Source organism: Pseudomonas sp. CH235, assembly GCF_004368175.1.
GTDB classification, from domain to species: domain Bacteria; phylum Pseudomonadota; class Gammaproteobacteria; order Pseudomonadales; family Pseudomonadaceae; genus Aquipseudomonas; species Aquipseudomonas paraglycinae.
In genome coordinates, this window is sequence record NZ_RRZJ01000003.1 from 1 (window position 1) to 57,671 (window position 57,671).

The window sequence follows — 57,671 nt, forward strand, 5'->3', positions numbered from 1 at the left end:
GCCCGAAAGTGATAAAACCGCGCCGCGTCCCCCGCCAGCGCAACAATCAACTCCTCCGGCTCATCCCCGAGAAAGATCGCCGCCCGCGACAGGCTGTTGTGTATCGCCGGCCGCTCGACACTCGGCAACGGAAACCGCGTGCGCCGGTTCTCGTGGTCCACCCAGAACACCGAAGCGCCCTCGACCTCCAGCCGATGCGCCAGCGAGTGACTCCAGCCAAACCCTAGCCCGACATCAATCTCGGCCGCGCTGCTGCGGTACAAGCGGCTGAACTCGAACGGCAACAGCCCATCGAGCACACCATCGGTGAGGGTCAACAACTCTTCGCCGGTGACCATCGACACCGGACAGCCATTGGTGCAGGTCCGCGGCGCACAATCGGCACTGTCACCGTTGGGATTTTTCGCCTGATCCGAAGCATCATCGCGAGGCTCATGCCGCTCCATTCGCGTCATGCCATGGGACTTGTCGCGGGCAATGGCCGCCGGATTGGGCACCTTCAGCACCAGCGCATCCGCCGTGCGAACCTCCAGCGGAATAGCCGGTGTCGGCCGCAACGGTGCCGGACCCGCATTGACCATCAGCGGTTTCAACGCGCTCGCATGCCGGGTCAGATCAGGCGCGGAGGTCAGCTCCGCCAGCCGCAACGCCGAAGCCGCCAGCCATTCCCGCGCACGCGGTGACTTGATCTTGCCCAGTACTTTGGTGCTCAACCGCAGCGGCACACCCATGCCACCCGACACACACATCAGAAGAAAACTGACCAGCAGCTCAGCGCGAACTTCGGCCACCACCTCGGCCAGATACTGCGGCGGCAGCATCTTCAGCCAACTGGTAAAGGCCGCCAGATAAATGAACAGCAACGGCTCATCGCCGAGCATCAGCAGGCCATTGGCGATGGCCTCGGAGGACGCCGCAAGCAAGGCATCCAGTTCAGCGCTGGACAGGTACTGCAGAAGCTTTTCGCTGTTGGCCTGCAAGTCTGCAAGCAGGGCAAACAGCTGCTTCACGTCGTCCCAGACGCCATTCAGGGCGGATTCAAAACCGTGCCAGTCAGCCTGTTGCAACTGCCCGTAACGCTCGGTGAAACCGGCGCTGGAAAACGCCGTCCACTGCGGTTGAAACCCTTTCCATTCCTCACGTAACCAGCCTTCCAGACCATCGATGAGGCCTTGATACGAGGCGTATAACGTCCGGATATGCGCAGTGGAAACATCGGGAAAGAAGGTGATGCGATAACGCTGGCCCCGGTCGCAGTCGTCGACCTTGAGAATGCCACTGGGGCCGATGGTGTAATGCAGTGGATCGCCGAAACCCAGAACACCGTCGACATCGGAAATGACCGGTTCAAGGGTCACCGGCGTATCGCCGATCGGCACAAACCGCGCGGCTTCGAACATGTGCACCAGCGTCAGGGAGCCGCTGGCGGAACACATGGCCACGGAGGAACTGATGGGTTTGCGGCTGGCAACCGGTGCACTGAGCCGGACATCGTTGCCGACCTGGAACACTTGCTCGACACCCAGCGCGGTGCCCGTCCAGAACTGCTCGGCCCAGGCGTCATAGTTGTTGAGGCAAAGGCGAAACTCCTGAAACAGCTTTTCGACGTCAGGCTGATCAGGGTTCAGCGCAGCGACCACCAGCAAACCAATGCTGTTGTTCAGTTTCAGGAGTTGGTCAGATGGAAGCATTCGCAGTCACTCGCGCGCATCAGGGGAATGGCGCGAAACTTTGCGGGGGATCAAACAGGAAAGAAGTCAGCCGAGTAGGCGATGTCTGTAGGGCGATTCTCTAAATGTGCGAGAGGGCGTTCGGCGGACAACCGACATTGCCCGTTGCTCAACCTTGGCCGGGCTCGTTATGCTGCTGAACCCTTTAATCAGATCCGAGCAGCGGCGCTATCCACGCCGCCCGGGATGTCTTTGATAACGGATCCGATGATGAATGCACCGCTGAAGGCGTTCGGCCCGATCAAGGCCGTGATTTTCGATATGGACGGTTTGCTGCTGGACACCGAGGGCATCTACACCGAGGTTACCTCGCTGATTGCCGAGCGGTACGGGCGCACCTTCGACTGGAGCATCAAGCAGAACATCATCGTGCGTGGCGCCGGCGATCTGGCGCGTTATGTGGTCGAGGCGCTGGACCTGCCGATCACCGCCGAAGAGTTTCTGGTGATCCGCGAGCCGCTGATGCGCGAGCGTTTTCCCACCGCGCAAGCGATGCCGGGCGCAGAGGAACTGATCCGCCACCTCAAGGCGCACAACATTCCGATTGCCGTCGGCACCAGTTCGTCGCGCCAGTCGTTCGGTCAGAAAACCACGTTGCACCGCGACTGGTTCGCGTTGTTCGACTTCATCGTCACCGCTGACGACCCGGAAGTCGGCGCGGCCAAACCGGCGCCGGACATCTTCCTCACCGCCGCGCGCCGCCTGGGTGTAGCGCCGGAAGATTGCCTGGTGTTCGAAGATTCGCCATTCGGCGTGACGGCAGCGAAAGCAGCCGGCATGACCGCCATCGCCATTCCCGATGCCGCCATGGCCGATGAAAAATACGCACACGCCGACGGGATTCTTCGTACGTTGAAGGCGTTCACGCCGAGTGCGTGCGGATTGCCAGCGCTCGACTGGGCCTGATCAAACCGCAGACAAAAAAACGCCGCCCCTTTGTCAAAGGAGGGGCGTCGTTTTTCGTTATCGACTATCTGATCAATCAGGCGCCGAAACCACCGTCGATGGTCAGGCTGGCACCGGTGATATAGCCGGCCTCCGGGCTTGCCAGGTAGGCCACGAAGCTGGCGATTTCCTCGGCTTTACCGTAACGACCCACCGCCATCAGCGGGATCAGACTGTCGGCAAACTCGCCGTGAGCCGGGTTCATGTCGGTGTCGACCGGGCCAGGCTGCACGTTGTTGATGGTGATGCCGCGTGGGCCGAGGTCGCGGGCCAGGCCTTTGGTCAGGCCCACCAGTGCGGATTTACTCATCGCATACACGCCGCCACCGGCGAAGGGCATGCGGTCGGCGTTGGTGCTGCCGATGTTGATGATGCGCGAGCCTTCGCCCATGTGTTTGGCGGCTTCCTGGCTGGCGATGAACACGCTGCGCACGTTGATTGCCAGGGTCTGGTCGAAGTCTTCCAGTTTGAAGTCTTCCAGCGGGGCGACGGCCAGTACACCGGCGTTGTTGACCAGGATGTCGAGGCGGCCAAAGGTTTCGACAGTGGCGCTTACCGCGTGGCGAATGGCACCGGCGTCGGCGCTGTCGGCCTTGATCGCCAGGGCTTTGCCGCCGGTAGCGGTGATGCTGTTTTGCAGTTCTTCAGCCTTGGCGGCGGAGCTGACGTAGGTAAAGGCAACCGCGGCGCCTTCAGCGGCCAGGCGTTTGACGATGGCGGCACCGATGCCGCGAGAGCCGCCTTGAATCAGAGCGACTTTACCGCTGAGGTTTTGAGTGGTCATGTTCGATCTCCAGAAGTTTCAAGGCAGGCTGCCTTGGTGTGGTGTCGAGTATCTGCCCCTCGCCAATAGGCGGGTAGACCGTGGTTGCTATAGTCTGTGTAAACCAAAAGTTTATAGTGGCGGTCATGGAAACCTTCAGCAGTATCGAATGCTTCGTGCGCAGCGCCGAAGTCGGCAGCTTTGCCGAGGCCGCGCGACGCCTTAGCCTGACACCGGCCGCCGTGGGTAAGAGTGTGGCGAAACTGGAAGCGCGCCTCGGCGTGAGGCTGTTCCAGCGTAGCACCCGAAGATTGACCCTGACGGAAGCGGGGCAACTGTTTCTGAGTGAGGTCAGCGGCAGTCTCACCACCATCCAGAATGCAGTGAACAATCTGGCCAGCGCTGGTGGTCAACCGGCCGGTACGCTGAAAGTCAGCATGGGCACGGTGTTCGGCCGCTTGTACATCGTGCCGTTGCTGGGGGAGTTTCTGAAAAGATTTCCGGCGATCAACCCGGACTGGCATTTCGATAACCGCCAGGTCGATCTGATCGGCCAGCGTTTCGATGCGGCGATTGGCGGTGGCTTCGAACTGCCCCAAGGCGTGGTGGCGCGCAGGCTCACACCGGCGCATCGGGTGTTGGTGGCTTCCAAGGATTATCTGGATCGATACGCGCCGATCAGCGAGCCGGACGACCTCAAGCTGCACGACGGCATCCTGATCCGCTCACCGCAGACCGGTCGCGTGCGCTCGTGGCAGTTGACGCATCGCACCCGGCAACACAGCCCGCTAACCCTCAAGGCACGAATGACCATGAGCGATTCAGAAGCCGCCTGCGCCACGGCGGCGCAGGGGTTGGGGATTGCGTTGGTGAGCATGCCGTTTGCGGTCGGCTATCTTGAGGCGGGGACGTTGCAGCGAGTCTTGCCCGACTGGTACGTCGACGACGGCAACATCTCCATCTATTACGCCGAACACAGATTGCTGCCGGGCAAGACCCGGGCGTTCGTCGATTTTGTCATCGAGCAGTTTTCAACCCTGGGCCTCGCCGAGCGATTCAACGCGCAAAACGTGCTGGCCAGCCGATGATGGTTTTCGGTCGAGGCGTCGCATAGGTTCGCACCTTGGACGTCGACAGGCCCAGTCGCACCAGCGATTCGGCGATGGTCACGGCCGCAGTGACACCGTCCACCACCGGCACGCCAGTGCGCTGACGGATCTTCTCGTCGAGCCCGGCCATGCCGCCGCAACCGAGGCAGATCACTTCGGCTTTATCCTGAGTCACCGCCAGTTCCGCCTGATGCACGATGGCTTCCAGCGCCCGCTGCGGTTCGTGCTCCAGCTCCAGAACCGCCAGACCACTGGCGCGCACCGAGGCGCAGCGATCCCACAAACCGGACAGTTTCAGCCGATCCTCGATCAACGGCACGGTGCGATCCAGCGTGGTGACCACCGAATAGGCGTGGCCGAGAAACATCGCGGTGCTGGCCGCCGCATCGGTGATGTCCACCACCGGCACGTTGAGTAATTCCTGCAAGCCTTCGCGACCGTGTTCGCCGTAGCCGGCCTGGATCACCGCATCGAACGGCTGGTCGTAGGACATCACCCGGTCCATCACAGCGATGGCGGCCAGGTAACTTTCGAAATTGCCTTCGACTGAATCGGCGCCGAAGTACGGCGTCAGGCCGACAATCTCGGTGCCGGGGGAAGCGACAGCCTGCGCCGAACGGGCGATGGCCTGGGTGATGGATTCGGTGGTGTTGACGTTGACCACGAGAATTCGCATGGGAAGTCCTTATTACGGTTGGTTCTGCGGCCCCGCGAAGGGCCGCCAAAAGATTCAGTGGCTGACGTTGTCGACGGCGATGGCTTCACCGTCGACGTCGGCGTAGTGCGGCTGGCGTTTGGCGATGATCAGGTAAAGCATCCCGGCAATGCCGGCGCCGATTAGCCAGGAGAAGGGCGAAACGAGGTGGAAGCCCGGCACCAGAGCCAGGACGATGGCGATCAGCGCGGCTGGAATGAACGCCGCCACAGCCCGCAGGTTGATCCCGCGGCTGTAGTAATACGCGCCGTTCGGGTTTTCGCTGTACAGCTGCGGTACGTGGATCCGGCCTTTGCGGATCAGCCAGTAGTCGACCATGATCACGCCGTACAACGGGCCGAGCAGGGCGCCGAGGCCGGACAGGAAATACACAATCACCAGCGGGCTGTTGTAGAGATTCCACGGCAGGATCAGCACCGCAATCGTCGCGCTGATCAGCCCGGCGCGGCGGAAGGTCAGGTATTTCGGCGCCAGATTGCTGAGCACGAAGGCCGGGGCGACGAAGTTGGCCATGATGTTCACCGCCACGGTGACGATCAGGAACGCCAGGCATCCGAGTACCAGAAAGAACGTGTTGGGAATCGACGCAATGATCTCGGTCGGGCTTTCGATGATCCGGCCGTTGATCTGAAATTGCGCGCCGCACAGCAGGACGGTGATCCCGGCGAACACCAGAATATTGACCGGCAGGCCCCAGAAATTTCCGATCTTGATCGTCTTGCGGCACGGCGAAGAGCGGGCGAAGTCGCAGAAGTTGAGGATCAGCGTCCCGTAGATCGCCAGCCACAAAGCGCCGCCGGCAAAGATGTTGCGCCACATCTCGCCGCCGGTCAGTGGTTCGCGGATCGACCAGGCGATGGTCGCGTTGGCCTGGGTGTACATCCACGCGGCGAGGCAGGCGACGGTCAGCAGAATCACCGGCCCGGCAAAGGCTTCGTAGCGGCGGACCATTTCCATGCCGTAGGCGAGGATCGCCAACTGCACGAACCAGATCGCCACGAAACACACCCAGCCCAGGCTCGACAGGCCGAGGATCGAGTTGTGGTCGTAGTCGGCGAAACCGGGATGGATTGCCGTGAGCAACACGCGAAACACCACCGACGCCAGGTACGTCTGAATCCCGAACCAGGCGATGGCGATCACCGCCCGGATCAATGCAGGAATCTGTGCCCCGTGAATGCCGAAACTGATCCGGCTGATCACCGGAAACGGCACCCCGGTTTTCTGCCCCATGTAGCCGGACAGGTTCATGAAGAAGTACACCAGCGCCGCGCCGATCCCCAGCGACAGCAGAATCTGCCAGCCACCCAGGCCCAGGGCGTACAGACCGATGGCAAACGAGTAGTTGGCGATGTTGTGCACATCGTTGGTCCACAGGGCAAAGATGCTGTATTTGCCCCAACGCCGTCCTTCGACCTTGGTCGGCGCGAGGTCACTGTTGTGCAGACGCGGGCTCAGTTGCAGCGGTTCGGCGATGCCGTCACCGCGCACGCTGTGGTCGAGGGGTGAAGAGGCGGGCAGATTCAGCGCGATGTTGTTATTGGAGAGACTCGTACGCATTCCGGCAGGCTCCTGATGTTCGGGCCACGATGACTGTGCATGAGCGTTCGGGCTCGGCAGATCTTCGTCGCGGCGGTGAAACATCACTGGTTACGGGGCATCTGCAGCCTGTACGGGATAGGGCGCTTCAGGCTTGCGGATCGAAAGTGTGGGTTCATGTTTTGCGTTTTTGTATACAAAACATGCATGCACCAAAGCCAGATCTGTGCCAGCCGGCGATCTATGAAAATCACCGCTGATTTCGAAAAGTTATTGAAGAGCGCTAAGTCGCTGAAATACGGACGATATAAATTGACCGTTCGAACAGGTATTTATTTTTCGGGAGGGATTTTGGCGGGCGCGGGGAAGGAGTGTTTCTGTAGCGTGATGTAACTTTTCAGGGCGCAGAAACGAAAAGTGCACACATAAATGGCACCGATGGTGACATTCGTGTGTACACATTTTTCAAAGCGGGTAGAGAACACTGTGGGAGCTGATTTGCTCCCACAGTCGCATCATCGGGGCTGGGAATTTACGCCTTGCTGATGATGTTCCCGGCATGCAACCCGCATTCTTTCTGGGTCGCTTCTTCCCACCACCAGCGACCTTCGCGCTCGTGCTGGTTCGGCAGGACAGGGCGGGTGCACGGTTCGCAGCCGATGCTGATGAAACCGCGCTCATGCAGGCTGTTGTACGGCAGCTCCAGCATGCGGATGTAGCCCCAGATTTCCTCGCTGGTCATCTGCGCCAGCGGGTTGAATTTGTACAGGGTGCGTTCCGGGGTGGAGAACGCTGTATCGATTTCCATCACCGCCACGGCGCTGCGGGTGCCGGGGCTCTGGTCGCGGCGCTGGCCGGTGGCCCAGGCTGTGACGCCGGACAGTTTACGGCGCAACGGCTCGATCTTGCGGATGCCGCAGCATTCGCCATGGCCGTCCTTGTAGAAGCTGAACAGGCCTTTTTCCTTCACGAACGGTTCAAGTTTCGTGTAGTCCGGCGAGACCAGTTCGATGTCGATCTTGTAGTGCTCGCGCACCTGATCGATGAAGCGGTAGGTTTCCGGATGCAGGCGGCCGGTGTCGAGACTGAACACCTTGACGTTCTTGTTCAGCTTCCAGGCCATGTCCACCAGCACCACATCCTCGGCGCCGCTGAAAGATATCCACAGGTCATCGCCGAACTCGGCGAACGCGAGTTTGAGAATGTCCTGCGGGGATTTGTTGGCATAGGTCGTGGCGAGTTCCACGACGTCGAACGTTGGGCTCATCAGGGCGGCTTCCTACAGGTCGGTGGCGCTGGGCGCTCTATATGGCGGCGATGGTAACAAAAAGCAACGCGCGCCGGGGCAGCCTCTGCGTTGCGCGGTGCAGGTCGAGCCGCTAGAGTTCGGGCTCGCTCGACTCAATAAACATTACAAACGGGAGTGTCTTGTGGAAATCGCCTGTCTTGATCTTGAAGGGGTGCTGGTACCGGAAATCTGGATCGCCTTCGCCGAAAAAACCGGAATCGAATCGCTCAAGGCCACCACCCGGGACATTCCCGACTACGACGTGCTGATGAAGCAGCGCCTGCGCATCCTCGACGAGCATGGCCTGAAGCTTTCGGACATCCAGGAAGTGATCGCCACCCTCAAGCCGCTGGACGGCGCGGTGGAGTTCGTCAACTGGCTGCGCGAGCGGTTTCAGGTGGTGATTCTTTCGGATACGTTCTACGAGTTTTCCCAGCCGCTGATGCGTCAGCTGGGCTTTCCGACCTTGCTCTGCCACCGACTGATTACGGATGACACCGGGCGGGTGACCAGTTACCAGTTGCGTCAGAAAGATCCGAAACGTCAGTCGGTTCTGGCTTTCAAGGGCTTGTATTACCGGGTGATTGCGGCGGGGGATTCCTACAACGACACCAGCATGCTGGGCGAAGCGGATGCGGGGATTCTGTTCCATGCGCCGGATAACGTGATTCGCGAGTTTCCGCAGTTTCCGGCGGTGCATACGTTTTCCGATTTGAAGCAGGAGTTTCTCAAGGCTTCGAACCGCGACCTGTCCCTGTAATCACATTCCTTGATCGTTCCCATGCTCCGCGTGGGAATGCCGCTATGGGCGCTCCGCGTCCACTGGGACGCGGAGCGTCACGGGATGCATTCCCACGCGGACGGTTCGACGCCTCGACGTGGGAACGATCAACGTGGGGCGCTTCTAGTTAAAGGGTTTGCAGGGTTTCGAGCAAAACTCTGACCTTGGTAATCGATTCCTGATACTCCGCCTGCCAGTCCGAATCGGCGACGATCCCGCCACCGCCCCAGCAGCACACCTGTCCATCCTTCACCAGCAGACTGCGAATGGCGATGGAGCTGTCCATCTCGCCACGCACGTCCAGATACAGCAAAGAACCGCAATACAACCCACGTCGGGTCGGTTCCAGTTCGTCGATGATCTGCATCGCACGAATCTTCGGCGCGCCGGTGATCGAACCGCCAGGGAAGCTGCCGGCGATCAGGTCCAGAGCGTCGCGATCTTCCGCCAGTTCACCGGTCACGCTGCTGACCAGGTGATGCACGTTCGGATAACTTTCCAGACTGAACAACTCCGGCACCCGCACCGAGCCGATGCGGCAGGTGCGGCCCAGGTCGTTGCGCAGCAGGTCGACGATCATCAGGTTTTCCGCGCGATCCTTGGGGCTGGCCAGCAGTTCGGCGGCGTTGGCCGCGTCTTCGGCCTGGGTCGCGCCACGGGGGCGGGTGCCCTTGATCGGGCGGGTTTCCACCTGACGCTGGCTGACTTTGACGAAGCGCTCGGGCGAAAGGCTCAGTACCGCGTTGCCGTCAGGCAGGCTCTGGAATCCGGAAAACGGCGTCGGGCAGGCTTCACGCAATTTGCAGTAGGCCAGCCATGGATCGCCCTGGCACGGCGCTCTGAAGCGCTGGGCGAAATTGACCTGATAGCAGTCGCCGGCCTGGATGTAATGCTGGATACGCTCGAACGCCTGACGGTACTCGTCGGCTGAGAGATCTGCCGCCATCGGGCTGCTCAGCTTGAACGGAGTCAGTTCGGCGCCCACCGGTTGGCTGAATACATCGATCAGCCGTTGTTTCTCGCTGGCGCTGACCGAAGGGTGAAATACCAACTGGCTGGTTGCCGATTGGTGATCACTGATCAAGGCCCAGTCGTACAGCCCAAAACGCGCATCGGGCAATTGCAGGTCATCCCGGGCCTGGCTCGGCAGGTTTTCCAGATGCCGGCCGAAGTCGTAGCTCAGGTAACCGATCAGGCCGCCGGCGAAGGGCAATTCGTACCCATCGGGCAATTGCGCGTCGCCCAAGCGGGTCAGATTGTCCCGCAGACGTTGCAGGAAATCGTCGCCGCGCTCGTCCGGCAACACCGCCAGTTGTTCCAGCGGCCAGGCGCTGAGCAGGTCATAACGGCCACGGTCGGCACTCGGCCGGCCACTGTCGAGCAGCACGGCGCCGGGCGCATGGCGGAGGGCCGCGAAATAGTCGGCGGGGTTGGCGCGATAGGGCAGCGGGTGTACGGAACAGGTCAACATGGGCGGGGCAGATCGGCCATCGAGGCGGGGTGGGGATTGTAGTCCTCTCCGATGCCAGATCAAAGTCAAAAGCCTACCCCCTCACCCCAGCCCTCTCCCCCAAAGGGGGAGAGGGGGAAGGGAGCAGATCTTCATGCTTTTCAAAGCCTGAGTTCGACTCGGTCATTCAGGTCGATGTAACTCGAATGTTCAACACCGTCGGCTCCCTCTCCCTCCGGGAGAGGGCTGGGGTGAGGGTGCTTTTGCTTCTGAGCTTCAGCCCTCGACTGCCGGAATATGCCCAAACAACTCCTGAGCAAACGCCACCCGCTCTTCAACCGACTCCGTCACGCCGCGCGCCTTGAGCTCTTCCAGATGCGCTTCCACCGCATGGGTACGCAACGTCAGTCCGCAATCGTTGGCAATCTGGATATTCAGCCCCGGCCGCGCATTCAGCTCCAGAATCAGCGGGCCTTTCTCCTGGTCCAGCACCATGTCCACGCCTATGTACCCCAGGCCACACAGCTCATAGCAACCGGCGGCGAGCTTCATGAATCCGTCCCAGTAGGGCAATTGCACACCGTCCACCGCGTTGGTGGTGTCCGGGTGTTTGGTGATGATGTTGTTCAGCCAGGTGCCGCGCAGGGTCAGGCCGGTGGCCAGGTCGACACCGACGCCGATGGCGCCCTGGTGCAGGTTGGCCTTGCCCCCGGACTGACGGGTCGGCAGACGCAACATCGCCATCACCGGGTAACCCATCAGCACTATGATGCGGATGTCCGGCACGCCTTCGTAGCTGATGCTCTTGAAGATCTGGTCCGGGGTCACCCGGTATTCGATCAGCGCCCGATCACGGTGGCCGCCCAGCGAATACAGACCGGTGAGGATGCTGGAGATGTGATGCTCCAGCTCTTCGTGGGCAATGATCTTGCCCGACACCGTGCGATAGCGGCCCTCGAAACGGTCGGCGATGACGATGATGCCGTCACCGCCGGCGCCCTGGGCCGGCTTGATCACGAAGTCGTTGCGCCCGCCGATGATCTCGCCGAGCTTGTCGATTTCCTTCTCCGTGGAAATCACGCCATACAGTTCCGGCACGTGAATGCCGGCCTTGATCGCGCGTTCCTTGGTGATGATCTTGTCATCGACGATCGGGTACAGGCTGCGCTTGTTGTACTTGAGCACGTAGTCGGCGTTACGCCGATTGATGCCCATGATGCCCCGGGCTTCCAGGGCCTTCCAGGTCTTCCAGAAACCGAACATCAGGCGTCAGCCTTCTTCAGGAAAGCCTTGAAACGTACGAGTTCAGTCAGGCGATAACCGCGATAACGACCCATGGCCAGCATGAAGCCCACCAGGATCAGCAGGATCGCCGGGAAGGTGAACACGAAGTACACCAGCTCAGGAACGGTCATGATCAAGTGCGCCAGGGACGCTGCGAACAGCGTGCCGATCGCCACTTTCATGGCATGGCTGGCGCCGCGTTCTTCCCAGGTGATCGACAGACGTTCGATGGTCATGGTCAGAATCACCATCGGGAACAGCGCCACCGACAGCCCGCGCTCCAGACCGAGTTTGTGACTGAACAGGCTGATCGCCGCGATCAGCACCACCACGAACGTCAGCACCACCGACAGGCGCGGCAGCATTTGCAGCTTCAGGTGTTCCAGATACGAGCGCAGCGATAACCCGAGCGCGGTGATCACGGTAAACAGAAGGATGCCGAAGCCCAGTTGCGTCTCGCGGAAGGCCAAGGCGATCAGCACCGGTGTGAACGTGCCGAGGGTCTGCAGGCCGATCAGGTTGCGCAGGATCAGGATCACCAGCACGCCGATCGGGATCATCACCATGATCATGAACGTCTGCTGGGTTTGCAGCGGCAGGCCGTACAGCGAGTATTCGAGGAAGTTGGCGTCGGTGTTTTCGTCGGTCAGCTTGGCCAGACGAATCGCGTTCATCTCGCTGTTGTTCAGGCTGAAGGTCACGTTGGCCTTCTTGCCGCCGTCGACAGTGATCAGGTTTTCATCACCGCTCCACCACAGCAGGCGGTCGGTCGGCAGGCCTTGTTCGCCGGTTTCCGGGTTGAAGTACAGCCAGTCGGTGCCGTTGAAGCTGCGCAGCCACAGTTCCGGAGTTTGCGGCTGATCGGCGACGAGGCGGATGGTGTGGACTTTCTCCACCGGCACGTGGGCGATGGACAGCAGCAGTTCGACAATCTTGGCTTTGTGCGGCGTCGACGGATCGCCGGCCAGCAGCAGTTTCACGTTGTCGTCGTTGACGTTGTTGACGCGTTTGATCGCTTCGCCAATGAAGGTCTCGACGTCGGCCGAGTGCTGGCGGATCGGGGCGAGCAGGGCTTCGGCGGCAATCTTTTCCGGGCCTTCGATGGCCATGCTGTCGCGGAAGGTCGGGCCTTTGATCTTGGTTTTCTCGGCGGTGTAACGCTTGGTCAGCACCAGGCGGTAATAAAGGGTCTGGTTGCCCTTGGCCCGGCGTGCCGACCAGGTGACCTTGCGGTTGCCGTCGACACGGTTGACCGCCACACCGTAATTGTTGGAGATGAAGCTTTCATTGAGGCTGACGTAATCGCGGCTCAGGGGCGGCACGAACATCTGGATCTTGACCGGATCCTTGGTGCTGGCAACGAACTCGACCTTGGCGTCGATGTTCCACAAGTCGTCGGTGGCGTCTTCGGTCACTGGAATGCCGAGCACGAAAATCTGATAGGCCGTAACCGAAACGCCCAGCAACACCAGGATGGTGATCAGGACTTTCAGGTGGAAGGTTAGAGAACGCATGGAAATTACTCGGCGGTATGAGCGGCGATGGCGCAGGCGGGTTTGCCGGCAGCGTATTTAAGACTGGGATCGACCAGCGCATCGAAGCGTTTCAGCGCCTCGGAGCCGATCAAAAGCGGGTATTGGAACGCACTACGGTCGGTCAGGTTCACTTCGATGCTGCGCATTGCCGAACCCATGCAGATGTCCAGCTCGATCACCGGGCGCGCGGTGTACTTCTTGCCTTCTTCAGGGTCGTAGTCGCCGGCGCGGCGCTTGATCTTGCTGACCCGGGCCAGCGGCCGTTCGATCGGGTGCGAATGCGCGGCGTCGATGGCCAGGTAGAAACGTACCCAGGACTCGCCGTTGCGTTTGAAACGTTTGATGTCGCGGGCGCTCAGGGAGGCGGTTTTCGCCCCGGTGTCGAGTTTCGCCGCCACTTCCAGGTTGATCCCGTCGAGGGCAGCGTATTCGTTGAGGCCGTACACGGTCTTTTCCCCCGCCGCGGCGAGGCCGGGCAGGCAAAACAGTGCAAAGAATGTGGGGAAGGGCTTGAGTCTCATAAATCCTGGCGAGCAGCGTTCCGTTCTCGGTTCAGGGCCATGGCATCAGGAAATCCTGTCTGCCCATGCGCCTTCGTGTGCCTATCAGCTTTTTATGACAAGCCGTGCAAATGACTCGCAAATGCGGGCGGCATTCTAGCACGGTGGTTTTATGGCGCCAGCGGCGGGACCGGTCTATAACCCTTGGGGCTGATATGAAGGCTTATTAGACGATTGTCGACAATCTGTATTTATCCTTTGACTGATGCGGGCTGGTTCGCTAGTTTTTGCCGCATTGGATTTGAAGGTGTCGACAATATGCTGGATCAACTCGATCCCCCGGTGATCAACGGCGACGATTCCGAGACGCTCTCGGAAAACGTCTTCCGACGCATCCAGGCGGCCATCGTCAAAGGCGAGATCGCCCCGGGCAGCAAGATCTCCGAGCCGGAACTGGCGCGCACCTACGGCATCAGCCGCGGGCCGCTGCGCGAGGCGATCCACCGGCTGGAAGGCCAGCGCCTGCTGGTGCGCGTACCGCACGTCGGTGCGCGGGTGGTGTCGCTGAGCCACGCCGAATTGCTCGAACTCTACGAAATCCGTGAATCCCTCGAAGGCATGGCCTGCCGTCTGGCGGCCGAACGCATGAGCGTCGAAGAAATCGACGAACTGCGCCGGGTGCTGGAAACCCATGAACGCGATGCAGCCTTCCAGGCCGGTGTCGGCTACTACCAGCAGGAAGGCGATTTCGACTTTCACTACCGGATCATCCAGGGCAGCGGCAACCGCACCCTCACGCAAATGCTCTGCGGCGAGCTCTATCAACTGGTGCGCATGTACCGCATCCAGTTTTCCACCACGCCCAACCGCCCGCGCCAGGCCTTTGCCGAACACCACCGGATTCTCGATGCCATCGCCGACCGTGACGGCGAGCTCGCGGAATTGTTGATGCGCCGTCACATCGGCGCCTCGAAACGCAACATCGCCCGTCACTACCAGGACGGCGCCGACAATAAGACAGCCACTGAACGAGGTGAGTCATGAGTTCCAACAAGAGCACTCCAGGCCAGCGTTTCCGCGATGCGGTCGCCAGCGAACATCCGCTGCAAGTGGTCGGGGCGATCAACGCCAACCACGCGCTGCTGGCCAAGCGCGCCGGTTTCAAGGCGATCTACCTGTCGGGTGGCGGGGTGGCTGCCGGCTCCCTCGGCGTGCCGGACCTGGGCATCACCGGCCTGGATGACGTGCTGACCGACGTGCGCCGCATCACCGACGTCTGCGACCTGCCGCTGCTGGTGGACGTGGACACCGGTTTCGGCGCTTCGGCGTTCAACGTGGCCCGCACCGTCAAGTCGATGATCAAGTTCGGCGCGGCGGCGATTCACATCGAAGACCAGGTCGGCGCCAAACGCTGCGGTCACCGCCCTAATAAAGAAATCGTGACCCAGCAGGAAATGGTCGACCGCATCAAGGCTGCCGTCGATGCCCGCACCGACGACAGTTTCGTGATCATGGCCCGCACCGACGCCCTGGCCGTTGAAGGTCTGGAATCGGCACTGGATCGCGCCGCTGCGTGCATCGAGGCCGGCGCCGACATGATCTTCCCGGAAGCCATCACTGAACTCGAGATGTACAAGTTGTTCGCCAGCCGTGTGAAAGCGCCGATCCTGGCCAACATCACCGAATTCGGCTCGACGCCGCTGTACACCACCGAGCAACTGGCCGGCGCCGATGTGTCGCTGGTGCTGTACCCGCTGTCGGCGTTCCGCGCGATGAACAAGGCTGCGGAAAACGTCTACACCGCGATCCGCCGCGACGGCACTCAGCAGAATGTCATCGACACCATGCAGACTCGCATGGAGCTCTACGATCGCATCGATTACCACACCTTCGAGCAGAAGCTCGACGCGTTGTTTGCGGCGAAGAAGTAAGCCGCAACCGTACTCCCTAATAAATTCAAGATTGGAGACAACAATGGCCGAAGCAAAAGTACTCAGTGGCGCCGGGCTCCGGGGCCAGGTTGCCGGGCAAACCGCACTGTCCACCGTGGGCCAGGCCGGTGCCGGGCTGACCTATCGCGGCTACGACGTGCGCGAACTGGCGGCAGACGCACAATTTGAAGAAGTGGCGTACTTGCTGCTCTACGGAGAACTGCCGACCAAGGCACAGCTCGCCGACTACCAGAACAAACTCGGCAAGCTGCGCGACCTGCCGCAAGCGCTGAAAGAAGTGCTGGAACGCATCCCCGCCGACGCCCACCCGATGGACGTGATGCGCACCGGTTGCTCGTTCCTGGGCAACATCGAGCCGGAGAAAGATTTCTCCGAGCAACGCGACAAGACCGACCGCCTGCTGGCCGCGTTTCCGGCGATCATGTGTTACTGGTATCGCTTCAGCCACGACGGCAAACGCATCAACTGCGTGACTGACGAGCAGTCCATCGGTGGCCACTTCCTGCACCTGCTGCATGACAAGAAGCCGAGCGAACTGCACGTCAAAGTGATGAACGTGTCGCTGATCCTCTATGCCGAGCACGAATTCAACGCCTCGACCTTCACCGCTCGCGTGTGCGCTTCGACCCTGTCCGATCTGTATTCCTGCGTCACGGCGGCCATCGGTTCGCTGCGCGGCCCGCTGCACGGTGGCGCCAACGAAGCGGCGATGGAAATGATCGAGCGCTTCTCGTCGCCGGAAGAGGCGATCAAAGGCACCCTCGGCATGCTGGAACGCAAGGACAAGATCATGGGCTTCGGTCACGCGATCTATAAGGACAGCGATCCGCGCAACGAGGTGATCAAGGGCTGGTCGAAAAAACTCGCCGACGAAGTGGGCGACAAGGTGCTGTTCGCGGTTTCGGAAGCCATCGACAAGACCATGTGGGAGCAGAAGAAACTGTTCCCCAACGCCGACTTCTACCATGCCTCGGCGTACCACTTCATGGGCATCCCCACCAAGCTGTTCACCCCGATCTTCGTCTGCTCGCGCCTGACCGGCTGGGCGGCGCACGTGTTCGAACAGCGCGCCAACAACCGCATCATCCGTCCAAGCGCCGAGTACACCGGCGTCGAACAGCGCAAGTTCGTGCCCATCGAACAGCGCTGACCGGGGAGGGCGCCGGCACAGGCGCCCCCTCTTTGAAACTACCGTGACCGAGTCCTGACCGATGAACACAGAATTTCGCAAGAACCTGCCCGGCACGCCGCTGGACTTTTTCGACGTCCGCGCGGCTGTCGATGGGATCCAGCCCGGCAGCTACGACACCCTGCCGTACACCTCTCGCGTGCTGGCGGAAAACCTCGTGCGTCGCTGCGACCCGGCCACGCTCACCGATTCCCTGAAACAACTGATCGAGCGCAAACGCGACCTCGACTTCCCGTGGTTCCCGGCTCGCGTGGTGTGCCACGACATTCTCGGCCAGACCGCGCTGGTGGATCTGGCCGGCCTGCGCGACGCGATTGCCCAGCAGGGCGGCGACCCGGCGCAGGTCAACCCGGTGGTGCCGACCCAACTGATCGTCGACCACTCGCTGGCGGTTGAAGCGGGCGGTTTTGACGCCCAGGCGTTCGAGAAGAACCGCGCCATCGAAGACCGTCGCAACGAAGACCGCTTCCACTTCATCAACTGGACCAAGAAGGCGTTCAAGAACGTCGACGTGATCCCGCCGGGCAACGGCATCATGCACCAGATCAACCTGGAGAAAATGTCTCCGGTGATTCAGGTGCGCGACGGCGTGGCATTTCCGGATACCTGCGTCGGCACCGACAGCCACACCCCGCACGTCGATGCGCTGGGCGTGATCGCCATCGGTGTCGGTGGTCTGGAAGCCGAAAGCGTGATGCTCGGCCGCGCGTCGTGGATGCGCCTGCCGGAAAGCGTCGGCGTCGAACTGACCGGCAAGCTGCAACCGGGCATCACCGCCACCGACATGGTGCTGGCGCTGACCGAATACCTGCGCAAACAGAAAGTGGTCGGCGCATGGCTGGAGTTCTTCGGCGAAGGTGCTTCGGCACTGACCCTCGGCGACCGCGCGACCATCTCCAACATGGCCCCGGAATACGGCGCCACGGCGGCGATGTTCTACATCGACCAGCAGACTATCGATTACCTGAAACTCACCGGTCGCGAAGACCAGCAAGTTCAGCTGGTCGAGCAATACGCCAAGCAGATCGGTCTCTGGGCCGACAGCCTGAAAGGCGCGCAATACGAGCGCGGCCTGACCTTCGATCTGTCTTCGGTGGTGCGCAACATGGCCGGCCCGAGCAACCCGCACGCCCGTGTGGCGGTGTCGGATCTGGCGGCCAAAGGCATCGCCGGCCAGTGGGAAGACGTGCCGGGGCAAATGCCTGACGGCGCGGTGATCATCGCCGCCATCACCAGCTGCACAAACACCAGCAACCCGCGCAACGTGATCGCCGCCGGCCTGCTGGCGCGCAACGCCAACAAGCTCGGGCTGACCCGCAAACCGTGGGTCAAGTCGTCGCTGGCGCCTGGCTCGAAAACCGTGGCGCTGTACCTCGATGAAGCGGGGCTGACCACGGAGCTGGAGCAACTCGGTTTCGGCGTCGTCGCGTTTGCCTGCACCACCTGCAACGGCATGTCCGGCGCGCTGGATCCGGTGATCCAGCAAGAGATCATCGACCGCGATCTGTATGCGACCGCTGTGCTGTCTGGCAACCGCAACTTCGACGGGCGGATTCACCCGTACGCCAAGCAGGCGTTCCTCGCTTCGCCGCCGCTGGTGGTGGCCTACGCGATTGCCGGCACCATTCGTTTCGACATAGAAAAAGATGTGCTCGGCGTGGTCGACGGCAAGGAAATCCGCCTGAAAGACATCTGGCCGAGCGACGAAGAAATCGACGCGGTGGTGAAATCCTCGGTCAAGCCTGAGCAGTTCCGTCAGGTCTACATCCCGATGTTCGCCATCCATGAAGACACCGGCCCGAAAGTCACGCCGCTGTACGACTGGCGCGAAATGAGCACCTACATCCGCCGTCCGCCGTACTGGGAAGGCGCGCTGGCCGGGGCGCGACCGCTCAAGGGCATGCGCCCGCTGGCGGTGCTGCCGGACAACATCACCACTGATCACCTGTCGCCGTCGAACGCGATCATGCTCGACAGCGCCGCCGGCGAATACCTGGCGAAAATGGGCCTGCCGGAAGAGGACTTCAACTCTTACGCGACCCACCGTGGCGACCACTTGACCGCGCAGCGCGCAACGTTTGCCAACCCGAAACTGTTCAACGAAATGGTCGTGGAAAACGGCAAGGTCAAGCAGGGTTCGCTGGCCCGTGTCGAGCCGGAAGGCCAAGTGATGCGCATGTGGGAAGCCATCGAAACCTACATGGAACGCAAGCAGCCGCTGATCATCATCGCCGGCGCCGACTACGGCCAGGGTTCGTCCCGCGACTGGGCGGCCAAAGGCGTGCGTCTGGCGGGTGTGGAAGCGATCGCCGCCGAAGGTTTCGAGCGCATTCACCGCACCAACCTGGTGGGCATGGGCGTGTTGCCGCTGGAGTTCAAACCGGGCAATGACCGCAAGACGCTGGGCATCGACGGCAGCGAAACCTACGACGTGATCGGTGAGCGCACGCCGCGCGCCGACCTGACGCTGGTGATCCATCGCAAGAACGGCGAACGCGTCGACGTGCCGGTGACCTGCCGCCTCGACACCGCCGAAGAAGTGTCGATCTACGAGGCCGGCGGCGTGTTGCAGCGCTTCGCTCAGGACTTCCTCGAAGAGTCGGCGGTTGCCGTTTAAATCAACTGATGTGGGCATGGGACTTCAAGTCCCATGCCTTCGTTAAGGAGCACCATGGCTCACGCAGCTAATTTCGCACCGCAGATCAAAATCCCCGCTACCTACATGCGTGGCGGCACCAGCAAAGGCGTGTTTTTCAGCCTCAAGGATCTGCCCGAAGCGGCGCAGATTCCCGGCCCGGCCCGTGATGCGCTGTTGCTGCGGGTCATCGGCAGCCCCGACCCGTACGACAAGCAGATCGACGGCATGGGCGGCGCCACCTCGAGCACCAGCAAAACCGTGATCCTGTCGAAAAGCATCAAGGCCGATCACGACGTCGATTACCTGTTCGGTCAGGTGTCGATCGACAAGCCGTTCGTGGACTGGAGCGGCAACTGCGGCAACCTGTCGGCGGCAGTCGGTTCGTTCGCCATCAGCAACGGTCTGGTGGACGCCAGCCGCATTCCGCACAACGGTGTGGCGGTGGTTCGCGTGTGGCAGGCCAATATCGGTAAAACGATCATTGCCCACGTGCCGATCACCAATGGCGAAGTCCAGGAAACCGGCGATTTCGAACTCGACGGCGTGACCTTTCCGGCCGCCGAAGTCCAGGTCGAATTCATGGACCCGGCGGCGGAAGAAGAGGGCGGCGGTGGCTCGATGTTCCCTACCGGCAACCTGATCGATGAGCTGGAGGTGCCGGGCATCGGCACGTTCAAGGCGACCATGATCAACGCGGGTATCCCGACGATCTTCGTTAACGCCGAAGACATCGGTTACACCGGCACCGAGCTGCAGAGCGCGATCAACAGCGATCCGAAAGCGTTGCAGATGTTTGAGACCATTCGTGCCTACGGTGCTTTGCGCATGGGGCTGATTTCCAGTCTGGATGAAGCGGCCAAGCGTCAGCACACGCCGAAAGTGGCGTTCGTTGCCAAACCTGCGGATTACGTGGCATCCAGTGGCAAAGCCATTGGCGCCGGGGATGTGGATTTGCTGGTGCGGGCGTTGTCGATGGGCAAGCTGCACCACGCGATGATGGGGACGGCGGCGGTGGCGATCGGCACCGCCGCAGCGATCTCCGGCACCTTGGTAAACCTGGCGGCCGGCGGCGTTGAACGCAATGCCGTGCGGTTCGGGCATCCGTCCGGGACGTTGCGTGTGGGGGCTGAGGCCAGCCTTGAAAATGGCGAATGGGTTGTGAAGAAAGCGATCATGAGCCGCAGTGCACGCGTCCTGATGGAAGGTTACGTGCGCGTTCCTGGCGACTCTTTTTAAGATCAAGAGCTCCCTCACCCCAGCCCCCTCTCCCGGAGGGAGAGGGGGCTGGCCGAGTTGTAATTAGATGTCCTGCGACCTGAAGCATCTTGGCGATTATGGATTCACAGAAAGACGTTCAGGTCGGCGTAACGCTTGAATATCCCCCATTCGGTCCCCTCTCCCTCCGGGAGAGGGCTAGGGTGAGGGCAACAATCCAACTGAAGAAACACCCCAAAGCAGACACCCACGATCTGCTCTAAACAAAAAAACCAACCAGCCCCCTGAGGAAGACCCCACCACTCATCATTCCCCACCCAGGAGAACCGCAATGAGCGCCAACGTCGACCTGAACAACCGCCCCGACTACGACCGTGTCCTGCAGGACATCGCCGATTACGTCCTCACCTGCAAGATCGAATCTGCCGAAGCCCTCGACACCGCCCGCAACTGCCTGATGGACACGCTGGGCTGCGGCCTGCTGGCTCTGCGTTTCCCCGAGTGCACCAAACACCTTGGCCCCATCGTCGAAGGCACCGTCGTCCCATTCGGCGCCCGAGTTCCAGGCACGTCCTATCGCCTCGACCCAATCAAAGCCGCGTGGGACATCGGCTGCATCGTGCGCTGGCTCGATTACAACGACACCTGGCTCGCCGCCGAATGGGGGCATCCGTCGGACAACCTCGGCGGGATTCTCGCGGTGGCCGATCACCTGTCGCAAAAGCGTCTGGCAAATGGTGAAACGCCGCTGACGGTGCGCGATGTACTCGAAGCGATGATCATGGCCCACGAAATCCAGGGCGTGATCGCGCTGGAAAACTCGTTCAATCGCGTAGGACTCGACCACGTCATTCTGGTGAAGGTGGCCTCGACTGCCGTGACCGCCAAACTGATGGGCGCCAACCGTGAGCAGCTGTTATCAGCGTTGTCCCACGCGTTCGCCGACGGCCAGGCATTGCGCACGTACCGCCATGCGCCGAACGCCGGTTCACGCAAATCCTGGGCGGCGGGGGATGCATCGAGCCGGGGCGTGCGGCTGGCGGATATCGCGATGCGCGGCGAAATGGGAATCCCCGGCGTCTTGAGTGCCAAACAATGGGGCTTTTACGACGTTTTGTTCAGCCACACCAACAACGATCTGGCGCTCAAGCCCGAAGACAAGCGCGCCTTCAGTTTTTCCCGACCGTTCGGCAGCTACGTGATGGAGAACGTGCTGTTCAAAATCAGCTTCCCCGCCGAATTCCACGCGCAAACCGCCTGCGAAGCCGCCGTGACCTTGCACCCGCAGGTGCGTAATCGTCTGCATGAGATCGACCGGATCGTCATCACCACCCACGAATCGGCGATTCGCATCATTTCCAAGGTCGGGCCGCTGGCCAATGCCGCCGACCGCGATCACTGCCTCCAGTACATGACCGCCGTGCCGCTGGCGTTCGGCAATCTGGTGGCCGAGCAGTACGAAGACGATTTCCACAAGGCCCATCCGGTCATCGATGTGCTGCGCGAGAAAATGGTCATCGTCGAGGACCCGCGCTTCACCCGTGAATACCTGGAGGCCGACAAACGCTCGATTGCCAACGCGGTGCAGGTGTTTTTCAAGGACGGTTCGAGCACGGAGAACGTGGTGGTGGAATACCCGATTGGCCATCGCCGGCGTCGCGCCGAGGGCATTCCATTGCTGGAGGACAAGTTCAGGGCAAATCTGGCCACCCGTTTCACCGGGCAGCGCAGCGGGGAGATTCTTGCGCTGTGCAAGGATCAGGCGCGGCTTGAAACCACGCCGGTGAACCGGTTTGTCGATTTATTGGTTATTTGAAGCGCCGCTCCACGCCTTTTTCCACGAGGATCTTCGCGGAAATTTCTTCTACCGAGAAATGCGTGGAGTTGATGTGCGGAATGTTCTCGCGGCGGAACAGGTTTTCCACCTCGCGCACTTCGAACTCGCACTGGGCGTAGCTCGAATAGCGGCTGTTGGGCTTGCGTTCGTTGCGGATCGCGGTGAGGCGGTCCGGATCGATAGTCAGGCCGAACAGCTTGTGCTGGTGAGCACGCAGGGCGGCCGGCAGTTGCAGGCGTTCCATGTCGTCTTCGGTCAGCGGGTAGTTGGCCGCGCGGATGCCGAACTGCATCGCCATGTACAGGCACGTCGGCGTCTTACCACAACGCGACACGCCCACTAGTATCAGGTCGGCCTTGTCGTAATAGTGGGTGCGGGCGCCATCGTCGTTGTCGAGGGCGAAGTTCACCGCCTCGATCCGCTCCATGTAATTGGAGTTGTGACCGATGGAGTGGGATTTGCCGACGGTGTAGGAAGAATGCTCGGTCAGTTCCTGCTCGAGCGGGGCGAGGAACGTCGAGAAGATGTCGATCATGAAACCATTGGAGGTTGCGAGAATCTCACGAATGTCCTGATTGACGATGGTGTCGAAGATGATCGGCCGGAAACCGTCGGTTTCAGCGGCTTTGTTGATTTGTTGTACCATGGCCCGCGCTTTTTCAACGCTGTCGATGTACGGCCGCGTGAATTTGCTGAAGGTAATGTTTTCGAACTGCGCCAGAAGGCTTTGACCCAGGGTTTCGGCGGTGATGCCGGTGCCATCGGAGATAAAGAAAGCAGATCGTTTCATTTGCACCTTGGGCCTTAAGCTAATGAGTATTTCTGGATATGATAGGCGCGATTTGCCGGCCGCCATTGGCCCGCATTCTCACTTATTTTCCAGGTCCAGGCCATACAGCCGGCCAACGCTCCCCCGAGCCGCCGGTTTCTGAGCTTTTCCAACACAGTTAGTGGAGAGATCACCTTGGTAGAGTACGTAGTTTCCCTCGATAAGCTCGGCAAACACGATGTTGAGCATGTGGGGGGCAAGAACGCATCCCTGGGCGAGATGATCAGTAACCTGGCCGGTGCCGGTGTTTCGGTCCCCGGCGGCTTCGCCACCACGGCGCAAGCCTATCGCGACTTCTTGGAACTGAGCGGTCTGAACGATCAGATCCACAAGGCCCTCGATGCGCTGGACGTCGATGACGTCAATGCCCTGGCCAAGACCGGCGCTCAGATCCGCCAATGGATCATGGAAGCCGAATTCCCTGAAAAACTGAACACCGAGATCCGCACCGCGTTCGCCGCGCTGTCGGCCGGCAATCCTGACGTGGCCGTGGCCGTGCGTTCCTCCGCCACCGCCGAAGACTTGCCGGACGCTTCGTTCGCCGGTCAGCAGGAAACCTTCCTGAACATCCGTGGCGTGGAAAACGTCATCCGCGCGGCCAAGGAAGTGTTCGCTTCCCTGTTCAACGATCGTGCCATTTCCTACCGCGTGCACCAGGGCTTCGACCACAAGCTGGTCGCCCTGTCGGCCGGCGTGCAGCGCATGGTGCGTTCGGAAACCGGCACCGCCGGTGTGATGTTCACCCTCGATACCGAATCCGGCTTCCGTGACGTGGTGTTCATCACCGGCGCCTACGGCCTGGGCGAAACCGTTGTACAAGGCGCGGTGAACCCGGACGAATTCTACGTCCACAAGGGCACGCTGGCAGCCGGTCGCCCGGCGATCCTGCGTCGCAACCTGGGCAGCAAGGCCATCAAGATGATCTACGGCGACGAGGCCAAGGCCGGTCGTTCCGTGAAAACCGTTGATGTCGACAAGGCCGAACGCGCGCGTTTCTGCCTGACCGACGCTGAAGTCAGCGAGCTGGCCAAGCAGGCGATGATCATCGAGAAGCACTATGGCTGCCCGATGGACATCGAGTGGGCCAAAGACGGTGACGACGGCAAGCTGTACATCGTGCAGGCCCGTCCGGAAACCGTGAAGAGCCGCACCCAGGCCAACGTCATGGAACGTTACCTGTTGAAAGAAACCGGCACCGTGCTGGTGGAAGGCCGTGCCATTGGCCAGCGCATCGGCGCCGGCAAGGTGCGGATCATCAAGGACGTCTCCGAGATGGACAAGGTTCAGCCGGGCGACGTACTGGTCTCCGACATGACCGACCCGGACTGGGAACCGGTCATGAAGCGCGCCAGCGCCATCGTCACCAACCGTGGCGGCCGTACCTGCCACGCGGCGATCATTGCTCGTGAGCTGGGTATTCCTGCTGTTGTCGGTTGCGGCAACGCCACCCAACTGCTGAAGGATGGCCAGGGCGTGACCGTGTCCTGTGCCGAAGGCGACACCGGTTACATCTTCGAAGGCGAACTGGGTTTCGACATCAAGAAGAACTCCGTCGACGCCATGCCGGAGCTGCCGTTCAAGATCATGATGAACGTCGGCAACCCGGACCGCGCCTTCGACTTCGCGCAACTGCCGAACGCCGGTGTGGGCCTGGCCCGTCTGGAATTCATCATTAACCGCATGATCGGCGTGCACCCGAAAGCGCTGTTGAACTACGACGGCCTGCCACAGGACATCAAGGAAAGCGTCGACAAGCGCATCGCCGGTTACGACGATCCGGTCGGCTTCTATGTCGAGAAGCTGGTTGAAGGCATCAGCACCCTGGCCGCTGCGTTCGCACCGAAGAAGGTCATCGTGCGTCTGTCGGACTTCAAGTCCAACGAATACGCCAACCTGATCGGCGGCAAACTCTACGAGCCGGAAGAAGAAAACCCGATGCTGGGCTTCCGTGGCGCGTCGCGTTACATCAGCGAATCGTTCCGCGACTGCTTCGAACTCGAGTGCCGTGCGCTGAAACGCGTGCGCAACGAGATGGGCCTGACCAACGTCGAAATCATGGTGCCGTTCGTCCGTACCCTTGGCGAAGCCAGCCAGGTGGTGGATCTGCTGGCCGAGAATGGCCTCAAGCGTGGCGACAACGGTCTGCGCGTGATCATGATGTGCGAACTGCCATCCAACGCGATCCTGGCTGAAGAGTTCCTCGAATTCTTCGACGGTTTCTCGATCGGCTCCAACGACCTGACTCAGCTGACACTGGGTCTGGACCGTGACTCCGGGATCATTGCGCACCTGTTCGACGAGCGTAATCCGGCGGTTAAGAAGCTGTTGGCCAACGCGATTGCTGCGTGCAACAAGGCCGGCAAGTACATCGGCATCTGCGGTCAGGGTCCTTCGGACCACCCTGACCTGGCCAAGTGGCTGATGGAGCAGGGCATCGAAAGCGTGTCGCTGAACCCGGACACCGTGCTGGAAACCTGGTTCTTCCTTGCCGAAGGCCAGGCGGCGGAATAAGCCGTGAATGAAGCTCCGACCCGTTGAACCGGGTCGGGGCTTTAAGATTGAAGTAGGGCGAGCTCTCCGGATGCCGCCCTTTTTTGTGCAAGAGCATTATGCAAAGCAGCAGCAACCTATTTCCTGTCGCCCTGATCAGCGCCGAACGACGCGGTGATCTGAGCGAAGACGTTTACCGTTTGAAACCGGGCAACAGCCCTGACTGGTCCGTGGAAATCGCGGTGACCCGTCTCGGCATGGCGGATGAGCCGGCGTCGCGCGGCGTGCCGGTGATCTTGCTGCACGGCAGTTTCTCCAACCGGCGCTTCTGGTTTTCGCCGAAGGGCCTGGGCCTGGGCGCGTATCTGACGCGGCTGGGCTTCGATGTGTGGATCCCGGAAATGCGCGGTCACGGTCTGTCCCAGCGCAACGAGGACTACCGCCGCAACCGCGTCGCCGACTATGCCCGTTACGATCTGCCGGCCATCGCCGCGTTCGTCCGGGAGCAGAGCGGGCAGATTCCGCACTGGATCGGCCACTCGCTGGGTGGCATCACGTTGGCGGCCGCGCTGGGCGGCGAATACCTAGGTGAGCCGGCGGTGGCCTCGGCGGCGTTTTTCGGCACCCAGGTCAGCCGCACGTACTGGCCGCTGAAAATTCCGCCGGTGGAGTGGAGCGGGCGCTTCATTCTCAAGCGTTTTGCCCAGTTGTCTGGCTCGCGGCTCAAGCGCGGCCCCGAGGACGAGCCGATCGGCCTGGCGCTGGAAAGCATGCGCTGGTATGGACTGTTCGGCCGTTTCGGCGACAAGGACAAGGATTGGTGGGCAGGCCTTGCCGATGTGCAGGTGCCGGTGCTGGCAGTGAGCGCGGCGGGCGATCATCAGGATCCGGCCTGGGCGTGCCAGAAACTGTTCGAACAGATCGGCTCCGAGCACAAGCAGTTCATCAACCTGGGCCGTGAACAGGGTTTCAACGATCAGTTCGGGCATGTCGAGATGCTGGTCAGCAAGGCAGCGCAGGCTGAGGTCTGGCCGCTGGTGGCGCGTTGGCTGGCGGATCAGCACACGCCATTGCTTGGCGAGAAGCCGGATCTGGCGGCAGCGGTCTGAACGCGGCGCCCTGAAAAGGGCATTTCGTTCGAGTCGGCTTGCGGCTAAGATATGACGCATTGGACGGTTCTGGTCATATTTAGTGACTGTTTCGCTATTACGTTTCAGCTTGTGTTCAGGTTCGTTCAGCGACCATGACATGGGCTAAGGTAAACAGCGACCGCCGGGACTCGTTTCAAAAGAGTGCGACATCCTTGATCGTCTTCCTTGTTACAGGAGTTATTCGATGAACCATTACCTTACGCCTGACCTGTGCGACGCCTATCCGGAGCTGGTTCAGGTGCTGGACCCGATGTTCAGCAATTTCGGCGGCCGTGATTCGTTCGGCGGCGAGATCGTGACCATCAAGTGCTTCGAAGACAACTCGCTGGTCAAGGAACAGGTCGAGCTCAAGGGTAATGGCAAGGTGCTGGTGGTGGACGGTGGCGGTTCCCTGCGCCGTGCGCTGCTGGGCGACATGCTCGCCGAGAAAGCCTCGAAAAACGGTTGGGAAGGGCTGGTCATCTACGGCTGCATTCGTGATGTGGACGTCATCGCCCAGACCGATCTTGGCGTGCAGGCCCTGGCCAGCCACCCGATGAAAACCGACAAGCGCGGTATCGGCGACCTCAACGTGCCGGTGACGTTTGCGGGTGTCACTTTCCATCCCGGCCAGTACATCTATGCGGACAACAATGGCGTGATCATCTCGCCAAGTCCGCTGAAAATGCCTGAATAAATCGCGGTAACCACAGGGGTGAGGATGTTCGAGGAAGAAAACGCGCAATGGGGGCTGGTGCATGCCCTGGTGCTGGACGGTAAAGGCGGTGCGCGTTCGATAGCCCGGACTGATCTCGACGATCTGCAGCTGCAGGCTCATGAAAGCTTGTGGCTGCATTGGGATCGCAGTCACCCGCAGACCCAGACCTGGCTGCGCAAATCCAGTGGGCTCAACGAGTTCACCTGCGATCTGCTGCTGGAAGAAAACACCCGACCACGCCTGTTGCCGCTGCCGGATTCCGAGCTGCTGTTGTTTTTGCGCGGGGTCAACCTCAACCCGGGTGCCGAGCCGGAAGACATGGTGTCGGTGCGGATTTTCGCTTCGGCCCAGCGGGTGATTTCCCTGCGTTTGCGTCCATTGCGCGCCACCGATGAGTTGCTGGTGATGCTGGGCGAGGGCAAGGGGCCGAAAACCTCGTCCGAGCTGATGCTGTATCTGGCGCAATTCCTCACCAACAAGGTGCAGGATCTGGTGACTTGCCTCTCCGAAGTGGTCGATGAAGAGGAAGAAAAACTGGATGCCGACGAACGGTATACCCCCGAGCATGGTGCCATTTTGCACATCCGTCGCCGGGCTGCCGGGCTGAAGCGTTTTCTGGCACCGCAGCGGGATATTTTCGGACAGCTGACGCGGATAAAACTGCCGTGGTTCGTCGATGACGATGCCGACTACTGGAACGAATTGAACAACAGCCTGACCCGTTATCTCGAAGAGCTCGAATTGACCCGAGAGCGCGTGGGGCTTGTGCTGGAGGCTGAAGACCGGCGCTTGAGCGTGCACATGAATCGCACGATGTACCGCTTCGGGATCATCACCTGCATCTTTTTGCCGATGAGTTTTATTACCGGTCTGCTGGGCATCAATGTCGGCGGCATTCCGTTCTCGAGCAGCCCTTATGGTTTCCTGATCGCCTGTCTGACGGTGCTCGCCCTGGCGTTCGGACAATGGTGGTTGTTTCGCCGTTTGCGCTGGGTATGAAGATGCGCCATGTGACCCGACCAAATTTGCCCGCGTCTTTCACAGACATCACGAGAGGTGCGTATGCACGATCCGTTTGAACAGTCTTTGCGCGACATGCTCAACGCCTCGCCGTCCGGTCGCGACGACGATGCCTGCCTGGGCCGCGTACTCAAAACCGCCAACCGCCAGGTTGGCGCCGGCGATCTGTTCAGCCTGCTGGGCCGCTGGCTGCCCGCGCTGATGATCGCCCTGAATAACGGCTCGGCCCATGTCGCGCCGGTCTCCCGTCTCCGTAAACCTACCGCTCGCACTGCTGATAAGGCTGATTGAATATGGAACTTGATCTCTGGACTCAGAGCCTCGTCACTGCAATGACTGCGTTGTGGACCAAAGTCGCTAACTTCATTCCGAACCTGTTCGGCGCACTGGTTGTGCTGCTGTTGGGTTTTGTCGTGGCCAAGCTGCTGGACACCTTGCTGTCCAAATTGCTGGCCAAACTGGGGCTCGATCGGCTGATGGGTGGCACCGGCCTGACCAAGCTGATGTCCCGCGCGGGGCTGCAAGTGCCGATCTCGACGTTGATCGGCAAAATCGTCTATTGGTTCGTTCTGCTGATTTTTCTTGTTTCGGCAGCAGAATCCCTTGGACTTGAGCGAGTTTCAGCTACGCTTGACATGCTCGCGCTGTATTTACCAAAAGTGTTCGGCGCGGCGCTGGTGTTGCTGGTGGGGGTCCTTCTTGCGCAACTGGCCAATGGCCTGGTTCGCGGGGCGGCAGAAGGCGTAGGCCTGGACTACGCTTCAGGACTTGGGCGAATTGCCCAGGGCCTGGTGATCATCATCAGCATTTCGGTCGCGATCAGTCAGCTGGAGGTCAAGACCGACCTGCTGAACCATGTGATCGTTATCGTATTGATTACCGTTGGTCTGGCGGTTGCGCTGGCCATGGGTTTGGGAAGCCGGGAAATTGCCGGTCAGATTCTTGCGGGAATCTATGTGCGTGAGTTGTATCAGGTTGGGCAACAAGTGCGTATTGGCGAGGTCGAAGGCCAGATCGAAGAGATCGGCACGGTTAAGACCACATTGCTGACCGATGAGGGTGAGCTAGTCTCTCTCTCCAATCGGATCCTGCTGGAGCAGCATGTGAGTAGCCGCTAACCCGGCAAACCCTGCTAATGTATGCCGCCGCAAAATGCCAGCTGTCGCTGGCTGCGGTGGACATTGACCTGACTGTCGGCACGACTTGTTTTGAATAAAGCCCAAACGCTATCCACGCGCTACGACCCCCGCGAGCTCTCTGATGAGGAGTTGGTCGCGCGCTCGCATACCGAGCTTTTTCACGTGACGCGCGCGTATGAAGAATTGATGCGGCGTTACCAGCGGACATTATTTAACGTTTGTGCGCGATATCTCGGGAACGATCGCGACGCGGACGATGTCTGTCAGGAGGTGATGTTGAAGGTGCTGTACGGCCTGAAGAACTTCGAGGGGAAATCGAAGTTCAAGACATGGCTATATAGCATCACGTACAACGAGTGCATCACACAGTATCGGAAGGAACGGCGAAAGCGTCGCTTGATGGACGCACTGAGTCTTGACCCCCTCGAGGAAGCGTCCGAAGAAAAGGCGCCGAAACCCGAGGAGAAGGGCGGACTGGATCGCTGGCTGGTGTATGTGAACCCGATTGACCGGGAAATTCTGGTGCTACGATTTGTCGCAGAGCTGGAGTTCCAGGAGATCGCAGACATCATGCACATGGGTTTGAGTGCGACAAAAATGCGTTACAAACGCGCTCTTGATAAATTGCGTGAGAAATTTGCAGGCATTGCTGAAACTTAGTTCGGCGCAAATATCTCTTACGTGTAGGCAAGTTCTGATAGACTTGCCGCCGAGTTGTCCCCCGGTTTGCGGGACTGCTTCACAATCACCAGATGGGGATTTAACGGATGAAACTGAAAAACACCTTGGGCTTGGCCATTGGTTCTTTGATTGCCGCCACTTCTTTCGGCGCTCTGGCACAAGGCCAAGGCGCAGTTGAAATCGAAGGCTTCGCAAAGAAAGAACAATTCGACAGCGCTCGTAACTTCAAGAACAACGGCAACCTGTTCGGCGGCTCGGTCGGTTACTTCCTGACCGACGACGTTGAACTGCGTCTGGGCTACGACGAAGTGCACAACGTGCGTTCCGACGACGGTCGTAACATCAAGGGCGCCAACACCGCTCTGGATGCTCTGTACCACTTCAACAACCCAGGCGACATGCTGCGTCCATACGTCTCGGCTGGTTTCTCCGATCAGAGCATCGGTCAGAACGGCACTGGCGGTCGTAACCGCTCTACCTTCGCCAACGTTGGCGGCGGTGCCAAGCTGTACTTCACCGAGAACTTCTACGCCCGTGCTGGCGTTGAAGCTCAATACAACATCGACCAGGGCGACACCGAGTGGGCTCCTAGCGTCGGTATCGGTGTGAACTTCGGTGGCGGCTCCAAGCCAGCTGCTGCTCCAGTTCCAGCTCCGGCTGAAGTCTGCTCCGACAGCGACAACGACGGCGTTTGCGACAACGTTGACAAGTGCCCGGACACCCCAGCCAACGTAACTGTTGACGCTGATGGCTGCCCAGCAGTTGCTGAAGTTGTTCGTGTTGAGCTGGACGTGAAGTTTGACTTCGACAAGTCGGTTGTTAAGCCAAACAGCTACGGCGACATCAAAAACCTGGCTGACTTCATGAAGCAGTACCCATCGACTCGCACCACTGTTGAAGGTCACACTGACTCCGTCGGTCCTGACGCTTACAACCAGAAACTGTCCGAGCGTCGTGCAAACGCCGTTAAGCAAGTTCTGACCAACCAGTACGGTGTTGAATCGTCCCGCGTTGACTCTGTTGGCTACGGCGAAACCCGTCCAGTTGCTGACAACAAAACTGAAGCTGGCCGTGCTGTTAACCGTCGCGTAGAAGCGCAGGTTGAAGCTCAAGCTAAGTAATTAGCTGCCGCTCCGAGAAAAGCCCGGCTTAGGCCGGGCTTTTCTTTGCCTGCGATTTGGTGAAACCGGGATTGTCAGGCCAGGCGATCAGCTGGCCAGCTAATCGAGTCGAACTGGGTCACAGCCGCGGCGACGGCACCTATGACCAGAATCGCAGGACTCTTGAGCTGGAAACCAAGGGCATCGTCTTCCATGGCTGTCAGCTTGCTGCGACATTCGCGCTGCTCTGGCAACGAGGCATTCTCGATCATCGCCACCGGCGTATCCGCTGCCATACCGCCCACCAGCAGTTGCTCGCGAATCTCGCCGAGCTTCGCCACTCCCATGTAAATCACCAGCGTCGTCCCGCCTTGCGCCAGCGCCCGCCAGTTCAACTGACTGTCGTCCTGGGTATGAGCCGTGACCAGCGTCACGCCCCGGGCCACGCCGCGTAACGTCAGCGGAATATCACACTGGGTCGCGCCGGCCAGTCCGGCGGTGATGCCATTGACCAGCTCCACCTCGACCCCGCGCTCGCGCAACCACTGCGCTTCCTCACCCCCACGCCCGAAAATGCATGGATCGCCGCCCTTGAGCCGTACTACGCATTTACCCTGACGGGCATAACGCAGCATTAGCCGATGGATGAACGCCTGGGGCGTCGAGCGGCAGCCGCCGCGTTTGCCGACCGCGATGATTCGCGCAGCAGGGCAGTGCTCAAGCACCGCCTCATTGACCAGATCGTCGATCAGCACCACCTCGGCTTCGCGCAAGGCACGCAACGCTTTGAGCGTCAGCAGTTCAGGATCACCGGGGCCCGCGCCCACCAGCCAGACTTTCGCGTTCATGGTGTTTTCCTCTTCAGATGACGGCGACCGGACGCACGTCGGCGGCCAGCAAGCGCTTGATTTCCGGGACGCAGGAACCGCATTGCGTTCCGCACCCCAATGTATTTTTCAAACCCTGCAGATCCAGACCTTCACGAATGCCGGCGCAGACCGCGCTGTGGCTGACGTTCTTGCAGTTGCACAAGGTTTTGTCCGCCACAACCTGCGCGCCGGCATTGCCCGGCGGTGCACTCATCGGTGCCAGCAGCCAGCGCCGCAGTTGTTCGTCGGCGCGCCCCTCCAGCCACAGGCCTTGCAACCAGTGCTGAGCGAGGGTTTCACCGGCCAGACGGATCGCGGTGATTCGTCCGTTTTCGATGCGTACCCGCTTGCCGATGGCGCGGCGAGGATCGTCATAAGCCAGCACCGGCCCCTCAATCAGGGCCAGGCACTGGTCGATTTCACGCAGCAATTGCGGATCGGGTGCGGCGGCGCTGGCTGCGCGTATCAGCAGCGCAGGCCGTTCACGTCCGACAAGGCTGAGACTTGCGTAGGAAAACGCCTCACAGAGCGGTCGAAGCGCCTCGAAATGCCGTTGAACATCGCCCTCGATCAGTGCGAACAGTTGCCAGGGCAGATTCACCGGTTCCAGCCGTACACCGCTGTGCTTGAGTTCCGGCTGTTTCGACAAAGGATCGAAGGCGGGCAGGGTCAGGCTGTTCACGCCGCCCTTGAGGAAACGATCGCCCCAGTGCATCGGCAGGAACGCCTGACCCGGACGCACGCTGTCATCGCTGGCAACCGCCACAATCACCGCGCCCCGACGACTTTTCAGATTCACCAGATCCCCCGGCTGCAAGCGGTGGCGGCGCACCTCGTCCGGGTGCAGGCTCAACACCGCTTCGCTGACATGGCCGAACAACTGCGCCGCCGTACCGGTGCGGCTCATACCGTGCCATTGATCACGCAGGCGGCCGGTGATCAGGGTCAGGGGAAAGCGTGCGTCGCGTTGTTCCTTGGCGGCGCGATAGGGATCGGCAACGAACTGCGCGCGCCCGTTCGCCGTAGGAAAGATCCCATCGACATACAGCCGGGCTGTGCCTTGGCGGGCGCCAGCGGGGAAGGGCCATTGTTGTGGCCCAAGCTCATCAATCAACCCATGGCTGATCCCGGACAAATCCAGATCGCGGCCACGGGTCAGTTGTTTGTACTCGTCAAACAACTGACCCGGTTGCTCGAACGCAAACAGACCCGGCTGTTGCGGGCGCAGACGTTTCTCCAGGCGTTGTGCGAAATCCACCGTGATCGCCCAGTCCGGACGCGCTTCACCCGGTGCAGCAATGGCCTGGCGGACGTGGGAAATCCGCCGCTCGGAGTTGGTCACCGAACCTTCCTTCTCGCCCCAACTGGCCGCCGGCAACAGCAGATCGGCAAACGCTGCGGTTTCGGTGGTACGGAATGCCTCCTGCAAAACCACGAACGGACAAGCCTCCAGCGCGGCGCGCACAGCGTTCTGGTCAGGCATCGATTGTGCGGGGTTGGTGCAGGCAATCCACAGCGCCTTGATCTTGCCGCTACGCACTTGTTCAAACAGTTCGATAGCACTGAGGCCGGTACTTTCCGGCAGCTTATCCACACCCCAATACGCCGCCACTTCGGCGCGGTGCTCCGGATTGGCCACTTCGCGATGCCCGGGCAACAGGTTTGAGAGGCTGCCGGTTTCCCGTCCGCCCATGGCATTCGGCTGACCGGTCAAAGAGAAAGGTCCTGCACCCGGCCGGCCGATTTGCCCGGTGGCCAGGTGCAGATTGATCAGCGCACTGTTCTTCGCGCTGCCAGCGGTGGACTGGTTCAGGCCCATGCACCACAGCGACAGAAAACTCGGGGCGGTGCCGATCCATTCCGCACATTGCTGCAACTGCTCGACGCTGATCCCGCACAACTGCGACACCATGGCCGGCGTGTAATCGCGCACCAGGCTTTTCAGCTCGGCGAGCCCGTCGGTGTGCGCCTTGATGAAGTCGCGGTCGATCCAGTCTTCCCACAACAGCAGATGCAAAATCCCATGGAACAACGCGACATCGGTGCCCGGCAGAATCGTTAGATGCAGGTCCGCCAGATCGCAGGTGTCGGTGCGCCGTGGATCAATGACGACGACTTTCATCTGCGGGCGGTGGGATTTGGCTTCTTCGAGGCGGCGAAAAAGTACCGGGTGGGCGTAGGCCATGTTACTGCCGACGATCACCACGCAATCGCTCAACTCCAGGTCTTCGTAGCTGCACGGCGGTGCGTCGGCGCCGAGGCTGCGTTTGTAGCCGACCACTGCCGAAGACATGCACAGTCGCGAATTGCTGTCGATGTTATTGGTGCCGACCAGCGCCCGCGCCAGTTTGTTGAAGGCGTAGTAATCCTCGGTCAGCAACTGCCCGGAGATGTAGAACGCCACGCTGTCCGGGCCGTGTTCGGTGATGGTGTCGGCGAACACGTTGGTGGCATGATCCAGCGCGGTGTCCCAGTCGCAACGACTGCGCGCCAGACCTTTGCCCAAGCGCAATTCCGGATACAACGCCCGGGCCGCCAGATCGCCGGTCAGGTGCAGGGTCGAGCCTTTGCTGCACAGTTTGCCGAAGTTGGCCGGATGCGCCGGATCGCCGCTGACGCCGAGGATGCGCTCGCCGTCATGCTCGATCAGCACGCCGCAGCCGACCCCGCAGTAGCAGCAGGTCGAGGCGGTCGTCTGGCGGTTCATCAGACGGCGTCCCGCAGGGCCAGTTGCACACGGCCGTTCTCGACCCGGGCCGGGTGATGGTGAGCGCAACCGACGTCCGGTGCCTGGGCTTCGCCGGATTGCAGGTCGATCTGCCAGTTGTGCAGCGGGCAGGCGACACGTTTGCCGTAGATCAGGCCTTGGGACAATGGGCCGCCCTTGTGCGGGCAGCGGTCATCGAGTGCGAAAACTTCGTCGTCGCTTGTGCGAAAGATCGCAATGTCACCTTTGGGCCCGGCAATGATCCGCGAACCGAGGGCATTGATCTCTTCCAGGGCACAGATATCGAGCCAGTTCATGCCGGCACCTCCAGGTTTTTCACGGGGATCACGTCGAATTCTTTCTTCAGTTGTGGCTGGGCGAGGCGCTCTTTCCACGGATCCTGTTCGAACGACAGGGAGAATTGCAGGCGCTCGTTCAGGGCCTTGCGGCGCTCGGGATCTTCCAGCACGGCTTTTTTGATGTGCTCCATGCCGACCCGTTGCAGGTAGTGCACGGTACGTTCGAGGTAGAAGGCTTCCTCACGGTACAACTGCAGGAACGCGCCGTTGTACTCGCGCACCTCCTCGGCGGTCTTGAGCTTGACGAAGAACTCGGCGACTTCGGTCTTGATCCCGCCGTTGCCGCCGATGTACATCTCCCAGCCGGAATCGACGCCGATGATTCCTACGTCCTTGATCCCCGCTTCCGAACAGTTGCGTGGGCATCCGGAGACCGCCAGTTTCACTTTGTGCGGCGACCACATGTTGAACAGATCGTGCTCGAGGTCGATGCCCAACTGGGTCGAATTCTGCGTGCCGAAGCGGCAGAACTCGCTGCCGACGCAGGTTTTCACGGTGCGGATCGATTTGCCGTAGGCGTGGCCGGACGGCATGTCGAGGTCTTTCCACACACCGGGCAGATCCTGTTTCTTGATCCCCAGCAGGTCGATGCGCTGGCCGCCGGTGACCTTGACCATCGGCACCTGATATTTGTCCGCCACGTCGGCGATACGCCGCAGTTCCGACGGGTTGGTCACGCCGCCCCACATCCGTGGCACCACCGAATAAGTGCCGTCCTTCTGAATGTTGGCGTGGGCCCGTTCGTTGATCAGGCGCGACTGCGGATCGTCCTTGGCTTCGCCGGGCCAGGTGGAAATCAAGTAGTAGTTGAGGGCCGGGCGGCAGGTGGCGCAGCCGTTCGGGGTGCGCCAGTTGAGGTAACTCATGGTGCCGGCGATGGTCAGCAGATGCTGTTCGCGAATGGCCTGGCGAATCTGGCCGTGATTGAGGTCGCTGCAACCGCAGATGGCTTTTTCGCTTTTCGGTTTGACGTCGGCTGCACCGCCAACGGTGTTGATCAGGATCTGCTCGACCAGCCCGGCGCAGGAGCCGCAGGAGCTGGCGGCCTTGGTGTGTTTTTTCACCTCGTCGACGCTGAACAGTCCGTGTTCCTGAATGGCCTTGACGATGGTGCCCTTGCACACGCCGTTACAGCCGCAGACCTCGGCGTTGTCGGCCATGCTCATGGCTTTGTCCTGGCCCTGATGTCCTACATCGCCAAGTGCGTTTTCTCCGAACATGAGGTGATCGCGGATCTCACCAATGGCGTGATTCTCACGAATCTGCCGGAAATACCAACCGCCATCTGCCGTATCGCCGTACAGACAGGCGCCGACCAGCACGTCATCCTTGATCACCAGTTTTTTGTACACCCCGCCGATCGGGTCGGAGAGGGTGATGGTCTCGGTGCCTTCGCCGCCCATGAAGTCGCCGGCGGAAAACAGGTCGATGCCGGTGACTTTCAATTTGGTCGACGTCACCGAGCCCTGATAACGGGCGAAACCCAGTTGCGCCAGGTGATTGGCGCAGACCTTGGCCTGTTCGAACAACGGCGCCACCAGGCCGTAGGCGATGCCACGGTGGCTGGCGCATTCGCCGATGGCATAGATGCGCGGGTCGTAGGTTTGCAGGGTGTCGTTGACCAGAATCCCGCGATTGCACGGGATACCGGCCTTTTCCGCCAGTTCGGTATTGGGGCGGATCCCGGCGGCCATGACCACCAGATCGGCGGGGATGATGTCGCCGTTCTTGAATTGCACCGAGCCGACGCGACCATTGCCGGCGTCATGCAGGGCCTGGGTCTGTTCGCACAGGCGAAAGTGCAGGCCACGGGATTCGAGGGCGGTTTGCAGGAGTTGGCCGCTGGTCTTGTCCAGTTGCCGCTCCAGCAGCCACTCACCGAGGTGCACCACGGTGACGTGCATGCCGCGCAGCATCAGGCCGTTGGCGGCCTCGAGGCCGAGCAGGCCGCCGCCGATCACCACGGCGTGCTTGTGAGTTTTTGCGGTGTCGATCATGGCCTGGGTGTCGGCGATGTCGCGGTAGCCGATCACACCCTGCAAGGTGTTGCCGGGGATCGGCAGGATGAACGGGGTCGAGCCGGTGGCGATCAGCAAGCGGTCGTACTCGGCCTCGGTGCCGTCCTCGGCGATCACCCGGCGTTTGACCCGGTCGATCTCCACCACTTTGCGGTTGAGCAGCAGTTTGATGTTGTTTTCCAGGTACCAGTCGAGGTCGTTGAGCACGATTTCTTCGAAGGTTTGTTCGCCGGCCAGTACCGGCGACAACAGGATGCGGTTGTAGTTGGTGTGCGGTTCGGCGCCGAAGACCGTGATGTCGTACAGCTCGTTGCTCAGCTTGAGCAGTTCTTCCAGGGTGCGGACCCCGGCCATGCCATTGCCGATCATCACCAGTTTGAGTTTTTTCATCAGGTTCTCCGGGAGCATCGGGCTTGCCTCTTGTGGGCAGTCAGGCCTTGCTCGACAAAAATGGCGCAAACAAAAAAGGCGTCCCGCCAGTTACCTAGCGAGGACGCCTTTGTCCTTGTCCCGTTCTCTCGGGAAGCCTGGCCTTCGTCGTTGAAGGTCGGGCTTTATGTCAGTTGGAAACGTTAATGCAGTGGTTGTGCCAAGTTGCGCTGAGCCGCGATTTCACTGGGGTAATGCTGGAAATGGCCAGATGTTCGATGTGGTTTTTGCACTGAATGGAAGCGGCACGCCCGTTAATGGAGCGCCACATCAGCCATGAAACAACAGGAACAGCAGGACCAGATTGCCCAGCAGTGCCAGTAACGCCAGTGTCCGCCAGACCTTCAACGGCTCACGTTCCAGCAAGGGACGAGGGCGCACACTCAGGCTGCGGCGCTCACCTTGCTCCAGAATCAGCAGCCATTCCTCGGCGGTTTCATAGCGTTGCAAAGGATCGGCCGCCACACCGCGTTCCAGACACTGCGCCAGCCACTCCGGCAGATCCGGGCGATAACGCCCGGCACTCACCGGCACCCCGAAACGCGGGCGCTGGAAGGCTTCGATCTCGCCGTAGGGATAATGCCCGGTGAGCAAGAAATACAAGGTCACGCCCACCGCATACAGATCCTGTTGTGCGCTGGGTACTGCGCTTTGAAAGGCTTCCGGTGCGATGTAGCTCGGGGTTCCGGGCAGGGTCGACGGTGCGTCCTGCAACAGACCGGGGCAATACGCCAGACCGAAATCCAGCAGGCGCAACTCGCCGTCGTCCCCCAGGTGCAGGTTTTCCGGTTTGATGTCGCGGTGCAGGATCTGCCGTCGATGCAACAGGCCGACAGCCCGCAGCAGGCGTTCGGCCAGATCCTGCCACTGAGCCAGTGGCAGCGGGCCGCTTTGTGCGAACAACTGCGCCAGGGTCGTCCCTGAATATTCACGCATCACGTAGTACAAATGCTGACGCTGGCCGGCGCTATGGACTTCGGGAAAGTGCCGCCCGGCGACGCGTTTGAGAAACCATTCCTCCGCCAGCAAGGCCTGACCGGCCTGAGCATCGTCTGCCAGTTGTGCAGGCAACGTCTTCAACAGCCACGCCTGGCCCTGACCATCGAGCACGCGATACAGCAACGATTGCTGGCTGCGACTTACAACCTCTTGAACCCGCCAGCCTTCAAAGTCCTGACCCGGTTTCAGCGGCGGGGGCAGCGGCCACTGCTGCAAATGGATCAGCGCGTCGCCGAGGCTGGCCTCGCCGACGGCATCCACTCGCACCAACAGCGCGCTGGCGTTGTCCTGACTGCCGGCCAGATGCGCGGCGTTGACCAACGTTAGCGCGGCACTGTTCAGATCCGGTTGATCGCGCAGGATTCCGGCGATGGCGGTATCGCCGAGCGCCGCCCACACGCCATCACTGAGCAGCACGAAACATTCGCCGTCACGCAGTTCGCCATCGAGAAAATCCAGCACCAGATGCTGATCCAGTCCCAGTGCCCGCTTGAGCACATGCTGCATGCCCGGTTGATCCCAGACGTGATCTTCGCTTATCCGCTGCAAGGTCTCGGCGTGCCAGCGATAGACCCGGCAATCACCGACATGCGCCAGCGTGAAGCGTTTACCGCGCATGACCAGCGCACTGACCGTGGTGAGCAACGGCTGTCCGCCACCGTTGGCCTGCAACCAGCGGTTTTGTGCGAGCAGCAGACGATCGAGGGCCTGGGCCACGCTCCAGGTTTCCGGGGTGGCGTAATAGTCCAGTGCCAGCGCCTGCAAGGTCGAGCGCGCGGCCAGCCCGCCATCGGCGCACTGGCTGACGCCGTCGGCGATGGCGAACAGGAAACCCTTGCTGGCAGCCAGCGCCGGGGCGGGGGTCACCAAGCGCAAAGCGTCCTGATTTTCCGCGCGGGGGCCGGTGGCGCTGGCTTCGGCAAAGCTCAGTTGCAGAGCCATTCGGGCTTCAGACCCGGGCAGCGGTCACGGCCGCCGAACCCCAAGTGGTTCTCCAGCGACGTTTGACCCCGTGCAGGCCGAACCACGCCAGCACGCCAAGGCTGGCGAACAACCACAGCGCCAGCTGATAGCTGCCGGTGCTCTGTTTGATCGCGCCCATGCCTGCCGCCAGGGCAAAACCGCCAATGCCGCCGGCCATGCCGATCAGCCCGGTCATCACGCCGATTTCGCGACGGAAACGTTGCGGTACCAGTTGGAACACCGCGCCATTACCCGCGCCGAGACCGAGCATGGTGCAGACGAAAAGTGCCAGCGCCGCGTAGGAACTTGGCAGGTTGAAGCCGACCGCCGCGATGCAGACGGCGGCTACCGTGTACATCGCCAGCAGGGTGCGGATACCGCCGAACCGGTCCGCCAGCGCGCCACCCAGCGGACGCATCAGGCTGCCACCGAACACGCAGGCCGCGGTGTAGTAACCGGCGGTCACCGGGCTCAAACCGTATTGATCGTTGAAGTAGCCGGGCAGGGCGCTGGCCAGGCCGATGAAGCCGCCGAAGGTGACGCTGTAGAAAAACATGAACCACCAGCTGTCGCGATCGCCCAGGGCCTTGAAGTAGTCGGCCATGGACTTGGCTTTCGGCCGCTCCGGCGCGTTTTTCGCCAGCCAGGCGAACAGCACCAGGGTCAGGATCAGCGGAATCAGGGCGAAACCGAACACATTGCTCCAGCCGAACGCCGCCGCCAGCACCGGGGCGATCAGTGCCGCGAACACAGTCCCGGAATTGCCGGCCCCGGCGATGCCCATCGCCTTGCCCTGATGCTCCGGCGGATACCACTGCGAGGCCAGCGGCAGGGCCACGGCGAACGAGGCGCCGGCCATGCCGAGGAACAAACCGAGCAGCAGGGCCTGTTCATAACTGTGGATGCCCAGTTTCCAGGCGCCGAACAGGGCACAGATCACGATCACCTGGCCGATCAGCCCGGCGGTTTTCGGCGACAGGCGATCGGCGAGCATGCCCATCGCAAAGCGCAGCACCGCGCCGGCCAGAATCGGTGTGGCGACCACGAGGCCGCGCTGCTGGGTGGTCAGGTGCAGGTCGGCGGCAATCTGCACCGCCAGCGGGCCGAGCAGGTACCAGACCATGAAGCTCAGGTCGAAATACAGGAAGGCCGCGAACAGGGTCGGGGTGTGGCCGGATTTCCAGAAGCTTTTATTCATCGCGCACCTCAGCTGTAGAGAATCTCGAGAAGGAGTCAGAACCAGCACAGTGGGGCGCCGCCACGGCCGCACCACCGGCCCCGGGCTGTGGGGCCAAAACGCAAAAACGCCGCTACCCGGATCGCCGAAAGGGGCGAAGAAGGTGAGCGACGTCTTTGTCGTAGGTGGGGCAACCGCCGTTGGTTACCTGTAGGGATTGCTTAGCGAGATTTGTGCCAGCTCAGCCAAGCAGCTCGCTCATCGCAATGATCTGCTCCGCCACCTGAATCAGTTTCTGCTGGCGGCTCATGGCCTGGCGGCGCATCAGGGTGTAGGCCTCTTCTTCGTTGCAGTCCTTCATTTTCATCAGCAGGCCCTTGGCCAGTTCGATTCGTTTGCGCTCGGCCAGTTGCTGGTCGCGGGCCTGAAGCTGGGCGCGCAAGGCCTGATCGCTCTCGAAGCGGGCCATGGCCACGTCGAGAATCGGCTGCAAGCGCTGTGCGTGAATGCCTTCGACGATGTAGGCACTGACCCCGGACTTGATCGCCTGACGCATCACGCCGGGGTCATGTTCGTCGGTGAACATCACGATCGGCCGTGGCTGGTCGCGGCTGACCAGCACCACTTGCTCCATCACATCGCGGCTCGGTGACTCGGTATCGATCAGGATCACGTCCGGACGCACCGTTTCGACGCGCGCCGGCAGGTCGATGGTCAGGCCCGACTCGTCGATCACCTCGAAACCGGCCTCGGTCAGCGCGGCTTTCAGGCGTCCGACTTTTTTCGCGGTGTCGTTGATCAGCAGAATGCGCAGCATGTTCGCGGTCTCCTGTCAGCGTTGGGCGAAAAGGGGCGCGCTGTCGCTCAGCGCGTGGAGCTTGAAGCTTCGGGCGTAGGCGGCCGGGTCGCTGCCGTCCCAGATTTTGCCGTCGATCAACTGGCTGCTGCGCATGTCCTTGCCCCAGGCTGCGACGCCCACAGCAGTCGCCGCGTCGCGATAGATCTCCAGTTGCTGCACCTGACGGGCGACGGCGAGGTAATCCGGGTCATCGCGCAGCAAACCCCAACGGCGGAACTGGGTCATGAACCACATGCCATCCGACAGGTACGGCAGATTCACCGCGCCATCGCCGTGAAAGCGCAGGGCGTGCGGATCCTGCCAGCGATTGCCGAGGCCATCGTCGTAGTTGCCGAGAAAGCGCGGTTCGATGCAGGACACCGGGGCGTCGAGGTACTCGCTGGCGCTGAGAAGTTGCGCGGTGCTGCGGCGGTTTTCCGGGCTTTCTTCGATAAAACGGCTGGCTTCGAGGACCGCCATCACCAGCGCGCGGGCGGTGTTGGGGTATTGCTCGACGAAGGCGCGGGTGCAGCCGAGGACTTTTTCCGGGTGATCGGGCCAGATGGTCTGGCTGGTCGCCAGCGTGAAACCGAGATCCTGCTGCACGGCGCTGGCCGCCCACGGCTCGCCAACGCAGAGGCCATCAATACGCCCGGCCTGCAGGTGCGCGACCATTTGCGGTGGCGGCACCACCACGCTGTCGACATCCTGCAACGGATGAATGCCCTGGCTCGCCAGCCAGTAATACAGCCACATGGCATGGGTGCCGGTCGGAAAGGTCTGGGCGAAGGTCAGTTTTGCGCGGGTTTGGTGCACATGGTGGTGCAGCGCTTCAGGACCGGTCACGCCCAGGCCCTGCAAGCCGTGGGACAGGTTGAGGCTCTGGCCGTTCTGGTTCAGACCCATCAGCACCGCCATGTCAGTCGGCGCGACGCCACCGATGCCCAGGTGCACCGCGTAAATCAGGCCGTAAAGGCTGTGGGCGGCATCCAGCTCGCCGCTGACCAGATTGTCTCGCAGGTTGGCCCAGGAACTCTGACGCTTGAGATTCAAGGTCAACCCGTAAGGCTGAGCAAAGCCCTGAGTGGCCGCGACCACCAGCGAGGCGCAGTCGCTGAGGGCCATGAAGCCCAGATTGATCGCGCTTTTTTCCGGGGCATCGCTGCCGTTGACCCAGGCCAGCGGCCCGGCGGAAGTTTGAGTCATGAAAGCCACCCTCAAAAAAAACGTCGTCCCAGGCTTTGCCCGCGCAAAACCGAGAGACGACGCCATTGTCCTTGCCTGCGCGCCACCATTGGCCTGCGGGCTGATGCCGAGGAGGGTGCAAGGCATATGCCATGCGCACCGATTTAACCGTGCGCCTCGCGCGGCGGGGGGATGCCCGGCTATAATCGCCGCCTCTTTTCGCCGCCCGAGTCATAGCCGCCCATGTACACCCTGGCCCGTCAGCTGTTGTTCAAACTTTCCCCGGAAACCTCCCACGATCTGTCGCTGGATCTGATCGGCGCGGGCGGGCGTTTGGGCCTCAACGGCTTGCTGTGCAAGGCGCCGGCGTCGCTGCCGGTGAATGTCATGGGCCTGCAGTTCCCGAACCCTGTGGGTCTGGCGGCCGGTCTGGACAAGAACGGCGCGGCCATCGACGGCTTCGCGCAGCTGGGTTTCGGTTTTGTCGAAATCGGCACCGTGACCCCGCGTCCGCAGCCGGGCAACCCGAAACCACGGATTTTCCGCCTGCCGGAAGCCGAGGCGATCATCAACCGCATGGGTTTCAACAACCTCGGTGTGGATAACCTGCTGGCGCGGGTGGCGGCGGCCAAATACAAGGGCGTGCTGGGGATCAACATCGGCAAGAACTTTGACACCCCGGTCGAGCGTGCGGTCGATGACTACCTGATCTGCCTGGACAAGGTCTACGCCCACGCCAGCTACGTCACGGTCAACGTCAGCTCGCCGAACACCCCGGGCCTGCGCAGCCTGCAATTCGGCGACTCGCTCAAGCAGTTGCTGGCGGACCTGGCCACGCGCCGCGCCGAACTGGCCCTGCGCCATGGCAAACATGTACCGCTGGCGATCAAGATCGCGCCGGACATGACCGACGAAGAAACCGCGCAAGTCGCGCAAGCACTGATCGAAACCGGGATGGACGCGGTGATCGCCACCAACACCACCCTCAGCCGCGTGGGCGTCGAAGGCATGGAACACGGTGACGAAGCGGGCGGTCTGTCCGGCGCGCCGGTGCGTGAGAAGAGCACCCACACCGTGAAAGTGCTGGCGTCCGAGCTGGGCGGCAAGTTGCCGATCATCGCGGCGGGTGGCATCACCGAAGGCAAGCATGCGGCCGAGAAGATCGCTGCCGGCGCGAGTCTGGTGCAAATCTACTCCGGCTTCATCTATAAGGGCCCGGCGCTGATCCGCGAATCCGTGGACGCGATCGCCGCCAAGCGCTGATCGGCGGACATAAAAGGCAGGCATGAAAAAGGGCTCCTCGAAGGAGCCCCTGGGCCGTAGCCCGCCGTCCGGGAAGGACGTGCATGGTGATCAGGTTGTTACGAAATCAGATTGTCGTGTCGGAATAAGTGCCCTGTGTCAGCCGACGGCGTGAAGTTCGTTGAGTCTGTGGATTCCCGCAGTGCCGGTCATACCGTCCCAGTTGTCGCCGCGTCCTTCTCGCCAGCCGTTGATCCAGGCTTGACGTACCGACGGTAGAGTAAATGGGCAAAGCTCACGGGATTTGCCACCAACGCCATATTGATATCCGCGCAAAAATGCTCTTTCCAACGGATCACGCTTAAGTCTTCTCATAGGGTGTTTCCCTCACTTGTTGACTGTTTTTGTCGCGTCGACCTCAATTGAGGTCTGGCAGAAAAACTCTGCCGTTGGCGGCTCGCTGCCGGCGTGGCGAGCCAAGGTGTTGACGCCGTTGCGACGTCAACCTGTGTCCAGTTCTAACCAATGAGTCACATCGATGGAATGACCGTTTTGTCATAAGGACGTAACGAAAAAGATGCTATGGCCATAAGTAACCGCGTATTTATCCAATGTTTGTTGGCCAAACCCCGGTATGATCGGCCCCGCGCTGCATGATGAGGTTAATCCTTTAGTGAGAATGACCCACGTTTACGCTGGGGTACTATTCGACGAAGGGTTGCTTTGAGTCATTTTGTTGCTTCAACTTTTTTATCTGTCCCGGCATCTAAGCTCTTTTAACCCGAGCAGCGGGGATGGAACGGCACACCTTCGTGCCACGCGGGCGCTCTTGTAGAAAAGCGCCTGATTGAAAACCGGATCGGCAATGCGTTGCCGGTTCATTAGCCAAAGGCTCTGGAAAAACCATGTCCGACCGTTTCGAACTCTTCCTCACTTGCCCCAAAGGCCTTGAAGGCCTGCTCATCGAGGAAGCCGTCGGGCTTGGCCTTGAAGAGGCCCGCGAACACACCTCCGCCGTGCGTGGCATGGCGACCATGGAAACCGCTTATCGCCTGTGCCTCTGGTCGCGTCTGGCCAACCGGGTGCTGCTGGTGCTCAAGCGTTTCCCGATGAAAAACGCCGAAGACCTGTACCACGGTGTACTCGACGTCGACTGGCAGGATCACATGCTGGCCGACGGCACCCTGGCCGTGGAATTCAGCGGCCACGGTTCGGGCATCGACAACACCCACTTCGGCGCCCTGAAGGTCAAGGACGCCATCGTCGACAAACTGCGCACCCCGCAGGGCGACCGCCCAAGCATCGACAAGCTCAACCCGGATCTGCGCATTCACCTGCGCCTGGATCGCGGCGAAGCGATTCTGTCCCTCGACCTTTCCGGCCACAGCCTGCACCAGCGCGGCTATCGCTTGCAGCAGGGCGCCGCGCCGCTGAAGGAAAACCTCGCGGCCGCGATCCTGATCCGGTCCGGCTGGCCGCGCATCGCCGCCGAAGGTGGCGCGCTGGCTGACCCGATGTGCGGTGTCGGCACGTTCCTGGTCGAAGCCGGCATGATCGCCGCCGACATGGCGCCGAACCTGCGTCGCGAGCAGTGGGGCTTCACCGCCTGGCTCGGCCACGTGCCGGCGCTATGGAAAAAGCTGCATGAAGAAGCGGTCGAGCGCGCCGCTGCCGGTCTGGCCAAGCCGCCGCTGTGGATTCGTGGTTATGAAGCCGACCCACGCCTGATTCAGCCGGGCCGCAACAACGTCGAACGCGCCGGCCTGAGCGAGTGGATCAAGATCTATCAGGGCGAAGTGGCGACCTTCGAGCCGCGTCCGGACCAGAACCAGAAAGGCCTGGTCATCTGCAACCCGCCGTACGGCGAGCGTCTGGGTGATGAAGCCAGCCTGTTGTACCTCTACCAGAACCTTGGCGAGCGTCTGCGTCAGGCCTGCCTGAACTGGGAAGCGGCGGTGTTCACCGGCGCGCCGGACCTGGGCAAGCGCATGGGCATCCGCAGCCACAAGCAGTATTCGTTCTGGAACGGCGCGCTGCCGTGCAAGCTGCTGTTGATCAAAGTCTTGCCGGATCAGTTCGTCACCGGCGAGCGTCGCACCCCGGAGCAACGTCAGGCCGAACGCGAGCAAGCCGCCTACGATCAGACGCCGGATGAGCCGCAAGAGCGCAAGTTCAACAAGAACGGCAATCCGATCAAACCGACGCCGGCCCCGGCGCCAGTGATCGAGCAACCGCGCCTGAGTGAAGGCGGGCAAATGTTTGCCAACCGCCTGCGGAAGAACCTCAAGGCCATGAGCAAGTGGGTCAAGCGTGAAGGCATCGATTGCTACCGCGTCTACGATGCGGACATGCCGGAATACGCCATGGCCATCGACCTGTACCACGACTGGGTGCACGTTCAGGAATACGCCGCGCCGAAGTCGATCGACCCGGAAAAAGCCTCGATCCGCATGTTCGATGCGCTGGCGGCCATCCCGCAGGCGCTGAACATCGACAAGAGCCGCGTGGTGGTCAAGCGCCGCGAGCGTCAGAGCGGCACCAAGCAGTACGAGCGTCAGGCGGCTCAGGGCAAGTTCAATGAAGTGACCGAGGGCGGTGTGAAGTTGCTGGTCAACCTCACCGACTACCTCGACACCGGGCTGTTCCTCGACCACCGGCCAATGCGCATGCGGATCCAGAAAGAGGCCGCCGGCAAGCGCTTCCTCAACCTGTTCTGCTACACCGCGACCGCCAGTGTGCACGCGGCCAAGGGCGGTGCGCGCAGCACCACCAGCGTCGACCTGTCGAAAACCTACCTCGACTGGGCGCGCCGCAACCTGTCGCTCAACGGTTTCTCCGACAAGAACCGTCTGGAGCAGGGCGATGTAATGGCGTGGCTGGAGAATTCCCGCGACGAATACGACCTGATCTTCATCGATCCGCCGACGTTCTCCAACTCCAAGCGCATGGAAGGCATCTTCGACGTGCAGCGTGACCAGGTGCAGTTGATCGACCTGGCCATGGCCCGACTGGCGAGCGGTGGGGTGTTGTACTTCTCCAACAACTTCCGCAAGTTCCAGCTCGAAGACAACCTGGCCGAGCGTTACGCGGTCGAGGAAATCACCGCCAGCACCATCGACCCGGATTTCGCCCGTAACGGCAAGATCCACCGCGCCTGGAAAATCACGGCTCGTTGACGCTCTGCAAAATTGGATCCACAGAGCCTTGATTTTTAAAGGCTCTTGGATCCGTTCAGAGCTAGCCAAATTAGTGGCTAATAGCTATAACTCACACACGGCCGATGGGGTTTTTCCCGCAGATGCTGACGTAGTGAGTGGCTTTTATGTCGTTGCACCCCGTGCGCCCGAAGATATTGGGTTTTATCAGCGAAGACGTCTCGGCCTGGCTGGTCGGGGTGCTGGTATTGCTCGCCGGCGGAATTCTCACGGGGCTGCTCGCCTGGGGCACCCTCAATCAGTTTCACAGCCAGTTGCGCCAACGCTTTCAGCTGCTGGCCAACGAGCGCTACAGCCGCATCGAAGAGCGTTTTCAGGATCAGGAGCAACGTCTCGATGGCCTGCGCCGGTTCTTCGCCAACTCCGAATCGGTGTCCCGCGCCGAATTCGACGGTTACACCCATCCTCTATTGCTGCGCACCCAGGCTTATTCGTTTGCCTTGCGGGTGAGCGGTGCCGAACGTGCCGCCTTCGAGCAGCGCGTGCGAGATGAGGGCCTGAGCACCTTCAGCGTGCGCGAACTCAATGCGCGCGGCGAACTGCAACTGGCCTCCGCCCGCGATGAATACGTGGTGGTGTTGTACAGCCAGACCCAGAGCCGGCTCGGTTCTCCGCTGGGTTACGACTTGCTGGCTCAGCCGTTGCGCCGCTCGACCCTGGAGCGCGCCGACCAGCTTCGCAGTCTGGCAGTGTCGCAGCCGATGCATCTGGTCGGTATCGAGCCGGCTTACGCCCGCGGCGTATTGCTGGTGGCACCGGTGCTGCGCGAAGGCGAGCCCAGATCATACGGCTACGTGATGGCCGTCATCAGCATGCGTCAGCTGCTGGCGGACGGTTTGCCGGATGCGTTCCATGACTATCTGTCGGTTCGCATCCTCGATCTGTCTACCAACGATCAGCATGAAGTGCTGTTCGAATCGACCAATGAACCGGCGCCGAGCGATCTGTCCGCTACCCGGCTGGTGCGCATGGCCGATCACGACTATCAGGTGGATATCTCGCCCAGCGAGGCGTTCATGCAGGCCAACCATTCGTCGGTTGGCAGCGTGGTGGTGCTGGGCGGATTGCTCAGTCTGCTGCTGAGCGCGCTGCTTTATGTGCTGGTCAGTCAGCGCCAGCGCGCGTTGCGCATGGTCGAATTGCGCACCCAGGAGCTGCATGAGCGCGAACAGGAACTGCGCGGCACCCACGGCCAGTTGCGCGGGGTGCTCAACGCGGCGACCCAGGTTGCAATCATCGCCACTGACCTGCGCGGGGTGATCAACACCTTCAACCCCGGTGCCGAGCAGATGCTCGGTTATCTCAGCAGCGAAGTGGTCGGCCACATGACCCTGGAAAATCTGCACTTTCCCCGGGAACTGGTGGCCCGCGCGGCGGAGCTCAGCGCCCGTTATGGCAAGACCATTCCGACCTGTCAGGCGATGCTGGTGGAGGGCGGGGAAGTGGGCGGGCACGAGGCGCGCGAGTGGACGCTGGTGCGCAAGGACGGCAGCCACATTCCAGTGAACATGCTGGCCACGCCGGTGCTGGACGAGCAGGGGCTGTGGGTCGGCCATCTGGCGATCTGCATCGACATCACCGAGCGCAAGCGCGTGCACGAAGCGCTGGCCGCGCGGGACGTGCTGTTGAAGAAACTCAGCGCCCACGTTCCCGGTGGGATCTATCAATTCAAGATGGAATTCGACGGGCGTTTCAGCGTTATCTACGCCAGCGACGGCATCCGCGAGATCTACGAGCTGGAGCCGGATGTGCTGCTGCTCAACGCCGAAGCGATCTTCACCCGCATCCACCCGCAGGACGTCAGCCGCGTGCGCAAGTCGATCCGCGCCTCGGCCGACAACCTCAGCCCATGGCGCGAGGAATACCGCGTGCAGTTGCCCGGGCGCGGTCTGCGCTGGGTTCGCGGTGAGGCGACCCCGGAGGAACTGCCGGGCGGCGGCGTGCTGTGGCACGGTTATATCTCCGACATTTCCGACCTGAAGCGCGTCGAAGAAGAACTGCGCGCACTGTCGGTGACCGATTCCCTGACAGGCATTCACAATCGGCGCTATTTCCAGGAGCGCTTGACCACCGAAATGGCCCGAGTCGAGCGTGGGGGCGGCGAGTTGTCGGTGATCATGCTCGACATCGACCACTTCAAGCGGATCAACGATCAGTACGGTCACGCGGTGGGCGACCGCGTGTTGCAGGCGGTCTGCGAACGCATCGGTCACCGGCTGCGGCGTACCGACGTGTTCTGCCGGTTGGGCGGCGAAGAGTTCATGGTGCTGTGCCCGGACATCGACGGCGATCACGCCCACATGCTGGCCGAGGAGTTATGGCACAGCCTGCGCAGTGCGCCGATCGACGTGGTGGGGGTGGTGACGGCCAGTTTCGGGATTGCCAGCTGGCGACCGGGAGAGGGCGCGGACGCGCTGTTGCTGCGGGCGGATTCCGGGGTGTATGCGGCGAAGCAGGGCGGACGGGATCGGGTTGAGCGGCAGATGAACTGAACCCCTCTGCCACCTGATCGTTCCCACGCTCTGCGTGGGAATGCCTCCGGGGACGCTCCGCGTCCAGTGACGCAGAGCGTCACGGGCTGTATTCCCACGCGGACGGTTCGACGCCTCGACGTGGGAGCAATCATTTACAGGATTACAGAACCGAAGCGGTCTGCGGCGTCCGCGGCTGTTTGTAGAGATCCAGCAGCACCTGATCCAGCACCGACGACGCGCCGAACGGGGCCTTATCGTTGAGGATCGCCACCACCGCCCAGGTGTTGCCGTTGACGTCGCGGCTGAAGCCGGCAATCGCCCGTACGGTGTTCAGGGTGCCGGTCTTGACGTGGGCTTCGCCGCGCATCGCGGTAGTCTTCAGGCGTTTGCGCATGGTGCCGTCGGTGCCGGCAATCGGCAGCGAGCTGATGTATTCGGCGGCGTAAGGGCTGTGCCAGGCCGCTTGCAGCATGCTGGCCATTTCACGGGCGCTGACTCGCTCGGAGCGCGACAGACCGGAGCCGTTCTCCATCACCAAGTGCGGCGCGGTGATGCCTTTCTTCGCCAGCCACTGACGCACCACGCGTTGCGCGGCCTTGGCGTCATCGCCGTCGGCGTCGTTGCGGAATTTCTGGCCCAGGCTCAGGAACAGCTGCTGAGCCATGGTGTTGTTACTGTACTTGTTGATGTCGCGGATGATTTCCGCCAGATCCGGCGAAAACGCGCGGGCCAGCACTTTGGCGCTGCTCGGGGTCGGGGCCAGACGATCCTTGCCCTGGATGCTGCCGCCCAGTTCCTTCCAGATCGCCCGCACGGCGCCGGCGGTGTAGGTCGCGTGGTCGAGCAGCGACAGGTAAGTCTGCGAGCTGCAGCCCTCGCCCAACTGGCCGGCCACGGTCACGGTCACGCTGCCATCGGCTTGCGGCACCGGGTTGTAGCGCACGCCGCCGGTGCATTGTTTGGAGTTGAGCGCTTTGACGGTGTTTTCGATGTTGATGCTGGCAATCGGCGGTTCAACCGAGATCAACACCCGACCATTGTCGTTGCGGGCCACGAAACGCAGGGCCTTGAGGTTGACCAGCAGTGAATCCGGCTTGACCAGGAACGGCTTGTTCTCGTCGTTGCCGTCATCGTTGAATTCCGGCAGTTGTGGCTGCACGAAGAAGCTGCGATCCAATACCAGATCACCGGTGACCTGGGTCACGCCGTTGGCACGCAGGTCGCGCATCAGCAGCCAGAGTTTTTCCATGTTCAGCTTCGGATCGCCGCCACCCTTGAGGTAGAGGTTGCCGTTGAGGATCCCGCCGTTCAGGTCGCCGTCGGTGTAGAACTCGGTTTTCCACTGATGGTTGGGGCCGAGCATTTCCAGCGCCGCGTACGTGGTGACCAGCTTCATGGTCGAGGCCGGGTTGACCGAGACGTCGGCGTTGTACACGGTCGGCGTGCCCGGGCCGTCCAGCGGCACCATCACCAGCGACAGGGCGGTGGGCTGCAGCTTGCTGGCCTTGAGGGCTTTTTCGACGTTGGGGGTCAGGGCGGTGTTGATGGTGGCAGCGGAGACGGGCAGGGCCAGCGGCAGAAGAAGACCGGCCAGGAGCAGAGGACGCAACGATTTGATCATATGAAATAAAACCCTACAGCCGAGGGGAAAAAAGACGAGGACATGGATGAAAAGGCCCTCAGTGGTCATGAAAGTGTCGGCATTATGCCCCAAGGTGTAACAGCTTGTGCCTTTCGCAAGGGCGCCAGTTCGTTATTTTTTTACAGGCGGTCGCACGCACGTCCCAGAGAGTCGGGCAATCGCCGGCTTAAACTGGTAAAGTGCCGGCCGTTATTACTTAAGAGGATTGTTCCAATGGCGACTAACCGTTCCCAGCGTCTGCGCAAAAAACTGTGCGTCGATGAATTTCAAGAGCTGGGTTTCGAACTGAACCTGGGCTTCAAAGAAGACCTGTCCGAAGAAGCCATTGACGCTTTCCTCGAAGCATTCATCAAAGAAGCCATGGAAGCCAACGGTCTGGGCTATGTCGGCGGCGACGACTTCGGTCTGGTTTGCCTGCAGAAGCGTGGTTCGGTCTCCGAAGAGCAGCGCGCTGCTGTTGAAGCCTGGCTGAAAACCCGCTCCGAGCTGACTTCTACTGAAATGAGCCCGCTGCTGGACGTTTGGTATCCGGAAAAGCCGATCAACCCGGCTAAGTGATACTGAAAAAAACGGCGACCTGAGGGTCGCCGTTTTTTTATGCCTGCTTTTTAACGAGGCCTCAAGCCTTGCGCCAGTTGAGGATCAGCAAGGTCAGCACCCCCGCGACAATCCCCCAGAACGCCGAACCGATGGAAAACAGCGTCAGCCCCGACGCCGTGACCATGAAGGTGATCAGCGCCGCTTCCCGCTCCTTCACCTCGGTCATGGCAATGCTCAAGCCGTTGATGATCGAACCGAACAGCGCCAGTGCGGCAATCGACAGCACCAGTTCCTTGGGCAGCGCGGCGAACAGTGCCGCCAGCGTGGCGCCGAACACCCCGGCAATCCCGTAGAAAATCCCGCACCACACCGCAGCGGTGTAACGTTTGTTGCGATCCTCATGGGCATGCGGCCCGGTGCAGATCGCCGCGCTGATGGCCGCCAGGTTGATGCCGTGGGAACCGAACGGTGCCAACAGCAGCGACGCAATGCCGGTGGCGGTGATCAGCGGCGAGGCCGGGACGTTGTAGCCGTCGGCCCGCAGCACGGCGATGCCGGGCATGTTCTGCGAGGTCATCGCTACGACAAACAGCGGAATGCCGATGCTGATGGTCGCGGCCAGGGAAAAGTGCGGCGTGGTCCAGACCGGTGTCGCCACTTCCAGATGAAAGCCGCTGAAGTCCAGCAAACCCATGAAACCCGACAGCGCGGTGCCGATCAGCAGCGCGGCAAGCACCGCATAGCGTGGCGACAGGCGTTTGACGATGAGATAAGTGAAGAACATCCCCAGCACCAGACCGGTGCGGTGTTGCGCGGCGACGAAGATTTCGCTGCCAATCTTGAACAGAATCCCCGCCAGCAGCGCGGCGGCGAGGGAGGCCGGGATCTTTTTCACCAGCCGTTCGAAGCTGCCGGTCAGGCCGCAAATCGTCACCAGCACCGCGCAGGTAATGTAGGCACCGATGGCTTCGCCGTAGCTCACGCCGCCAAGACTGGTGATCAGCAGCGCCGCGCCGGGCGTCGACCAGGCAATGGTGATCGGCGTGCGATAGCGCAGCGACAGGCCGATCGAACACACCGCCATGCCGATGGAGATCGCCCAGATCCACGACGAAATCTGCCCGCTGGTCAGGCCCGCCGCTTGCCCTGCCTGGAACATCAGCACCAGCGAACTGGTGTAGCCGGTCATCATCGCGATGAACCCGGCGACGATGGCGGAGGGCGATGTGTCCGCCAGCGGGCGCAGTCGGGTGTGGGTAATTTCGTTCATGACAGCGGCGTTCCTTGTTCAAACCACGGATTTCGGGTTTAAGCCTAAACTCAAACGTAACGGAGCGTTGCAATACAGCCGAAGCCACAAACAGCCGTACAGTCGTGTTGCCACCTTCCATTGTGTACAATCGCGCTGTTTTTTACGCGATACTTGCCAGCGACCCACTGTGCCGTATTACAGTCACGGTCAATTCGCCGCAGTTCTTCCCGACTCGAGTGCCCATGAACGAACAGTTGCAACCCCTCAAGAAACAACCGCGAGCAGGCAAAGCCGGCCGCAGCGGAACCCAGGACGATATTGTCTATGCGCATATCTTCGAGGCCATCCTCGAACAGCGCCTGGCGCCCGGCACCAAGTTGAGCGAAGAAGCGCTGGGGGAAATTTTCGGGGTCAGCCGCACCATCATTCGCCGCGCGCTCTCGCGTCTGGCCCATGAAGGCGTGGTGCTGTTGCGGCCGAACCGTGGCGCAGTCGTTGCCAGCCCGAGCGTTGAAGAGGCGCGTCAGGTGTTCCTCGCCCGACGTCTGGTGGAACGCGCGATCACCGAGCTGGCGGTGCAGCACGCCACCGCCGAGCAGATTGCCGAACTGCGCCAGATGGTCAACGACGAGCGCGACAGCTTCTCCCGTGGCGATCGCGGTGCCGGCATCCGTCTCTCGGGTGAATTCCACCTGAAACTGGCCGAAGCGGCGAAGAACGCGCCGTTGATCAGCTTTCAGCGCAGCCTGGTTTCGCAGACGTCGCTGATCATTGCCCAATATGAAAGCGGCAACCGCTCGCACTGTTCCTACGACGAGCACACCCAGTTGATCGATGCCATCGAAGCGCGCAATGGCGAGCTGGCGGTGGACCTGATGATGCATCACATGGATCACATCGACAGCAAGCTCAACCTCGACGAGGAAAGTGCTTCGGACGATCTGCATGCAGTGTTCTCGCACCTGTTGCAGACCAAGAAGCCAGGGCGTCCGGCGGTCAAGCTCTGAGGCGAATCGACAGGCAACAAAAATCCCCCGGACTGCAAAGTACCGGGGGATTTTTTTGTCCGTCTGATCGTTCCCACGCTCTGCGTGGGAATGCCTCTGGGGACGCTCCGCGTCCAGTGACGCGGAGCGTCACGGGCTGCATTCCCACGCAGAGCGTGGGAACGATCGAGCAATCAGTTAGCGCTGGTGTACCAGCGCGCCCGCCGCATAGGTCTGAGCTACGGTACGGTCATCGCCCAGGGTCATCAGCACGAACAGCGTTTCGGCAATGTTGTTGGCCTGCTTCAAGCGGTAGCTCAGCAGCGGCGTGGCGTTGTAGTCCAGCACCAGGAAGTCGGCGTCGGAGCCTGGTTGCAGGTTGCCGATCTTGTCTTCCAGGCGCAGCGCCCGCGCGCCGCCGAGGGTGGCGAGGTACAGCGACTTGAACGGGCTCAGGCGCGCACCTTGCAGTTGCATCACCTTGTAGGCTTCGTTCAGGGTTTGCAGCAGCGAGAAACTGGTGCCGCCGCCGACGTCAGTCCCGAGGCCGACGTTCAGTTTGTGCTTCTCGGCCATCGGCAGGTTGAACAGGCCGCTGCCGAGGAAGAAGTTCGAGGTCGGGCAGAACGCAACCGCCGAACCGGTCTCCGCCAGGCGGGCGCATTCGTCATCGCACAGGTGCACGCCATGGGCGAACACCGAACGCTCGCCGAGCAACTGGTAGTGATCGTAGACGTCCAGATAGCCTTTGCGCTCCGGGAACAGCTCCTTGACCCACTCGACTTCCTTGAGGTTTTCGCTGATGTGGGTCTGCATGTACAGATCCGGGTATTCGCTGAGCAACTGGCCGGCGAGGGTCAGCTGTTCCGGGGTGCTGGTCGGGGCGAAGCGCGGGGTGACCGCATAGTGCAGACGACCCTTGCCGTGCCAGCGCTCGATCAGCGCCTTGCTGTCGACGTAGCTCGATTCCGGCGTGTCGGTCAGGTAGTCCGGCGCGTTGCGGTCCATCATCACCTTGCCGGCGATCATCCGCAGGTCCAGCTTCTCGGCCGCTTCGAAGAACGAGTTCACCGATTGCGGGTGCACGCTGCCGAACACCAGCGCGGTAGTGGTGCCGTTGCGCAGCAGTTCCTTGATGAAAATGTCCGCCACTTCATCGGCGTGGGCCTTGTCGGCGAACTGGCTTTCGCACGGGAAGGTGTAGGTGTTCAGCCAGTCCAGCAGTTGCTCGCCGTAGGCGCCAACCATGCCGGTCTGCGGCAGATGGATGTGGGTGTCGATGAAGCCCGGGGTGATCAGCGCATCTTTGTGATGAACGATCTCGATGTCCGCCGGCAGCGTCCGCAGCAGTTCGCTGGCGTGGCCGAGGGCGCTGATCTTGCCGTCATCGACCACCAGCAGGCCGTCCTCGAAATACTCGTAGGAGGCTTCGATGCCGACCTCGGCAGGGTCGGCGATGCTGTGCAGGATGGCGGCGCGGTAGGCTTTGCGAGTCAGAGGCATGAGGGTTCTCTAATCAGTTTGAGGCTTTGAGTGTGGCGGCCTGACTGCGGCGCGAAACCGGCAGCAGTTTGGCAATCGGTTCGGCACTGGCGGTGTGCTGGCCGAAATTGGCGTTATAGGTGGCGATGATTTCGCCGGCGATGGAGATGGCGATTTCCACAGGCAACTTGCCTTTGACTTCGCCGATGCCCATCGGGCAGCGCATGCGTTGCACGACGCTGGCGTCGAAACCACGGTCACGCAAACGGTGTTCGAACTTCGCCCGTTTGGTTTTCGAGCCGATCAGGCCGAACCAGGTGAAGTCGTTGCGCTTGAGGATCGCGGCGGTGAGTTCCAGATCCAGTTGATGATTGTGGGTCATGACGATGCAGTAGCTGCCGGCGGGCAGGTCGTCGATTTCATCCACAGGCTCCTCGGCGACGATTTTGCGCACGCCGTGGGGAATCTGCTCGGGGAATTCCTCTTCCCGGGAATCGATCCAGCGCACCCGGCAGGGCAGGCTGGCGAGCAAGGGTACCAGCGCGCGACCGACATGACCGGCGCCGAACACGGCGATCTGCGCCTGCACCTGGCCCATCGGTTCGAACAGCAGCACCGTGGCGCCGCCGCAGCACTGGCCGAGGCTGGCGCCGAGGCTGAAGCGCTCCAGATGGGTGTCCTGCTTGCCGCTGGCGAGCATCTCGCGCGCGATCTGCATGGCTTTGTATTCCAGGTGCCCGCCACCGATGGTGTCGAACGTCTGGCGGGCGCTGACGACCATCTTCGAGCCGGCATTGCGCGGCGTCGAGCCGAGCTCTTCGATGATCGTCACCAGAACACAGGGTTCGCCCTGGTTCTGCAGGTCGGCGAGGGCGTCGATCCAGTTGTACATATCTCACCTCTCAGATCGTTCCCACGTCGAGGCGTCGAACCGTCGCGTGGGAATGCATCACTGGACGCTCCGCGTCCGCTGTTCAGGATGCGACGCAGAGCGTCGCCGGCTGCATTCCCACGCAGAGCGTGGGAACGATCATCAAACGACCTCGGTTTCAGCTTCGACGGCTTTCACCGCCTTGAGCTGGCGCATTTGCTCGCAACCCCACAACACCCGCTCCGGGGTCGCCGGCGCGTCGATCTTCGGCTGATGCTTGTAGTCGCCAAGGCTGGCCACCGCATCCTTGATCGCGCACCACGCGGCGATGCCGAGCATGAAAGGCGGCTCACCCACAGCCTTGGAGTGGAACACCGTGTCTTCCGGGTTCTTGCGGTTTTCCACCAGTTTCACCCGCAGGTCCAGCGGCATGTCCGCCACGGCCGGGATCTTGTAGCTGGCCGGGCCGTTGGTCATCAGCTTGCCCTTGTTGTTCCACACCAGCTCTTCCATGGTCAGCCAGCCCATGCCCTGGACGAAGCCACCCTCGACCTGACCGATGTCGATGGCCGGGTTCAGAGAGGCGCCGACGTCGTGGAGGATGTCGGTACGCAGCATTTTGTACTCGCCGGTCAGGGTGTCGACGATCACTTCGCAGCACGCCGCGCCGAAGGCGAAGTAGTAGAACGGCCGGCCACGGGCCTGGCTGCGGTCGTAGTAGATTTTCGGGGTCTTGTAGAACCCGGTGCTCGACAGCGAAACCTGGTTGAAATACGCCAGCTGGATCAGCGCTTCGAAGGTCAGGATGTGGTCACGCACCCGTACGTGGCCGTTGTGGAATTCCAC

46 protein-coding genes (1 of these 46 running past the window's edge) are annotated in these 57,671 nt (G+C 61.3%); 22 read left to right on the plus strand and 24 right to left on the minus strand.

Annotated elements, in window-relative coordinates; all coding sequences use genetic code 11:
- Positions 1 to 1,691 (minus strand): DUF6531 domain-containing protein (locus EIY71_RS04010; protein WP_256661081.1); only part of this gene is annotated, 1,691 nt, incomplete at its 3' end.
- Between the two features lie 249 nt (positions 1,692 to 1,940).
- On the opposite strand from EIY71_RS04010, the gene EIY71_RS04015 reads away from it, so the two are divergent.
- Positions 1,941 to 2,636, plus strand: a complete 696-nt coding sequence (locus EIY71_RS04015; protein ID WP_134020565.1) for an HAD-IA family hydrolase — start codon at positions 1,941 to 1,943, stop codon at positions 2,634 to 2,636.
- A gap of 76 nt (positions 2,637 to 2,712) precedes the next feature.
- Here EIY71_RS04015 and EIY71_RS04020 read toward each other — a convergent pair whose 3' ends face one another.
- Entirely contained in the window at positions 2,713 to 3,459 is a 747-nt protein-coding gene (locus tag EIY71_RS04020; RefSeq protein ID WP_134020568.1) for a 3-oxoacyl-ACP reductase family protein, read from the minus strand.
- Positions 3,460 to 3,584: 125 nt separating this feature from the next.
- Here EIY71_RS04020 and EIY71_RS04025 point away from each other — a divergent pair, with 125 nt between their 5' ends.
- A complete protein-coding gene (locus EIY71_RS04025; RefSeq protein ID WP_129974340.1) occupies positions 3,585 to 4,526 on the plus strand; it encodes a LysR family transcriptional regulator in 942 nt (313 codons plus the stop codon).
- On the opposite strand, the gene EIY71_RS04030 is transcribed toward EIY71_RS04025, so the two are convergent.
- From EIY71_RS04030 to EIY71_RS04040, 3 genes are all read right to left on the minus strand, one after another.
- Positions 4,495 to 5,223, minus strand: a complete 729-nt coding sequence (locus EIY71_RS04030) for an aspartate/glutamate racemase family protein (RefSeq protein ID WP_064378736.1) — start codon at positions 5,221 to 5,223, stop codon at positions 4,495 to 4,497. The two genes, EIY71_RS04025 and EIY71_RS04030, sit on opposite strands and share 32 nt — an antisense overlap.
- A gap of 54 nt (positions 5,224 to 5,277) precedes the next feature.
- The gene (locus EIY71_RS04035) at positions 5,278 to 6,822 is read right to left on the minus strand and encodes an NCS1 family nucleobase:cation symporter-1 (protein ID WP_129974339.1); all 1,545 of its coding nucleotides are present in this window, start codon (positions 6,820 to 6,822) and stop codon (positions 5,278 to 5,280) included.
- Positions 6,823 to 7,333: 511 nt separating this feature from the next.
- Positions 7,334 to 8,068, minus strand: a complete 735-nt coding sequence (locus tag EIY71_RS04040) for a phosphoadenylyl-sulfate reductase (protein WP_134020571.1) — start codon at positions 8,066 to 8,068, stop codon at positions 7,334 to 7,336.
- A gap of 163 nt (positions 8,069 to 8,231) precedes the next feature.
- Here EIY71_RS04040 and thrH point away from each other — a divergent pair, with 163 nt between their 5' ends.
- Positions 8,232 to 8,849, plus strand: coding sequence for a bifunctional phosphoserine phosphatase/homoserine phosphotransferase ThrH (gene thrH / locus EIY71_RS04045; protein WP_129974338.1), 618 nt, complete (start codon positions 8,232 to 8,234; stop codon positions 8,847 to 8,849).
- Positions 8,850 to 8,997: 148 nt separating this feature from the next.
- On the opposite strand, the gene pabB is transcribed toward thrH, so the two are convergent.
- From pabB to EIY71_RS04065, 4 genes are all read right to left on the minus strand, one after another.
- A complete protein-coding gene (pabB, locus tag EIY71_RS04050) occupies positions 8,998 to 10,341 on the minus strand; it encodes an aminodeoxychorismate synthase component I (RefSeq protein ID WP_102718910.1) in 1,344 nt (447 codons plus the stop codon).
- 255 nt (positions 10,342 to 10,596) lie between these two features.
- Positions 10,597 to 11,583 carry an alpha-L-glutamate ligase-like protein gene (locus tag EIY71_RS04055; protein WP_085747914.1) on the minus strand — a complete coding sequence of 329 codons (987 nt, stop codon included), beginning with the start codon at positions 11,581 to 11,583 and terminating at the stop codon, positions 10,597 to 10,599.
- A complete protein-coding gene (locus EIY71_RS04060) occupies positions 11,583 to 13,118 on the minus strand; it encodes an inactive transglutaminase family protein (protein WP_007951967.1) in 1,536 nt (511 codons plus the stop codon). The genes EIY71_RS04055 and EIY71_RS04060 overlap by 1 nt, the downstream gene beginning before the upstream one ends.
- Before the next feature lie 5 nt (positions 13,119 to 13,123).
- Positions 13,124 to 13,660, minus strand: a complete 537-nt coding sequence (locus EIY71_RS04065; RefSeq protein WP_011333239.1) for an ATP-dependent zinc protease — start codon at positions 13,658 to 13,660, stop codon at positions 13,124 to 13,126.
- A 300-nt stretch (positions 13,661 to 13,960) separates the two neighbouring features.
- Between EIY71_RS04065 and EIY71_RS04070 the strand changes: the two genes are divergently transcribed.
- The 6 genes from EIY71_RS04070 to prpD all read left to right on the plus strand — a co-directional run bounded on the left by EIY71_RS04070 (position 13,961) and on the right by prpD (position 22,449).
- Positions 13,961 to 14,683 (plus strand): GntR family transcriptional regulator, encoded by a 723-nt coding sequence (locus EIY71_RS04070; protein WP_173892848.1) that lies wholly within the window; start codon positions 13,961 to 13,963, stop codon positions 14,681 to 14,683.
- Complete coding sequence (gene prpB, locus EIY71_RS04075; RefSeq protein WP_007951973.1) at positions 14,680 to 15,570, plus strand: methylisocitrate lyase; 891 nt, start codon at positions 14,680 to 14,682, stop codon at positions 15,568 to 15,570. Before EIY71_RS04070 ends, prpB begins: the two co-directional genes overlap by 4 nt.
- 43 nt (positions 15,571 to 15,613) lie before the next feature.
- Complete coding sequence (gene prpC, locus EIY71_RS04080) at positions 15,614 to 16,741, plus strand: 2-methylcitrate synthase (protein ID WP_129974106.1); 1,128 nt, start codon at positions 15,614 to 15,616, stop codon at positions 16,739 to 16,741.
- A 61-nt stretch (positions 16,742 to 16,802) separates the two neighbouring features.
- Positions 16,803 to 19,397, plus strand: coding sequence for a Fe/S-dependent 2-methylisocitrate dehydratase AcnD (gene acnD / locus EIY71_RS04085; protein ID WP_134020574.1), 2,595 nt, complete (start codon positions 16,803 to 16,805; stop codon positions 19,395 to 19,397).
- A 54-nt stretch (positions 19,398 to 19,451) separates the two neighbouring features.
- Positions 19,452 to 20,654, plus strand: coding sequence for a 2-methylaconitate cis-trans isomerase PrpF (prpF, locus tag EIY71_RS04090; protein WP_085747912.1), 1,203 nt, complete (start codon positions 19,452 to 19,454; stop codon positions 20,652 to 20,654).
- A 310-nt stretch (positions 20,655 to 20,964) separates the two neighbouring features.
- Positions 20,965 to 22,449 carry a 2-methylcitrate dehydratase gene (prpD, locus tag EIY71_RS04095; protein WP_134020577.1) on the plus strand — a complete coding sequence of 495 codons (1,485 nt, stop codon included), beginning with the start codon at positions 20,965 to 20,967 and terminating at the stop codon, positions 22,447 to 22,449.
- On the opposite strand, the gene EIY71_RS04100 is transcribed toward prpD, so the two are convergent.
- On the minus strand, positions 22,442 to 23,260 hold the full coding sequence (locus EIY71_RS04100; RefSeq protein WP_011333245.1) for a pyruvate, water dikinase regulatory protein: 819 nt from the start codon (positions 23,258 to 23,260) through the stop codon (positions 22,442 to 22,444). The two genes, prpD and EIY71_RS04100, sit on opposite strands and share 8 nt — an antisense overlap.
- Before the next feature lie 174 nt (positions 23,261 to 23,434).
- On the opposite strand from EIY71_RS04100, the gene ppsA reads away from it, so the two are divergent.
- The 8 genes from ppsA (at position 23,435) to EIY71_RS04140 (ending at position 31,598) form a co-directional block, all read left to right on the plus strand.
- Positions 23,435 to 25,810: a phosphoenolpyruvate synthase gene (gene ppsA / locus EIY71_RS04105; RefSeq protein ID WP_102686938.1), complete on the plus strand. Its 2,376-nt coding sequence runs from the start codon at positions 23,435 to 23,437 to the stop codon at positions 25,808 to 25,810.
- A gap of 98 nt (positions 25,811 to 25,908) precedes the next feature.
- A complete protein-coding gene (locus EIY71_RS04110; protein WP_007951983.1) occupies positions 25,909 to 26,898 on the plus strand; it encodes an alpha/beta fold hydrolase in 990 nt (329 codons plus the stop codon).
- Between the two features lie 226 nt (positions 26,899 to 27,124).
- A complete protein-coding gene (rraA, locus tag EIY71_RS04115; RefSeq protein WP_007951984.1) occupies positions 27,125 to 27,616 on the plus strand; it encodes a ribonuclease E activity regulator RraA in 492 nt (163 codons plus the stop codon).
- A 24-nt stretch (positions 27,617 to 27,640) separates the two neighbouring features.
- Positions 27,641 to 28,636, plus strand: a complete 996-nt coding sequence (locus tag EIY71_RS04120; RefSeq protein ID WP_011333249.1) for a zinc transporter ZntB — start codon at positions 27,641 to 27,643, stop codon at positions 28,634 to 28,636.
- 63 nt (positions 28,637 to 28,699) lie between these two features.
- Positions 28,700 to 28,948 (plus strand): CrfX protein, encoded by a 249-nt coding sequence (locus EIY71_RS04125; RefSeq protein ID WP_085700244.1) that lies wholly within the window; start codon positions 28,700 to 28,702, stop codon positions 28,946 to 28,948.
- A gap of 2 nt (positions 28,949 to 28,950) precedes the next feature.
- Positions 28,951 to 29,775, plus strand: a complete 825-nt coding sequence (locus EIY71_RS04130) for a mechanosensitive ion channel domain-containing protein (RefSeq protein WP_007951987.1) — start codon at positions 28,951 to 28,953, stop codon at positions 29,773 to 29,775.
- 90 nt (positions 29,776 to 29,865) lie between these two features.
- Complete coding sequence (sigX, locus tag EIY71_RS04135) at positions 29,866 to 30,456, plus strand: RNA polymerase sigma factor SigX (protein WP_011333251.1); 591 nt, start codon at positions 29,866 to 29,868, stop codon at positions 30,454 to 30,456.
- Between the two features lie 107 nt (positions 30,457 to 30,563).
- Positions 30,564 to 31,598: an OmpA family protein gene (locus tag EIY71_RS04140; protein WP_085747909.1), complete on the plus strand. Its 1,035-nt coding sequence runs from the start codon at positions 30,564 to 30,566 to the stop codon at positions 31,596 to 31,598.
- Positions 31,599 to 31,672: 74 nt separating this feature from the next.
- Here the strand turns inward: EIY71_RS04140 and cobA are convergent, their stop codons facing one another.
- The 8 genes from cobA to EIY71_RS04180 form a co-directional block, all read right to left on the minus strand.
- On the minus strand, positions 31,673 to 32,425 hold the full coding sequence (gene cobA, locus EIY71_RS04145; protein WP_134020580.1) for a uroporphyrinogen-III C-methyltransferase: 753 nt from the start codon (positions 32,423 to 32,425) through the stop codon (positions 31,673 to 31,675).
- 13 nt (positions 32,426 to 32,438) lie between these two features.
- Positions 32,439 to 35,153: a nitrate reductase gene (locus EIY71_RS04150; protein ID WP_134020583.1), complete on the minus strand. Its 2,715-nt coding sequence runs from the start codon at positions 35,151 to 35,153 to the stop codon at positions 32,439 to 32,441.
- On the minus strand, positions 35,153 to 35,470 hold the full coding sequence (nirD, locus tag EIY71_RS04155) for a nitrite reductase small subunit NirD (protein ID WP_007951992.1): 318 nt from the start codon (positions 35,468 to 35,470) through the stop codon (positions 35,153 to 35,155). The genes EIY71_RS04150 and nirD overlap by 1 nt, the downstream gene beginning before the upstream one ends.
- Positions 35,467 to 37,920: a nitrite reductase large subunit NirB gene (gene nirB / locus EIY71_RS04160; RefSeq protein ID WP_045121673.1), complete on the minus strand. Its 2,454-nt coding sequence runs from the start codon at positions 37,918 to 37,920 to the stop codon at positions 35,467 to 35,469. The genes nirD and nirB overlap by 4 nt, the downstream gene beginning before the upstream one ends.
- Positions 37,921 to 38,229: 309 nt before the next feature.
- Positions 38,230 to 39,900, minus strand: a complete 1,671-nt coding sequence (locus tag EIY71_RS04165; protein ID WP_134020586.1) for a bifunctional protein-serine/threonine kinase/phosphatase — start codon at positions 39,898 to 39,900, stop codon at positions 38,230 to 38,232.
- Between the two features lie 7 nt (positions 39,901 to 39,907).
- Positions 39,908 to 41,119: a NarK/NasA family nitrate transporter gene (locus tag EIY71_RS04170; RefSeq protein ID WP_007952035.1), complete on the minus strand. Its 1,212-nt coding sequence runs from the start codon at positions 41,117 to 41,119 to the stop codon at positions 39,908 to 39,910.
- 220 nt (positions 41,120 to 41,339) lie between these two features.
- Entirely contained in the window at positions 41,340 to 41,915 is a 576-nt protein-coding gene (locus EIY71_RS04175) for an ANTAR domain-containing response regulator (protein ID WP_007916390.1), read from the minus strand.
- A gap of 15 nt (positions 41,916 to 41,930) precedes the next feature.
- Positions 41,931 to 43,142: a CmpA/NrtA family ABC transporter substrate-binding protein gene (locus EIY71_RS04180; RefSeq protein WP_102718655.1), complete on the minus strand. Its 1,212-nt coding sequence runs from the start codon at positions 43,140 to 43,142 to the stop codon at positions 41,931 to 41,933.
- Positions 43,143 to 43,364: 222 nt separating this feature from the next.
- On the opposite strand from EIY71_RS04180, the gene EIY71_RS04185 reads away from it, so the two are divergent.
- Complete coding sequence (locus EIY71_RS04185; protein WP_011333259.1) at positions 43,365 to 44,384, plus strand: quinone-dependent dihydroorotate dehydrogenase; 1,020 nt, start codon at positions 43,365 to 43,367, stop codon at positions 44,382 to 44,384.
- A 138-nt stretch (positions 44,385 to 44,522) separates the two neighbouring features.
- Here EIY71_RS04185 and rmf read toward each other — a convergent pair whose 3' ends face one another.
- Entirely contained in the window at positions 44,523 to 44,738 is a 216-nt protein-coding gene (gene rmf / locus EIY71_RS04190) for a ribosome modulation factor (protein ID WP_003223300.1), read from the minus strand.
- 530 nt (positions 44,739 to 45,268) lie between these two features.
- Between rmf and rlmKL the strand changes: the two genes are divergently transcribed.
- Positions 45,269 to 47,539 carry a bifunctional 23S rRNA (guanine(2069)-N(7))-methyltransferase RlmK/23S rRNA (guanine(2445)-N(2))-methyltransferase RlmL gene (gene rlmKL, locus EIY71_RS04195; protein ID WP_134020589.1) on the plus strand — a complete coding sequence of 757 codons (2,271 nt, stop codon included), beginning with the start codon at positions 45,269 to 45,271 and terminating at the stop codon, positions 47,537 to 47,539.
- A gap of 146 nt (positions 47,540 to 47,685) precedes the next feature.
- Positions 47,686 to 50,070: a diguanylate cyclase gene (locus EIY71_RS04200; RefSeq protein WP_102686946.1), complete on the plus strand. Its 2,385-nt coding sequence runs from the start codon at positions 47,686 to 47,688 to the stop codon at positions 50,068 to 50,070.
- Positions 50,071 to 50,212: 142 nt separating this feature from the next.
- Here EIY71_RS04200 and dacB read toward each other — a convergent pair whose 3' ends face one another.
- The gene (gene dacB, locus EIY71_RS04205; protein ID WP_007952030.1) at positions 50,213 to 51,673 is read right to left on the minus strand and encodes a D-alanyl-D-alanine carboxypeptidase/D-alanyl-D-alanine-endopeptidase; all 1,461 of its coding nucleotides are present in this window, start codon (positions 51,671 to 51,673) and stop codon (positions 50,213 to 50,215) included.
- Between the two features lie 234 nt (positions 51,674 to 51,907).
- Between dacB and EIY71_RS04210 the strand changes: the two genes are divergently transcribed.
- The gene (locus tag EIY71_RS04210; protein ID WP_134020592.1) at positions 51,908 to 52,252 is read left to right on the plus strand and encodes a YggL family protein; all 345 of its coding nucleotides are present in this window, start codon (positions 51,908 to 51,910) and stop codon (positions 52,250 to 52,252) included.
- Between the two features lie 61 nt (positions 52,253 to 52,313).
- Here EIY71_RS04210 and EIY71_RS04215 read toward each other — a convergent pair whose 3' ends face one another.
- A complete protein-coding gene (locus tag EIY71_RS04215) occupies positions 52,314 to 53,504 on the minus strand; it encodes a benzoate/H(+) symporter BenE family transporter (protein WP_134020595.1) in 1,191 nt (396 codons plus the stop codon).
- Positions 53,505 to 53,728: 224 nt separating this feature from the next.
- Between EIY71_RS04215 and EIY71_RS04220 the strand changes: the two genes are divergently transcribed.
- Positions 53,729 to 54,493, plus strand: coding sequence for a GntR family transcriptional regulator (locus tag EIY71_RS04220; protein ID WP_007952027.1), 765 nt, complete (start codon positions 53,729 to 53,731; stop codon positions 54,491 to 54,493).
- Positions 54,494 to 54,670: 177 nt separating this feature from the next.
- On the opposite strand, the gene guaD is transcribed toward EIY71_RS04220, so the two are convergent.
- The 3 genes from guaD to xdhB form a co-directional block, all read right to left on the minus strand.
- Positions 54,671 to 55,975, minus strand: coding sequence for a guanine deaminase (guaD, locus tag EIY71_RS04225; RefSeq protein ID WP_134020598.1), 1,305 nt, complete (start codon positions 55,973 to 55,975; stop codon positions 54,671 to 54,673).
- 13 nt (positions 55,976 to 55,988) lie between these two features.
- Positions 55,989 to 56,846, minus strand: coding sequence for a xanthine dehydrogenase accessory protein XdhC (gene xdhC / locus EIY71_RS04230; protein WP_007952025.1), 858 nt, complete (start codon positions 56,844 to 56,846; stop codon positions 55,989 to 55,991).
- Between the two features lie 141 nt (positions 56,847 to 56,987).
- Positions 56,988 to 57,671, minus strand: partial view of a xanthine dehydrogenase molybdopterin binding subunit gene (xdhB, locus tag EIY71_RS04235; protein WP_134020600.1) — the 3' portion only. It continues 1,710 nt past the right edge of the window; the window shows 684 of its 2,394 coding nt (coding positions 1,711-2,394); the start codon falls outside the window, past its right edge — the gene reads right to left on this strand; its stop codon occupies positions 56,988 to 56,990.

Excerpts from the sequence above, each read along its gene's own strand:
- EIY71_RS04110 (WP_007951983.1), top strand. The coding sequence starts at position 25,909 with ATGCAAAGCAGCAGCAACCTATTTCCTGTCGCCCTGATCAGCGCCGAA.
- guaD (WP_134020598.1), bottom strand. The coding sequence starts at position 55,975 with ATGCCTCTGACTCGCAAAGCCTACCGCGCCGCCATCCTGCACAGCATC.
- acnD (WP_134020574.1), top strand. The coding sequence starts at position 16,803 with ATGAACACAGAATTTCGCAAGAACCTGCCCGGCACGCCGCTGGACTTT.
- rmf (WP_003223300.1), bottom strand. The coding sequence starts at position 44,738 with ATGAGAAGACTTAAGCGTGATCCGTTGGAAAGAGCATTTTTGCGCGGA.
- EIY71_RS04150 (WP_134020583.1), bottom strand. The coding sequence starts at position 35,153 with ATGAACCGCCAGACGACCGCCTCGACCTGCTGCTACTGCGGGGTCGGC.
- EIY71_RS04025 (WP_129974340.1), top strand. The coding sequence starts at position 3,585 with ATGGAAACCTTCAGCAGTATCGAATGCTTCGTGCGCAGCGCCGAAGTC.
- EIY71_RS04175 (WP_007916390.1), bottom strand. The coding sequence starts at position 41,915 with ATGCTGCGCATTCTGCTGATCAACGACACCGCGAAAAAAGTCGGACGC.
- nirB (WP_045121673.1), bottom strand. The coding sequence starts at position 37,920 with ATGAAAAAACTCAAACTGGTGATGATCGGCAATGGCATGGCCGGGGTC.
- EIY71_RS04065 (WP_011333239.1), bottom strand. The coding sequence starts at position 13,660 with ATGAGACTCAAGCCCTTCCCCACATTCTTTGCACTGTTTTGCCTGCCC.
- EIY71_RS04210 (WP_134020592.1), top strand. The coding sequence starts at position 51,908 with ATGGCGACTAACCGTTCCCAGCGTCTGCGCAAAAAACTGTGCGTCGAT.
- EIY71_RS04015 (WP_134020565.1), top strand. The coding sequence starts at position 1,941 with ATGAATGCACCGCTGAAGGCGTTCGGCCCGATCAAGGCCGTGATTTTC.
- EIY71_RS04180 (WP_102718655.1), bottom strand. The coding sequence starts at position 43,142 with ATGACTCAAACTTCCGCCGGGCCGCTGGCCTGGGTCAACGGCAGCGAT.
- prpD (WP_134020577.1), top strand. The coding sequence starts at position 20,965 with ATGAGCGCCAACGTCGACCTGAACAACCGCCCCGACTACGACCGTGTC.
- EIY71_RS04030 (WP_064378736.1), bottom strand. The coding sequence starts at position 5,223 with ATGCGAATTCTCGTGGTCAACGTCAACACCACCGAATCCATCACCCAG.
- xdhC (WP_007952025.1), bottom strand. The coding sequence starts at position 56,846 with ATGTACAACTGGATCGACGCCCTCGCCGACCTGCAGAACCAGGGCGAA.
- EIY71_RS04215 (WP_134020595.1), bottom strand. The coding sequence starts at position 53,504 with ATGAACGAAATTACCCACACCCGACTGCGCCCGCTGGCGGACACATCG.
- cobA (WP_134020580.1), bottom strand. The coding sequence starts at position 32,425 with ATGAACGCGAAAGTCTGGCTGGTGGGCGCGGGCCCCGGTGATCCTGAA.
- prpC (WP_129974106.1), top strand. The coding sequence starts at position 15,614 with ATGGCCGAAGCAAAAGTACTCAGTGGCGCCGGGCTCCGGGGCCAGGTT.
- EIY71_RS04020 (WP_134020568.1), bottom strand. The coding sequence starts at position 3,459 with ATGACCACTCAAAACCTCAGCGGTAAAGTCGCTCTGATTCAAGGCGGC.
- EIY71_RS04055 (WP_085747914.1), bottom strand. The coding sequence starts at position 11,583 with ATGTTCGGTTTCTGGAAGACCTGGAAGGCCCTGGAAGCCCGGGGCATC.
- EIY71_RS04125 (WP_085700244.1), top strand. The coding sequence starts at position 28,700 with ATGCACGATCCGTTTGAACAGTCTTTGCGCGACATGCTCAACGCCTCG.
- rlmKL (WP_134020589.1), top strand. The coding sequence starts at position 45,269 with ATGTCCGACCGTTTCGAACTCTTCCTCACTTGCCCCAAAGGCCTTGAA.
- dacB (WP_007952030.1), bottom strand. The coding sequence starts at position 51,673 with ATGATCAAATCGTTGCGTCCTCTGCTCCTGGCCGGTCTTCTTCTGCCG.
- EIY71_RS04100 (WP_011333245.1), bottom strand. The coding sequence starts at position 23,260 with ATGAAACGATCTGCTTTCTTTATCTCCGATGGCACCGGCATCACCGCC.
- EIY71_RS04185 (WP_011333259.1), top strand. The coding sequence starts at position 43,365 with ATGTACACCCTGGCCCGTCAGCTGTTGTTCAAACTTTCCCCGGAAACC.
- EIY71_RS04120 (WP_011333249.1), top strand. The coding sequence starts at position 27,641 with ATGTTCGAGGAAGAAAACGCGCAATGGGGGCTGGTGCATGCCCTGGTG.
- prpB (WP_007951973.1), top strand. The coding sequence starts at position 14,680 with ATGAGTTCCAACAAGAGCACTCCAGGCCAGCGTTTCCGCGATGCGGTC.
- EIY71_RS04220 (WP_007952027.1), top strand. The coding sequence starts at position 53,729 with ATGAACGAACAGTTGCAACCCCTCAAGAAACAACCGCGAGCAGGCAAA.
- EIY71_RS04035 (WP_129974339.1), bottom strand. The coding sequence starts at position 6,822 with ATGCGTACGAGTCTCTCCAATAACAACATCGCGCTGAATCTGCCCGCC.
- EIY71_RS04060 (WP_007951967.1), bottom strand. The coding sequence starts at position 13,118 with ATGCGTTCTCTAACCTTCCACCTGAAAGTCCTGATCACCATCCTGGTG.
- EIY71_RS04200 (WP_102686946.1), top strand. The coding sequence starts at position 47,686 with ATGTCGTTGCACCCCGTGCGCCCGAAGATATTGGGTTTTATCAGCGAA.
- EIY71_RS04140 (WP_085747909.1), top strand. The coding sequence starts at position 30,564 with ATGAAACTGAAAAACACCTTGGGCTTGGCCATTGGTTCTTTGATTGCC.
- EIY71_RS04130 (WP_007951987.1), top strand. The coding sequence starts at position 28,951 with ATGGAACTTGATCTCTGGACTCAGAGCCTCGTCACTGCAATGACTGCG.
- EIY71_RS04165 (WP_134020586.1), bottom strand. The coding sequence starts at position 39,900 with ATGGCTCTGCAACTGAGCTTTGCCGAAGCCAGCGCCACCGGCCCCCGC.
- pabB (WP_102718910.1), bottom strand. The coding sequence starts at position 10,341 with ATGTTGACCTGTTCCGTACACCCGCTGCCCTATCGCGCCAACCCCGCC.
- rraA (WP_007951984.1), top strand. The coding sequence starts at position 27,125 with ATGAACCATTACCTTACGCCTGACCTGTGCGACGCCTATCCGGAGCTG.
- EIY71_RS04170 (WP_007952035.1), bottom strand. The coding sequence starts at position 41,119 with ATGAATAAAAGCTTCTGGAAATCCGGCCACACCCCGACCCTGTTCGCG.
- prpF (WP_085747912.1), top strand. The coding sequence starts at position 19,452 with ATGGCTCACGCAGCTAATTTCGCACCGCAGATCAAAATCCCCGCTACC.
- nirD (WP_007951992.1), bottom strand. The coding sequence starts at position 35,470 with ATGAACTGGCTCGATATCTGTGCCCTGGAAGAGATCAATGCCCTCGGT.
- EIY71_RS04040 (WP_134020571.1), bottom strand. The coding sequence starts at position 8,068 with ATGAGCCCAACGTTCGACGTCGTGGAACTCGCCACGACCTATGCCAAC.